We start from the raw sequence: 48,909 nt of genomic DNA on the forward strand, positions 1-48,909 counted from the left end.
AACTTAACTGACTTCATAAAGCAGCAGGTACTTGATCCAATGTTGATTGCAAATAAGTTTGACTCATATTATACGTTTTTAGCTAAGATTAAGGATAATGAAGGTATTTTATCGGTAGAAGAAAATAAAATTTTGATGTTTTTATCTAGAGAGGTTCTACCTGGTATTCGTCAGCACGAAATTATTTTATTGTCCAAGTTACTTAAAGAGACTCGTGGATTAACCTTTGAAGAAATTAGAGAAACATTTGCGAAAAGCCAGCTCGCTCATGACGACAAAACGATTCAATCTGTCATACAAACTCTCTCATTGAAGTTTTACACAGGTGGACAAAAGAAAACTTATAGTGGCGCTGAAATTATTTCTGTGGATAATCCGCAGCTGATTCAGTTCTCCTCAGTTTTTCAACAAGCTTTACACAATGATTATTTTAGAAAACTGCTGGAAGACTTACTTACAGCTAGTTTCTATAAATCAGAAAAATTCGCAACTGATCAACCTCTGACTCGCTATGCAAAATACCGTCGTCGTGATGCGCTACGAATGCTGAATTGGTATGAACAGATGGTAGATCAGAATATTGGTGGATATACTTATAAGGATGGAAAATTCATCATTTTCATCACGTTACAAAAAGGTGACGATTTCAAAGGTGCCCAGATGGCTTATGAGGATGAACTGGTCGATAAAACTACCATGCGCTGGTTTACTAAATCACCGAGGACTCTGTCATCGCCTGAAGTAAAAGCATTACAGGATGCTGAAAATTGGACCATTCATCTATTTGTAAAAAAATCTGATGATGAGGGGAAAGAATTTTATTACCTTGGTGAAGCAACGCCTATTCAGAGTACGGTTAAGCAGCTTTCGAAACCTACTCAAGAAGGAAAAGTCCAAAATGTTGTTGAAATGGATTTGAAACTGACAAATGCTGTGGATACAAAGTTGTTTAAGTATTTGACATAAATATGTATTTTAACCTGCGAGGAGGACAGCTTCCTCCCAGATTTCTTGGAAAAACCCTTCTTGAAAGATTAAATCAGACCTCTAGCTAATTTGCTAAAGGTCTATTTTTAATCTAGTAATTTATAAAATACTTACCGATATATCCGAAAAAATTTTTCCATATTCAAAATGATTAATTGAATATGTTGGATACTCAGAAACCTCTACTTTGACAAGTATCTTATTATTACATTCCGGACAAGAGCAGACTTATTCGGAATCATATAAACTATCTACTCCCTTTTCTCACTAGAGATTAATTAAAAATCATCAATATCAAAAATTTGGTGACAATTCAAATGAATCTAAATTTCTTTGTGAATAAAACAGAAATTATATTTCATTAAAAATAATTTCCTCAGCATAAATCTTTAGATTTTCCTTTGATGCCATCATATTTTTGAAAGATGTCTCAGAAGTCGCAATATTATTCTTTTTTAAGATAGGAATTAAGGATTCAGTTCTCATAACCCCCTCCGATCATGTGGTCTTAATATCATCAAAAATGTAATCACATACGAATAGTTGCTACAAAAAACGGTACATTTAAACCTAAAAAAAAAGACACCTTCCAAAAAGGAAAGTGTCTGAAATGTTGATATATAAGGATATATTAACGTTTTGAGAACGAAAAAGCTAGTTTTGTAAGAAGTTTTTTCTATAGGAATACTTTAATATCAAATATTCTGGAATACTCTTTATACTTCGGCATTGATAAAAAAGCATCTCTATGGACAGTATTTGAACCAATTTGAACCATGATAGATGATAGTTGAATACAAACTTTTTTGCACATATTTTTAAAAACATTTTTCATTATAAAATTCTCTTGCTAAACTATCCGTACACTCTTAGTTTAGTACAACAAATAAATTTTACAATATGGAATACTAAGTAATAATTTGCAGTCAACACAATCCTTGTTTTAAAATAAGTATGTGATGAACACTTTGCACATAACATTTTGTAAAATGAATGAATTAATTACTTTTTGTTCATTCAAGTATCTTTTTATGATAGAATTCCTATTGTCATCAGCTAGGGAGGGAGTAAGAATGTTTTCATCTGAATTAGAATTACAAAATATCTTTCACAATCATTTACAAAAAAATGCAGCACCAAATGAAAAAATCATTGATGAATTCAATGCTCGCTTTGGCAATGTTGATATTGTTAAAGTAACCAATAATAACAACTACACACTTAGTAAAGAACAAGCTTTACTATTATCTGAATTCAGATATGCGAGAATCGTTTCTCTTCTTCATAAAAAAGCAGTTAGAACTATTGAATACATTATAAACACAAGCGGCTATGACAGTAATACAGTAAAGTATATTCTAAGAAAATTAGTGTCTGTCGATATCGTAAATGAAATAGGGTTAAGTAGATATTTAATTAGTGACCAATTCTCGTTTCCATTTTTAGAATTTACTTCTTATGAGGCAAAACTACACGATTGGAAAAAAGCTATAACACAGGCTAACAACAATAAAAACTTTTCTGCATACTCTTATGTAGTTTTTCCTGATAAAACTGCTAAAAAATTAGTAACTAATAAAAAGGACTATTTCAAGTACAACAATATAGGGTTAATTGGCGTTACAGAAGAATGCTTTACTACTTATATAGATGTGACGAAAAAAGTTATTCCTTTAAAAAAAAATGCAACATTAATTGCGAGCATCGCAAAGTTTATACTACTTGACAATCAGAAAAAGCAATTAATTATATGATATCTGTTTGACTTATAAAAAAGAAAGGAGCTATCAATTATTAACCTTATTGATAGTTCCTTTTCGTTCCCTAATAAGAGATCATATGAAATTAGTCTTTTTGACTGCATTAAGTGCGTCCATATATTGATTAATATGCTCTGAATTGATTTTATAAGTATTGTTAGGTAACTTGTTAAATTTATCTAGATTACTTTTTGCACCATTTAGGAGTTCTAAAACTTTATCAGTTTTTTCAGACTCATCAGAGAGTGAATCTAAAAGATGAATATATTTATACATTTCCTCAAAGTGTTGTAAATAGCAATCATTATTGTTTAACATATCAATGGATGTTCCTACCATCAGATCTTTATCTAACAAGCAACCATCTAAAATCAATTCATGACTTTGCAAACCAACATTGTAAATAGTTTCTTGAAGAGGAACTTCTGAAAATAATTTAATAGAAGTATATCTTTTCTTTTGAATACCAAAAGATTTTTCTGCTGGTAATCCTTTTTGAATTCTGTTAAATTTTCTTAGTGAATAAAACCATCCTGTACCAACGTAGTCTGCGCCTACAGAAGAATATAACAACCCCTCAACGCTGGAATAACCAACTATAACAGTAAATCCCATCATCTTTAAATCAAAAATGAATTGTAAAATATTAGTGAGGTGGGTTACATCAAACTTGTGCCGCTGAGCACTCATTTCATTTCGATCAATCGTTATATATATACCGTTAAGACTTTCTGTGAAATTCTCTAGATCTTCCAAAAATTCGCCTATATAATCATAACTCGAAAACGCATTCTCTGATATGACCATAGTTGCAAATAACGGCATATCAAATTTTTCTTCTTGAATATATGATACATTTATTTCCCACGTTTCTAACACTCTTTCAATGATTCTATGACCAAAGTTTTCTATATAAAAAGTTGGAGTACATAAATAATTTAGCGAAACTAATTGTTGAAATTCAATACTATCCTGAACCAGTTGATCCAAATTTTCTTGTTTTCTCAAAAAATTTCTATCCATTAACTCAGTTGGAAATTGTGGGTAGTCTTTCAATTTCTTCTTGTCCGAATCTGCAAATTGTTGATAATATTGTTTAAATTCTAAAATTTTAATTACTTCTTCATATTCCTCATTCTCATTGACATATTGGTTTATTCGTGTGGGGGTCATATCTCTAGGATCCCAAATAATCCCATCGCAGAAACCAGAATTCATAATTTTTTGTAGTTTAGGTCCTGCTGCTGGTCCTTGTTGAATCAGTAACATATTTAATCCTCCTTAAACTCATCTACTTTTTCCTGTAATTTTCCAATTGAATTAGCTCGTCTAAATATTTTATCTGATGATAACTTTATTATTACTTCTCTAAAAAAAGCCTTAGCTCTGAGCGAGTCATCTCTTTCACACCATTTTCCATATACAAATTGCATATCTTTCAGATAACTCTCTGGCAAGCCACGTATTTCCGGAATAAACATTTCAATAGCAATTAGACCTAATGGATACAAATCTGTCTTGAATGTCCAATTATAGTTTGATTGAATTTCTTGCTGTTCAGGAGCCCAATATCTTGGTGTTCCCATTGCCATACCCGTTCTTGTTAGTGTTTCATCATCAGCTGATCTTGCTAGTCCCGGGTCAATAAATTTTATCTTTTCTCCATCTATGATTATATTACTGGGTTTAATATCTCTATGAACATAAGTGATAGTCCACATACTTTTTACTAGATTCAATGCTTCGCTCAAGAAATTGGCAATTTGGGGAATGGTATTGAGTTCCGAATAATAAATTGATTCATTCATAGGTACCCCTGATACAGCCTCTTCAAAATAGTATTTGTAAATATGATCTTCAATCTTATATTCCTTTATCTCCTCAGTGATAAGCATTCTAGGAAAAATCGAACATTTCTTTGCCGCATTTACTTCGCGCACAATATACATAGTTAAGAGCCTTATCTCTTCGTACTTCTGTATTTTTAATTCATCCATATCAGTAGAACAAGTGTATTCCATTTGATCAAGAGTATAATAAGGTGTTACATTGTAGACCTTTAATATTAATGACTGTGACTCACAATTAACCATAAATACAGCTTTTTGACCACTTCTAGGAAATTTCTTAACTTCCACATAGTCAACTTTATGTGTTTTTAGAATGTTTTCTATATCATCTCTACTTACATCTCTTTTATCCATCGTTAACCTCCAAACAATATTTCGATACATCTTGCACTACTACGATAGAATATATCTATTTCATACTTATGCTTTTATTCATTCACCAACCACTTACTTGTACTACCATTATACATTTCTATTTTTGTAAGAATTAGTCTCCGAAATTAGCTACGAATCATGCATAACATTTTTCAACAACAGTTTAGAATGCATTCGTAATTTCCATACTAACCGTGACATATGTTACTACTAACTTCATTGTATTCTCTGACAGCTCTCGCAGCATCTAAACTTGGCTAGTTCAAGGTAACATTCTGTAGCTTCTCACACTCGATTTTAGTTGTTTATTATTGCAAATTCATAGTCAAGCGGATCTCATAAAGTCTTTTAGACTGTTTGATATAATAAATTATATCATGTTATAAACGGAATTTTTGATATTAAAAGTGAAATGAATATTTTGTTAAAATATTCACATTTATATCGAAATATTCAATCTCAAACTACTTTTCCTACTTAAAAACAAACAACTACAATTTGAAAAAATTTCAATTTGTTGAACTTCCGCTATATTATTATGCCAGCAGTGGTCAGCATTTCACATACGAAAAAATCCTGCTAGAGAGCAGTGTAACCAAGATTTTCAATTTTAAAACGCCAAGGCTCAAAATATTAAGTCACGAACTACTAACTACTTTAGTAATAGATTCTTACCGAAGTTGCTTGTTTGTCTAATTTTATACAGTCTTAAGTTAAAAAAAGGAGAAAAATAGATTTAATAGACGTTACACTTTTCTTATAAAAACATTATCTGCACAGGTATAAGATAAGTGTTTTTTTTAACTATAACTTTTGAGTGTATAACGATATTTGTGATTACTTTTAAAATATGATAAAACCGTAAATTTTTCTGCTTTTGCCAAAAAGACAAACTCCAGGTCGGGTTTCGCCACAAGCGAATTACCCGATCTGGAGTTTTGTCTATTGCAGGGAGGCGCAGCCGGACTGCATGAATAAAGCCCCCGGTTCTAACAGGGGGCTAACAAAGAACAGGAAACTGGGACAACTACCCATTTGGGAGTGTCCTAGCAGTGTTTTCTTTGTCACATGCTTATAGAGCTTGTCACTTTATTTTGATGATGGATACGCTGCGTTTAACAGACGTTCTTTCTCGACTTCCATCACGAATGGTAGATAGAGATATTGCTGTTCTAGTAGGTATTGATTGTCCTCTGTGTACTGATAAGAAGCGGTTTCTTTTGAATAGACCAACGGAGCAATTCGCACATCGCCGGTTGATTGATTGATTGAGTATAGAAGAATGGCTTTTTCTACTAGTTTCTTTGGCAAATGTTTCCCAAAATAGGAATAGGATTCTTGATTTGCTAAATAGACGAGTAAGCGATCCACACTAAAGTTGGAGAAGGTAAAGGGCATCATGTGCAGAATATGATTTTGATTGTCATGGTGTAAATAGAGCTGCGCTTCTTTACCAAAATTGGTTGAACCAAGGTAAAGCCGCTTTTTCTCGTCGATACATTGGAAAGTAAACTGATCTTGTTCAGTTGGTGGAACGAGGTTTGTAATAAAAAATTCAACCATTCGATCCATTTCTTTTTCACTGACAAGATCTGCTTGTTTCAGTTCGTCTACTATCAGTCCTTCAATCTTAGGATCAAGCTTACCTGCCTTCTTTTGAAGCATTTCTAAAATGTATTGGTTTTCTTGCTCACCATACAAAAGATATTCGTTGGTGACATGGCCTATTTCTGCAATTTGGTGAAGGGTTTCGGTTTTTGGAAGGTTAATCCCACGTTCCCAGTTATTGACTGTACTTCGCGGTAAATCACCAATTAGTTTGCCAAATTTCTCCATACTCAACTTTAACTCTTGGCGAATCTGCCGAATTCGATTGCCAACTGCTTGCTTGTCTATCTCCATGAAAACTCCTCCTCATGATGAGTTCTTAAATTCAGTATACTTGTGTACTTAAAAAAAGTCAAAATCTATTGACTTAAAATAAATACAAGCGTACAATTGATTTGTACTTAAAATAAGTCTATCGGTTCTTTGACAAGTAAATAGCAGAAGGAGGTTTGTCTATGAACCAAGTTAATCAACATGATCTCGGTGAAGCCATTCGAGTTTCTCGAGAAGAAAGGGGGTGGACCCAGCGATATTTAGCAGAAAAAGTGGGGATTTCGAGATCGTTATTATCGAAAGTAGAAAAAGGAACGAGACAATTAAGTGCAGAAAAATTGACTCTTATACTGGATAGTTTGCAAGAAGAGGTTGTTCCAGTTAATCGTGTTTTGATTGATTATCTAACCATTCACTTTTTCTCGAATCAACATTTAAAGTTGATTGAAGAGATTATTGGCATGCCTATTGAACGCTTTGAGGAACTGGATTATGCGCCAAAGGGCTATATTGGCCAATACGTGTGGAATCAAGTAATCACAATTCGGTATTCCATTGACGATACGGTAAAAGGAACCGTGATGGAGTTTTCAGGTCAAGGCTGTAAACATCTTGCCATGCGTTTGAAGACCGCAAAATCAAACTGGCAAGAGTTCTTCCGTAAGGTATTAGCTTATCAGGGAAATTTTACACGGATTGATTTTACTTTAGATGATTTTGTGGGGAGTATCAGCATTCCGGAACTGAAGCAGAAGGTAACACTAGGCCATGTGTGGACCACTTTTCAAGTGAGTGAATCTCATGACGGTACGGATATCATAAACAATGAATCAAATGGTGAGACCTTGTATTTAGGCTCAAAGAAGAGTCAGTGTCGCTTTTGTTTTTATCAGAAGGACTATGAACAACGAAAGCGACGAGGAATTCCTTTAGAAGAAGCAGAAGTAAAAAATCGCTTTGAACTACGGTATCGAAAAGAAAAAGCGCAAAGCTTGGCAAAGATTATTTCAAGAACCCATGATTTAACCAAACTGTTTTTTGAGTTACTTAATGGTGCAGTTTGTTTTTATGACCGTGATCCCAATGAGCCAGGTGCAAAAGTCGATAAAAAATGGGCAGCCTTTATTGGCAATCATGGCGCAATCACCATTTCTTTAGAAACAATTCCTCAAAGCTTTGAAAAAAGTATGAATTGGTTAATTCACAGCGTTTCTCCCACCCTCGCATTTATTCAAGAGGTAGATAATCATTTTGATTCAAATTTGATTAACGAGATTATTAGCTGTGGGGAACTTAGTTCAAGGCAGCAAAAAATTTTAGAAAATTTGATTGCTGAGCCTGATTATTATCAGGAAGAAGTAGAATTTTATATCCAGTGTCTTCAAAATATGAAGACAGAAAAAATACAAAAAAAAAGCAAAGCACAGCTTACACATTAAAATGTATAAACGTACTCCGCCCTAGACAAGTTGAGTATAGCACATTTCCTTGTGTCAGCCAAAAAACATTTTTGGAAAGGAAATAAACTATGAAAAATACAATAACTACTTATGAATTGCCCTATCTACTTACTAGAGAACAAGCTTCTCAGTTTTTAGGGATTGATCCAAAATCTTTTGATAAATTCGTTCGCGCAAACGATGAGTTAGAGCGTTTTATGATAGGAAGACAAGAGCGATACACTGTCACTTCCCTCATCAATTTTATTAAGACGCACTCTATCTAGCTAAAATATCGTAGGATGGTTGATTAGATGCTTTTCGCCATGTAGAATGGCGGTGTATTCAACTAGCATTTATCAACCATCTTTCAGTGAAAGGATTTGTTATAAATGCCTAGTATAATTAAACGTGGTAACTCATATAGAGCTCAGATCTCACTTTACAACCATGGTCAACATAAGAAATTGACAAAATCATTTAGCTCTAAAAAGGAAGCAACTCGTTGGGCTTTGGAAAATGAATTGGAGAAAGGAAATGGAAAACAATTAGCAGAGCGTACAACAACATTTGCTGACTTCTTTGAAAACTGGATTCATATCATAAAGAAAAATGATGTAAAAGAAACGACTTTTCAAAATTATCAAAGGACTTCTCAAGTGGTGAAGAAATTATTTGGCGATATACAGTTAAAGGATTTGAACGATATTGTAGTACAACGAAAAATAGATAAGTATGCAGAGACTCATTCTCGTAAAACCACTCATGAAGTACTATTGAAAATCAAAACGGCATTACGTGATGCTTATGCTCGTGGCTATCTTGCTACCGATTTTGCAAATTTAGTCAAAACACGAGGGAAAGTTTTGGATAAGAGAAACCGTGCACTTTCCATTACCGAATTAAAGAAACTGCGTACTTATGTCATTAATCATCGAGAAAATGAGTTTAACATTCTTGTACTCCTTGCATTAGAAACTGGTATGAGACGCGGAGAACTTTTAGGTATACGTCCCGAAGACCTCTTTGAATATGGTATCCATGTCAGACGTTCTCTTAGTCCAACTTCTGAAGATACTTCGTTAAAAACCAAAAATTCAAGACGAGATATTTCCATTAATCAAGAAGTCTACGATATTCTAAAATCTGTCCCGATTAAGGATAATGGATATTTTTTTGATCCTGACGGCTTTCAACAATCTGCTAAGCTCGCCAGATTACTGAAAAAACTAGATATTCCAAAAACTACCTTCCACGGCCTAAGAGATACTCATGCTTCTTTTCTATTTTCACAAGATATTGATATTGCCTATGTATCAAAACGCTTAGGTCATATCAATATTCAAACAACGCAGAACTATTATCTTGAATTGATGCCAGAAAAAAAGCACCAGCAAGATGCTGATGCTTTAAACCTCTTAAATTCTTTGTCAAATTGATAATTTGAACCAACTTGAACCAAAAAACTCTTGTAAACGTTGATACAATAAGGAATTGATTAACGTTTTGAGAACTGTGAAGCTTTACGAGCTTTCTTAAGACCTGGTTTTGCTTATAAATAACGCAACTAGTTGAATTGCCTTTTAATATCAAGGTTTTTATAGATTTTTCCTAAATCTATATATCAATCAATTTAAACTGACTTCAAGCAACTCGCACATCAAAACGTACATCAAAAAAATACGCAAACCAGAACACGACTACTCAAAATAAATAACGAACTAATAATTATTTATGTTTGACATATCATACCTAGAAATATTCAAGATTAATTCTCTACAGCCGCCTTAAACAACATTATATCTCATCAGCTTTCTAACTCAGACGAGTGATATTTCTCAATGACTATTTTTAAAATCTCAACAATTTCAATATTTCCATCTACATATTCTTCTACTAATTTCATCGTATCTTCGGAAGGCATTGCTGCATCTAATGCTGAGTATGCCAAAGCAGTATCTCGAAGTTTTTCTCGCTCAATTTTCTTAGTATTTTTTATAGAATATTTGTAATCGGACATAATCTCATCAGCTCCCTATTGAATCTCTTATTGCCTAATATAACATGATTCAAGGGCTCACTGGATAATAAGAAAAATTCCACATAGAAAACTAAACTAGATTTTTAAATCATTCTAAACGGTATCCTCTCAATTCACATTTTGCTTAAATACTAATGCTCTATCACCTTTACGGAGTTTAATTCCTTCCCAGCCTTTCCTCTTAAGCTCCCCCCGGTTTAAGAAAAAATTCCAATATATTATCTGAAATAGTTACTTAATAACCGTGATTGAGATTGGAGAATTTTTAACCATATAAGTAGCATGTGAACCAAAATATCCTTTAATCCCATGCATTGATCGCGAGCCAATGATTAACATATCTGCAGATGTTGCTGGCAAAATCGTCTTAGTAATTTCCTCGGCCGGATCACCTTCTCCACTGTACAGCTGAATGTTTTTTACACCGCTATTTTCTGCATATTGTTTGTACTTTTCCAAATTAAGTAACAATTGACTTTGTTTCTGGCTCAAGTACTCAGGGTCTAACGCTTCATAAACATTCAACTCTTCAATTTCTAAAATTGAGGCAATCAGTAATGCGGCTCCAGTTTTACTCGCTTGCTTTACAGCATATTGAAAGGCTTTTTGAGCTCCTTCTGATTCATCTACCCCAACTAAAATATTTTTAAATTCATCAAATCCTTCCATAGTGCATCTTACCTTTCATTAATTAATTGATTATATTTTTTATTTCCTTTATACAGTTCAATAATTGTCCACGCTAACAGTAGTAATACTGCGACGATAATGACATAGGCAATAGAATCAGCTAGTACAAGTTGGCTTGATGTCACCTTTTCACCAAAAAAACCTTCAATTTGGCCGGGCAATCCAATCAAATTTAAATATGTCAATCCAATTACTGAACCCCATCCTAGTATCCGAATAACTATCGAATTTTTAAACCGGCTTCCCATTTCCACCTCACTATTGGTCATCATTAATAATGGTACCATCGAAAATGGTAACGCAAAAGCTAAGAAGACTTGTGAATTATTCATTAGTGTATTTAACGCTGTGTGCTCCCGAATCGTTCCTTGCCTGCTTGTAATAATTACACAGATTAACACTGGGATAACTGAAATCAAACGCGTAATTAAACGTCTTAGCCAAATTGGCATTCTCATATGAATGAATCCCTCCATAATTACTTGTCCAGTTAAAGTTCCGGTAATCGTTGAATTTTGTCCAGAAGCTAGTAACGCGACTGCGAATAATGTAGAAAGAAGACCTGATTTTGCAACGGTGATTAAAATTCCGTTACTCAATGTATCCGGATTTGATAAAGCCTCATACAACCCAAAGAATGATGGATCTTTCACTGCCCCTGTTTTAAAAACAGCAACTCCCATTATGAGCAATAAGGAGTTAACAAAAAAAGCGAGAGTCAATTGAATGTTAGAATCCCATGTTGAAAATCGTACAGCATTGGCGATTTCATCTTCATCCGTACGATTTATCTTTCGAGTCTGAGACACAGCCGAATGTAGATATAAATTATGAGGCATAACGGTTGCACCAATAATTCCTAATGCACCAGTTAAAGGCGTTTGACCACCAATTGAATGTGTAGAGGAGAACGTTTCACCAGTCGGAACCAATCCTTTAAGTACATCCCCCCAATTAGGATCAGACAACGCTACTTGATAAACAAACACAAAAAGAATTACAAAAATCAAACAGACAACTATTGCTTCAATTTTTCTAAAACCAACTTTCGTTAACAACAATAATAATAAAACATCAAATACCGTAATAAAGACTGCGACGACAAGCGGAATATTAAAAAGTAAATAAAGAGCAATTGATGCGCCAATTACTTCCGCAATATCTGTTGCCATAATCGCTAATTCCGTTAAAATCCATAAAATGATTCCTAGTTTTTTACTCGTTCTCGCTCGAATTGCTTGAGCTAAATCCATTTGACTAACAATTCCCAATTTAGCAGCCATATATTGTAATAGCATTGCAATTAAACTAGACATTAAAATGACCGACATTAATAAATACTGGAAGTTTTGCCCACCCGTAATCGAAGTAGACCAGTTGCCTGGATCCATATATCCCACAGCAACTAATGCTCCCGGTCCAGAATAGGCGAACAGGATTTTCCAAAAGCCTTTGCCTTTGGGTACCTCGACAGTTCCGTTAATTTCCTCTAAAGAGGGACCATTCGCATGCTGAATTAATCGAGGTTTGTGCTCTTTACCGGACTGACTTGTTGTATCTTTCAAAATATTTCCACCTTCCTTTAAAAACATCATAAGCATACACCTCTTTTTTATTAAATTAAAGCAAAATATTAGACAAACCTAAAAAAAAATAAACATTCGCCTAATTTAATATTATTTGCCTTCATTTCATTTGTATCGGAATGAATCAATTGTACACGTTAAAAATATATCTATATGATAATTACCATTGTTAATATTCACGATTTTTTGTTGAAATAGTCGAGAGAAAAAAATAAGGTTGACCAAAATATTTTTAGAGGTTAAACTAAAATTAGAAAAATTTAGTTTTTAAAGGAGGTTTTTATTTGTTAACTGTAAAAAAATTATCTGTTGCGTACTGCGATACACCGGTATTCAATAATTTATCCGTCCATTTTAATGCAGGGAAGATTACTGGCATTATCGGACCTAATGGAGCTGGTAAATCTACTTTAATCAAGGCAATATTGGGTCTTATTCATCCAAAATCAGGTAGTAGCGCGCTTGATGGTCATTCAATGGCAACAGTAAAAAAGAAGGTTGCCTATGTAGAGCAACGAAAGGATTTAGATCTCAGTTTTCCAATCAATGTCTATGATTTGGTTTTAACTGGTAGTTATGGAAAACTGGGATTGTTTAAGACTCCAGGAAAAAGCGAACGTGTTGCTTGTGATGCAGCTCTTGAGCAAGTTAAAATGACTGACTTTGCTAATCGGCAAATAGGTAATTTGTCAGGCGGACAATTACAGCGGGTATTCGTAGCTCGAGCAATTTTACAACAGGCAGAAATTGTTGTCTTAGATGAACCTTTTGTTGGAATTGATGTGGAAAGTGAGCGTGCCATCATGGCTATTTTAAAACAATGGCGAGACGAACAAAAAACCATTATCGTTATCCATCACGATTTAAATAAAGTTTATGATTACTTTGATGAATTAGTCATTATGAATCACGGAATCATTGACTTTGGGCCAACTCAAGAAGTCTACAATTCGAAGAATATCAGTAAAGCATTCAGTGATGACTTATCTTCAGTTCTATTTCAGGAGGTAAATTGAATGACTGCTCTCTCGGATTTTTTTCAAGCGTTAGGAAAATATGATTTCCTTCAAAGTGCATTAATCACTGCAATAATGGTGGGGATTATGTCTGGGATTATTGGGAGTTTCATCATTCTACGAGGAATGTCTTTGATGGGGGACGCTATTTCTCATTCAGTATTGCCAGGGGTTGCTGTTGCTTATATGTTAGGTATAAATATCTTGATTGGAGCATCTATTTTTGGTGTACTAGCTGCAATGTTAATCGGCTACGTGGCTTCTCATAGTAAAATCAAAGTAGATACTGCAATAGGGGTTGTCTTCAGCTTCTTTTATGCATTGGGATTCATTTTAATCTCTATGGCCGAAAGCTCAACCAATCTACACCATATTTTATTTGGAAACATTCTAGCTGTTAGTAATAGTGATATGATCACAACGGCAATTGTTTTAGGAATTGTGATTATTTTTGTACAAGTATTTTATAAAGAATTGTTAATCACTTCCTTTGATCAGACCTTCGCTAAAACATATGGATTAAATACCCAACTAATCCACTATAGCCTTATGCTCGTCTTAACGCTAGTAACCGTATCAGCATTACAAACTGTCGGAATCATCTTAGTAGTGGCCATGTTAATTACGCCAGCTGCAACAGCATACTTTTGGACCGACCGCTTGTCCGTGATGCTTGTTTTCTCCGCTATATTTGGTGTTGTCGCATCAATTTGTGGTTTGTACTTCAGCTACACATTCAACTGGGCTTCTGGTCCAGCGATTGTTATTGTCGCAGCAGGGTTATTCTTAATTTCCTTTATCTTCTCACCAAAACAAAACTTGTTACATATACACAAAAATAGAAAAGAGGCGTAAATATGAAAAGAATATTAGTAACCATCGTAGTAGTGATCGCAGCCGTCGCCGGAGTAATCTTTTTTGTCAACGGACGAAGTGGAGATTCCAAACAATCAACAGATTCCAAAAAAATCAGCGTAGTAACTACAAACTCGATTTTGGAAGACATGGTTAAAAATGTGGCTAAAGATCGCGTTGAACTATATAGTATTGTTCAACGCGGCGTGGATCCCCACGAGTATGAACCTAAACCGGAAGATATCTCAAAAGCAACAGATGCAACAGTTTTATTTCACAACGGACTGAATTTAGAAACTGGCGGTAGTGGTTGGTTCAAGAAGTTGGTAAGCACTGCTCATAAAGAATTCGATAAAGATGTTTTCGCCGCCAGTGAAGGTGTAACACCGGAGCACTTAACAACCAACGTCGAAGAAGAAGATCCTCATGCCTGGCTTGATTTAGCCAATGGTGTTCAATACGTCAAAACAATCACCAAAGTCTTAAAGGAAAAAGATTCAAAAAATGCAGATTATTACCAAACTAATTCTGATGCTTATATCAAAAAATTACAAAAGTTACATGAGGAAGCGCAATCAAAATTTCTCGATATTCCTGAATCACAGCGTTTATTGGTCACCTCAGAGGGTGCCTTCAAATACTTCTCAAAAGCCTATCATGTTGCGCCAGCTTACATTTGGGAAATCAATACCGAATCTCAAGGTACTCCCGAACAAATGAAAGCTGTGTTAGCTAAAATAGAAAACTCTGATGTCAAACATTTGTTCGTAGAAACCTCTGTTTCATCTAAGTCAATGAATAAAGTTGCCGATGAAACGGGATTAGAAATTTATTCCAAAATTTTTACTGATTCATTAGCAAAAGAAGGTTCCGAAGGCGATACCTACTATACAATGATGAAATGGAATCTAAACAAAATTCATGATGGTCTAGCTTAGCAATGTTAAAAACATATTGATATTTTAAAGTTTCCCTCTAAGTAATTATTCTTGTAGTTTATTTAGAGGGACGACTTTTGATGATTGAGCGGTCCTCAGATATCTCATTACGATAAGATATCATCAAAAGATAAATTATTACTTAGCTAATTTTTTTCTTAGGATTATTTTTAGATATGTTACATAAAGACACCCCAGTTTAATAACGTAGGATGCTACTGATTTTACTTGAAAGGAGAACTAACATTGACACCAACCCAAGAAAAGTATCTGCTAGTTATTGACAAACTTAGTAAAGATAAAAAGTTGGTAAGAAATAGACAGGTTGCTGATATCCTAGAGGTCAAGCCTTCTTCTGTTACAGAAATAATGGATAGACTGGTAAATCAAAATATGATTCAGCACATTTCTTATCAAGGTGTTTTTTTAACATCCTCGGGTGAGGAACAAGTAGCTTTACTTAAAGAAAGACGTCGTATACTCTCAACTTTCTTAACATTCTATCTTGATATTTCGAAAACTGAGTCACCAGGAATCATAGATGAACTCCTACAAGTTCAGAACCCTCTATTTTTTGAAAAACTTGACTGTTATACAGCACAAGAGACTATGGAAAGCCATATCCAATATGATTCATAAAATAAGTGCCTAGTTCCTTAACCTAAGTAATATAGTCAATTATCAATATGTGATTCCCCGTTAGTAACACGGGGGTACCGAACTCATTAGAAATCTCTCTGAAGGTTGCTACAAAAGGCCTCATGAGCATTCTTCAAAGATTCGATTTTTGTCAAAATTAGCTAAATAGAAAAGCAAAAGACGTGTGAACGGACCGGCTGCCAGCGGCAGAGCAGAGTTCGTTTACACGTCTTTTTTGTGTTTTCTCAAAAAAGAAACTTTTTCGAAATGAGGCGATTAAGAAGCAAATAGCTTAAGAATCTCTTACAAGTCAATTCAATTGTCTGTTGTTTCGAAAAATTACCCTACTCAGATTGTAGTAGTAATGGAAGGGAAATCATCCATAAAGAAAATTATGAGAAATTCCACATTTTTTGGAAAATAGGGAGTTCCAAATTGTTCTTGTTAGTGAAAGGAGGAAATTTTATGCAACTGATTCGTGCACCCACTCTACTTTGTTTCAACCAATTAAAACAAAGACTAAATTCAAAATCAAAGGAGAAATACACATGTCAAATAAATTAATGATCCAAAAAGGAACCAGCATCTCACTAAACGATTCAGAAACTGTCAATCTAGCCAGCCTACGTTTCGATCTCAAACAATTCAAACTCCCGCAACGTTTTGTTGTAGCCAAAAGTGATATTCAAATGCGCATGGAACGTGAACAGAACCATGTTGGCGAACGTGTAGAGACCGGGCTAATGATCCTCACCTTCAAAGTCTATGATCGGGCTTTTGTCGAACTGGTTCTGAATAACGGCGGAACAGAACTCGGCTCCCCTATCACCATTGTGGTCGAGCATCAAGAAGAACTGCCTATTTTAGATAACTATGAAGACGGCGAGTTGATTCCCATTCGTTTTACTGGTTTAAATGTTTATCCCCGAAAAATTCAGAAAAAATCATTTGTGGGAGAAGGTCAACCAATGATTGATACCTGGCAATTTGCAGCGTTGAAAATCAGCGCCACCTCCTATCAGCTAGGAGAAGCGAATGAACCAAACACACCGGCAAAGTAACGAATGTCTGATTGATTTTCTACGCTTTTCATTGCCGGATGCTTCAATGGAAAAAGTTGCGGATTTATTGGGAATTGCCCTTTCTGACTTTACTTCGGAAAAGAAAGGGAGTCCTTTTCCCACTTACGATTCTCACTATTCCTTTGCAGATATCATCATCCATCAAAGCGACCACCATAACAATCTGTTAGTAAACTTATCGGGGCAAGGGTGTCGCCAATATGAAGAATATATGTCCAGCGTTGAGGGTTGGCATTGGCAGAAATTCTTAGCCACCATTTTAAAAGCCAAAGGAACCATCACTCGTGCAGACTTAGCGATGGACTTGTTTGATGGCTCCTCTCCTCCAGTGTCTACCTTGCAAAAATATGTGAAGAACGGCCAACTCAGCTCTCAAAGTCGCCACTTTCGAGAAGTGAATAGTGGTCAATTACGAGATGGCATTCTGACAGGCCACACGCTTTATATTGGTGCTCAACCTCAACTACTGCGGATTTACGATAAAAAGCAAGAAATTCGAGATAAGACAGGTGAAATCGCCCAAGTCAATGAATGGGTTCGCTGGGAAATGGAATTAACCGATCAAAAGGCCCGGCAAGCAATAGAAAAACTTGCGAAAGGAATACCACTCAATACGGTCATTCGTGGCATTTTAGCTTCCCACTACAGCTTCAAGACCAAACCCAAAGGACCGGTCAATTATCACAATAAAGCTCGTTGGCCCAATATGAAATGGTGGGACAAATTTGTGGGGGGCATTCCAAAAATTCCCTTACGTGTCGTCCGGGAAAAGCCAACTTTTTCCAAGAAGAAATTCTGGCTAGAGAATACCACCTCGAAATCTCTTGCCATGGTTTATGAAGCTTTTCTACAAGCCTATGGGCCAGATCAAGCGGAAGTTTATTTGAAAGAATTATTAGCCAAGGGCAAAGAAAAATTTACAGAAACGGATCAAACTTTTATCGAACAAAAAATACTGGAATTGGAAAATGAAGATTCTTACTAACGAAAGGAGGTTAGCTATGAATGAAGTTCAATTTTTACTCAGTGATGAGCAAATGAAGCAGTTGGGAAATAGCGTTTATACACTTATTCTGAATAGTGTGAATCAAGTTCGAAAAGACGTCACTCTCGACAAGCGCTATTTAACCAAAAAAGAAACTTGCCAATATCTCCACATTGCCAATAATACTTTGGATAAATGGGTCGAACAAGGATTGCCGAGAATCACGATTCAAGGTGTTGTTCGTTTTGATCGACAAGTCGTGGATGAATGGCTGCGTTGCTATAATCGCTAGAAGCGGTTTATAATCAGAACGTAGTCATTCCTACGTTCTGGTTTGCGTATAAGAAAGTAGGAAGTAACATGGCAATTACCAAATTGAAAAACAATCACTACAAATTGGAGGTCTTTTACCCCAAGGAGGTGCGACAAATTCTCGGTGTCACTACCGAGCGCTACCGCAAAACATTCAGAACAAAGAAAGAAGCAGAACAGGCTGAAAAAGATCTTACTCAAAAAATCCAACGTGTCCTTAACGAAAAAAGCGCTCGTTCCTTTGAACTGAACGGCCATATCAAATTCAAAGAGTTTTATCAAACGGTTTGGTTGGATATGTATATCGCTGGTTCGACAGGTCGTTCTCGACAAATTCCGACTGCTACAACCATTAGCAATACAAAAGATGTCTTCCGTCTTCATATTCTACCGATGTTTGGGGATTATTCCATCAAGTTTTTAAACGACAATAAAGACTTTGTGCTTCGTACATTGATGAAAAAATCCCAAACCTACGCCAATATCAAAATCATTAAAAGTTATGTCAATCAGGTTTTTGATATCGCGGAATTATTAGAGTATATCGAATACAATCGGATCGAAAAAGTCATTCGCTATGTAGGTGATCCTAAGAAACAACAACTAAAAGCAGAACGTCAGTTAAATGGTGAAGCACTGACAGCAGAAGAATTGATTGCTTGGTTAGACGCAACCAATGAGGATTATCGCAATGGTTCCCTCATCATGCAAGACTATGTTCTCTTTATGCTGACGTTGAATCTAGGTGACCGCAAGAGCGAATCCTATGCCCTTCAGTGGAAACATATTGATTTTGAAAATGGTTATGTCAGTTTGATTCAAAGTAAGGATAAGTTTGGCAATCTGAAATCCACAAAAGGTCGAAAAGCCACGAAATTCAAGATTCCGACATTCCTTATTGAACTTTTAAAAGAATGGAAGAAAAAGCAAAAGGAAGAACTTTTACAGCTTGGGATTAAGCAGACAAAAGAACAGTTTCTTTTCACTTATGCCAATCGAAGTGGCGAAGTAAACATTCCAGTTCATGTGGATTATTTAAATTATCGGCTAAAATCCATTCGCCGAAGACATGAGGAACTGACTCAAACAAATCCACACAAGCTGCGGCATACCTTTAGTACCTTAGCTCGTGAAGGTGGTGCAACGATGGCTCAAATTTCTCAAGCCTTGACCCACTCGGATATCAAAACGACAGAGATATACGTTAATACACCGAACGTTGTGGATCTTTCCACCTATGAGAAATTCGAGAAACGTCTGGATGAAGCTCGCCAAGCGAAATAAATAACAGTTTAAAATAACAACTAAACAACTTAAAAAGAACAATTATATGGTTCCTAACCTAGGTCTTAAAAACAGCCTATTCAAAATCTCGTACATTTTTTCGTACCTAAGCGTACAAAAAAAGACACTTTCCAAAAATCAGAAAGTGCCAGAAACGTTGATATATAAAGGATATTAACGTTTTGAAAATTGAGATGCTTTACGAGCTTTCTTAAGACCTGGTTTTTTACGTTCAACCATACGTGAATCACGAGTAAGTAATCCAGCGCGTTTTAATGGTGCGCGGAAATCAGGATCTACTTCTAATAAAGCACGTGAGATACCGTGACGGATAGCGCCGGCTTGACCTGCGTAGCCCCCACCATCAACGTTTACGAATACATCGTATGAACCAGTTGTTTCAGTAACGCCAAATGGTTGGTTGATTACTAAACGTAGGTCAGCATGTGGGATATATTCTGCAACGTCTTTTTTATTTACAGTAATTTTACCAGTTCCTGGTACTAAACGTACGCGAGCAACTGCATTTTTACGACGGCCTGTGCCGTTATATTGAACTTGTGCCAATGAATTTCCCTCCTATTAAATTAAGTTTGTGATGTCTAAGACTTCTGGTTGTTGTGCTGCATGTGGATGTTCTGCTCCACCGTATACGTGAAGTTTCATGCCTTGAGCGCGGCCTAAAGTGTTTTTAGGAAGCATACCTTTAACAGAAGTTTCGACCAAACGGCGAGAATTTTTAGCACGCATTTCGCCTGCTGAGATTGATTTCAATCCACCAGGGAAGTTTGAGTGACGGTAGTAAATCTTGTCAGTTGCTTTCTTACCTGTTAATTTAACTTGATCTGCATTAATTACGATTACAAAATCACCAGTATCTACATGTGGTGTGAATGTTGGTTTATTTTTTCCGCGTAGCATTGATGCAACAACTGTTGAAAGACGTCCTAAAGGAACATCAGTTGCGTCTACTACGTACCATTTACGTTCTACTTCGCCTGGCTTAGCCATATATGTTGTACGCACGTTTTTTTCCTCCAATTTCAATTTCGAATGTTTGACAAACACTTGAGTTTCCGGGGCTCTTGTGGGGCAAACAATACCATTTACCATAATACTTGCTAAAGCTTGCCCTGTCAATGTTTTTCTCCTTGAAAACGCAAAATCTTTTCATTTTACTAGCTTTCTTCTACTATTCATTATCAACCGCTATATCCAGTTTTAAATGAATAAAGAAACGTGTTTTCGAAAATATTTTGCATAAATATTTAAAAAGTGCTTGATTTTTGTATTTTACGGTGCTAAGATAGCTTCAACACATTAATTAGATTTTAATGAAAAAGCGATAAGGGAGCAATGCAGGATGAAAGAAAAAGTGATTTTAGCATACTCAGGTGGTTTAGATACTTCTGTCTCAATTAAATGGCTCGTTGATGAAGGCTATGACGTGATTGCCTGCTGTTTAGATATTGGCGAAGGCCGCGATACCGAATTTATTAAGAACAAAGCATTACAAGTTGGCGCGACTGAATCTTATGCCATTGATGCTCGCGAAGAATTTTCACAGGATTTTGTTTTAGTGGCTCTCCAAGGAAATACTTACTATGAAAATTCTTACCCATTAGTTTCTGCATTATCTCGTCCGTTGATCTCAAAAAAACTAGTCGAGCTAGCTCATCAAACTGGGGCCACTACAATTGCCCACGGCTGTACCGGTAAAGGCAACGACCAAGTTCGTTTTGAAGTTTCAATTGCCGCCCTTGATCCAAACTTGAAGATCATCGCACCGGTCCGTGAATGGAAATGGTCACGGGAAGAAGAAATCAACTATGCGGCGGAAAAAGGAGTACCAATCCCAGCAGATTTGGACAATCCTTATTCCATCGACCAAAACTTATGGGGCCGGGCTTGTGAATGTGGCGTCTTAGAAGATCCTTGGGCGACCCCACCAGCAGGAGCTTACGCTATCACTGCTGAATTAGAGGATACACCTGATAAACCTACGACTGTTGAGATCACCTTTGAAAAAGGCGTGCCAACGGCGTTAGATGGTGAAGAATTATCATTAGCAAACTTAATCATGAAGTTAAATACGATCGCTGGTGTGCACGGTATCGGCCGGATCGATCATATCGAAAATCGTCTGGTAGGAATCAAATCACGGGAAGTCTATGAATGTCCCGGAGCGGAAGTCTTGATGAAGGCCCATAAAGAATTAGAAGACTTGACCTTTGTCCGTGAGATGGCCCATTTCAAACCAGTCATTGAACAACAATTATGCCAAATGATCTATGATGGTCTATGGTTCAATCCAACGATGGATGCCTTGATCGCGTTCTTGAAACAATCGCAAGAAGTGGTTAACGGCGTACTACGGGTGAAATTATTCAAAGGCAACGTCATCGTTGAAGGACGTAAATCTGATAATAGTCTATACAACGAAAACTTGGCGACCTATACTTCTGCCGATACCTTCGATCAAGATGCGGCAGTTGGCTTCATCAAATTATGGGGCTTACCAACCAAGGTAAACGCTGAGGTCCAAGCAGAAAAGAAACAACCGACTGTTTAAAATGAATTTGCAAGCGAAACCAGATGTGAGGCGGCTTTTACTTGCCGGTAAATAAGGCCGTCCGGTTTCACATCTTGCCATTGCTCTTAGGAGAGTTTCTTTTCCAGTCAGGAAATAAGGAAACCAGCAATGATTTCATCCTGAGGTATCTGAAAAGATGCCTCCTCCCTAAATTCAAACGCTTAATGAACAACTTTGTTCATTAAGCTAGCTACTTAAAGCAGCTGCTAAAAAAGACCGATTAGTCGGTCTTTTTTAGCAATAATCTTTCTATATACGACTTACAAAAGAAAAGCGAGGACAACTATTATGGCAAAACTTTGGGGTGGCCGTTTTGACGGTAAGAATGAAGCTTGGATCGATGCTTTTGGTGCTTCGATTCCCTTCGACCAGCAATTAGCCAAACAGGATATCGTCGGTAGTTTAGCGCATGTCAAGATGCTAGGGGAAACTGGCATTATTACAAAAGAAGAAGCGCAACAAATTACGGCGGGCCTGAATACCTTGGCAAAAAAAGCAGCCAATGATGAATTAAGCTTTACCATTGAAAATGAAGATATTCATTTAAATTTAGAAAAAATGCTCCATGATGAGATCGGTCCTGTTGCCGGTAAATTACATACCGCTCGTAGTCGGAATGACCAAGTCGCAACCGACATGCATTTATATTTGAAGGAACATTTAATTGAAATTATTGAAAAAGTCCAGCATTTCCGAGCTGTCTTGGTCGCCAAAGCTGAAGATCATGTGGAAACAATCATGCCTGGCTATACCCACCTGCAGCATGCGCAGCCGATTTCCTTCGGGCATCACTTAATGGCCTATTATGGCATGCTGACCCGTGATCAAGCTCGTCTTGCGGAAAGTCTCAAGCGTGTCGACATTTCCCCGCTAGGCTGTGCAGCATTAGCAGGAACGACTTTCCCGATCGATCGTCAAATGACGGCGGATGAATTAGGTTTTGGCGATATTTATATGAATAGCTTGGATGGTGTAAGTGACCGTGATTTCATTTTGGAATTTTTGAGCAACAGTTCGATCTTGATGGTCCATCTTTCCCGTCTCTGTGAAGAAATTATCCTATGGTGTAGCCACGAATTTAAATTTGTCGAATTGACCGATACTTTTTCGACGGGCAGTTCCATCATGCCCCAGAAAAAAAATCCCGATATGGCAGAATTGATTCGCGGCAAATCGGGCCGGGTGTTTGGCGATCTAGTGGGTTTATTAACCGTGATCAAAGGCTTACCATTAGCCTACAACAAAGATCTGCAAGAAGACAAAGAAGGGATGTTCGATACGGTCCATACCGTTGCTACCAGCTTGGACATTATGGCGGGCATGATCGACACCATGAAGGTCAACACGCAGATCATGCACGATGCGACCGAAAAGGATTTCTCTAATGCGACCGAACTAGCAGATTATTTAGCCACTAAAGGAATCCCTTTCCGTCAAGCCCATGAAATTGTCGGTAAACTGGTTTTAGCTTGCACGCAAAAAGGCATTTACTTACAAGATGTACCGTTAGAAGAATATCAAGCGATTAATCCGGTGATTGAAGCCGACATCTATGATACATTATCTTCTAAAACAGCCGTAATCCGCCGCCATTCATTAGGCGGTACGGGCTTTGACCAAGTGAAAAAACAAATTGAGTTAGCCAAAAAGGAACTTTAATTATTAGCAGACTACTTAGCAAGTAGTCTGCTAATTTCGTTTACACCCCTGTTCATTTTCCCGCTCAGTCTTAAACCCCTTACATTGATTCTTTATTTATGTTATTTTTTATATAGGAAGACTTTTTTTGACGATCTCAGCGACTTTCAAACTAAGCTCCATCTGTTTAAATATTCAAACGATTTTATTCACTAATGTTGTTAATTCGATCTGCAAAATCACCATTCCTTTTTGTAGAACAGAAAGAGAGGTGACACGATGAATCAAAAATTAAAAGAAAATATTTCCGAATCACTATCCTCGGTCTTGCCGATTACTCTGATCGTTTTAATTATCAGTGTTGTTTTGGTTCCGATGGAAATTGGTACGATCGCGATGTTTCTTGTCGGTGCTGTGATGCTGATTATCGGCATGGGCTTTTTCCAATTAGGAGCCGAAATATCCATGACACCCTTAGGTGAAGGGATTGGTGCCCAGCTTTCCAAAAGTAAAAAAACTGGAATCCTGGCCTTGATTGTATTTGTGATTGGTGCGATTATCACCATCGCAGAACCTGATCTGCAAGTTTTAGCTGATCAAATGCCAGCAATCCCCAGCAATCTGCTTGTTTGGACCGTAGCTATCGGTGTCGGACTTTGCTTGACGTTAGCCGTTCTGCGCATTTTATTTAAAATCAGTTTATCTTTCATCTTAATGATTTTATATTTTGCAGTCATTTTACTTTCTTTTCGGACACCTAATGATTTCGTTCCCGTTGCTTTTGACTCCGGTGGTGCTACCACGGGACCCATCACAGTACCTTTTATTTTAGCTTTAGGAGTCGGGCTGGCTTCTGTCAGAAGTGACAAGGATGCAACTGACGACAGCTTTGGTTTAGTCGCGATCTCCAGTATCGGACCGATCCTCGCTGTGTTGCTCTTGGGGATTTTCTTCCGCCCAACCGATACTGCCTATACTCCGCCAGAATTCCTTGATGTAGTCACGACTCGTGATGTCGTTCATGAATTTATGTTGGCTCTGCCCCACTATGCCTACGAGGTTTTAATTTCAGTCTTGCCGATTGCTGCCCTCTTTTTCGTTTTTCAATTAATCAGCCGACGCTATCATCGACGGCAATACGTTCGAATGATTGTTGGGCTGTTCTACACTTATTTGGGACTTGTTCTCTTCCTAACCGGGGTCAGTATTGGGTTTGCACCTGTCGGCAGTTTATTAGGGGGGGAATTAGCCGCCAGTCCATTTAAATGGTTGTTGGTTCCTATCGGGATGTTAATTGGTTATTTCATTGTCAAAGCCGAGCCGGCCATCCAAGTATTGAATCACCAAGTTGAAACAGTCACAGGAGACGCAATCTCAGCTTCTGCTATGAATCTCTGTCTCTCGATCGGCGTAGCTGTCAGTGTAGGACTAGCCATGACACGCGCTATTACTGGCATCAGCATTTACTGGATCATTATTCCTGGCTATCTGATTGCCCTTTTGTTGACTAAATTTGTTCCTAAGATATTCATCGGTATTGCTTTTGACTCCGGTGGGGTTGCCAGTGGGCCAATGACTAGTACCTTCTTACTCCCTCTTTGTATCGGAGTCAGCGAAGCACTGGATGGTAATATCATGGCTGATGCCTTTGGTGTTGTGGCCTTAGTGGCTTTAACCCCTTTGATTGCTGTACAAATCATGGGCCTCATTTATCGGTGGAAAGCTGCTAAAGCTGCTCGAAATATTGACGTAAGCATTGAAGAATTAAACGAAATCGAAGAATGGGAGGACTCTGAGGATGACACATAAACCAGCTATCCGGATGTTAGTCTTGATTATCAGCCATAAAGATGTCAAAAAAGCCCATACTATTTTGGAAACCCATAACTCTCCTGTTCAAGATCTGTGTATTGGCGAAGGGGCTGCAACGAATGAGGTCATGGATTATTTAGGCTTAGGCACGACAGAAAAAGCATTACTTTTTTGTCCTGTTCTAAAAAGTCAAGTCCCCACGTTGTTCGAAGCACTAGGTAAAGGCTTAGGACTACATAAGCCCAATAAAGGTTGTGTCTTTACTTTCCCAATCTCTGGGGCAAGTTCCTATATCATGAAAATTTTAGCTTCGGAAATGCCTGAACAAAATCAAGCATTTAGCGAAAGAGAGGAGAAAAAGATGAGCCACGAAGCAAAACACAGCCTGCTAATGGTGACAATCAATCAAGGGTTCAGCGAAGAGGTCATGATTGCAGCAACTGCAGCCGGAGCTTCGGGTGGAACGGTCGTCCATGCACGACGCCTTGAATCGCAGGAAACGATGAGAAAATGGGGCATCAGTGTTCAACCAGAAAAAGAAATGGTCTATCTCTTGGTCGAACAAGACAAGAAGAAGGCCGTCATGCAAGCCATCGGTGAACAATGTGGACTCCTCAGTGACGCTCAAGGAATCATTATCTGTATTCCCGTTGACGGCGTGGTCGGTCTACCAACCAATCTGCCCCATCAATAAGCTAAAAAAAGAACCGACTATCCGTTGATAGTCGGTTCTTTTAATTAAATCAATTATGCATCAATTTCAGGTGCTTTGCCTAAATGTGCTTGGATCATCCAAATCCGTTTTTCAGTGGCTGTTTTAAATTCGATGAAGATATCTTGAGTTGGATCATCGCCTTCTTCACCAGAAACTTCGATTCCTTTTTGATAAAGGTCAGCTAAATAGCGGTAACCTTCAACTAAGGTAGCCAAACGTTCTTCCATCGTACGATCCCAACGACCTTTTTCATCTGGGATTTTTGTTTGATCTGCCATTTCACGTAAGGTTGAATAAGGAGCGCCGTCTAATGTGATTAAACGTTCTGAAATTTCATCCAATTGATCATTTACGTCATCCATGAAATCGTCCATCATTGGGTGTAATGTCAAGAAGCCTGGGCCGCGCATGTACCAGTGTGTTTGGTGAATGACCATAGACATTTGACTTAAGTCTGCTACTAATTGGTTCAATACTTCTTTGGTTTTTTCAAATTTCATTCCTTCATACCTCCTAAATTTGTACTCCATTAAAAGCATAATACACTTTCAGCAAAAGTACAAAGGAAACGCTGAGAATATACGCCTTTTTCGTATCTTATTGTAAAAGGAGGTGAAAAGCATCCATTTATTTATCTTAGGCTCCATCGTCGGATCTTTTTTAGCAGTCGTCAGTATCCGGCTGCCGCGAGGTGAATCACTACTCATACCACCTTCTCATTGTGATCACTGCCAACAGACCCTTCGACCCATTGATTTGATTCCACTAATTTCAGCCTTGCATCAGCGCTTTGTTTGTCGTTATTGTCACCAAAAATTTTCTACTCGTAGTTTTTGGCTTGAATTTTTTTGCGGTCTGCTCTTTTATCACTTCTTGCATGACTTCCACTGGCTCAATCTTTGGTATTTATTTTGGTTGTTAAGTTCACTCGTTTTGGCACTGATCGACTGGGATCAACTAATCGTCGAAATGCGGATCTTTCTTTTAACTGGGATTCCCTTACTCATCAGCGCTATGTTGCTGTTACCCCTTCATTGGCTGCAGCCCATAATAGTTGGATTATTCTTTTATCTTAGTCAAAAAATTCTCCCAAACAGCTTCGGCCTGGGAGATCTTTGGATCATTGGATTATGGAGTTGTTTTTTATCGAGCTACGAACTGTTGCAAGTCCTGTTCAGCGCTTCTTTCAGCGGTTTATTATTTTTCAGCTACCGAACTTTACAAAAAAAGCCCTTGATACAGCTCCCATTTTTACCCTTCCTATTTATTGGACTACTATTGTTGCTGTTAAAAAAGTGTTAACTTTGCCAATTTTTTTGAATAAACCCTTTCCGCCCAGATCCTTTGCTATAGGCAGCATAATGTTCTGGCTGCTTGCGATAAAAATCTTGGTGGTAGGCTTCCGCTGAATAAAAGGTTTGAGCCGGCTCAATCGCTGTTACGATCGGATCTTTAAAACGACCACTAGCTTGTAGCTGCTGTTTGGAAGTTTCAGCGAGGTTTTTTTGTTCTGGGGAAGAATAAAAAATAACGGGACGATACGAATCGCCACGATCAGCAAATTGCCCCAGTGCATCGGTTGGGTCCGTCTGTTGCCAATAAATCTCCACTAATTGCTGATAAGAAATCACGGTTGGATCAAAAGTAATCTCCACGGCTTCCGTATGTCCAGTCCTACCGCTGCAAACTTCTTCATAGGTTGGATTGGGTAGTTGACCGCCAGTATAGCCCGCAACAACCGCTTTAATCCCAGGCATTTGATCAAACGGCTCAACCATACACCAAAAACAGCCACCAGCAAAAATTGCTTTTTCTGCTATCATAAAACACGCCCCCTTCGTTGATTTCATCATAATCCTTTCTGCTAAAAATGAAACGATTTTGCTCAGACATTACAAAAAAATATTCTCAAAGTCAGCACTTGTGCTCAACTTTGAGAATATTTGCTTGTTTAATAGTTCTCCGCATCGATCGGATAAAGAATCTTGCCATAGCCGACATAATCATAATGGGTTCCGGCACTGATCTCATCAACTTCACTATCCGCAAAGAATAATTGATTGTCGTCTTCTTCATCCCAATTAGGCAATTTCTTTTTCGTAGGCAAAGCTAGTTGTCTCTTCAAAATATTTTGCTCTTCCAGTAAATTATTTAGACCTAAAATTTGGAAGTAAATATCATTGATCATCTCGCCTTGGCCCTCGACTTGGGTTTGCTCGATTTTCTCAGCAGCTGGAGTATAATCTTTGGCTACCGTCAGCATCTCGCTCCAACTTAGATCTGTCCGTACATAATCTTCGACTGCTCGTAAATATTTTTTGTATTTAGTGACCGAATTGACTGACAAGAGCTTACGCACAATTTTAGACAAAATTTCTCGTTGCCTCGCTTGACGACCGACATCACCTTGAGGATCTTCGTGGCGCATCCGAACATATTCCAGGGCATGCCGACCATCTAAGACCTGTTTGCCTTTTTTCAAATGCACGCCGTCCAAAGTGAACTCGATTTTATTATCAACTTCGATGCCTCCAACAGCATCTACTAAGGTTTTTAGGCCTTTCATATTTATCTCAATATAGTGATCGACGGGGACATCCATCATTTCTTGGACCGTTTCAATCGCCATTTTCGTTCCGCCTAACGAATATGCCGCGTTCAATTTATCATAGTACGTGTCACCTTTTGCGACATAGTTATCCTCGTCACCTTTATAACCAACAATTTGAGTATAAATATCACGATCCAGACTTGTCATCACTGTTTTCTTCTTTTTTGGGTTAATCGTCACCAGCATCATCGAATCCGAACGACCTTGATACGTCCGACCCTTATCTCCTGTATCGGTTCCCATTAAAAGGATCGAAAACGGCTCACCGTTTTCTAAATTCACGGCCTCCGAACGTTTGGTCTGATAGGCAACTTTTTTCGTCATTTTACTGATTGCTTGATCTACATCGTTATTCACTTTTAATAAATAAACGGTCACAGCTCCTACTAGGATCACGAGGATTCCTACGACAATCAAGATGATCCGCTTTGCTTTGCTCATGTAGCACCTCAACAATTTTACTTCTTAGCTTATTTTTCTCATTTTCTCATAAATCGTCTTCTGAAAATAGTCTTTCTTTTTAGCTCTAAAAGAAATTTAATTTCTGAACAAAGTGACCGCTGTCATTTTGCCAGGTACTTTCTTATAATAGCGCGAAAAGAAAAAGACCACAAGATTCTTTTGAATCTTGTGGTCTAAGTCTAGTTCTATTTAGCTCAAAGGATTATTTAAAGCGTCTTCGGCAGCCATTTGTGCTTCAATATCAGAGATACTGTAGACATTTTCGCTAGCTACGACAACTTCTTTTGGTTCCATGTTACGGTAAGTCGCCATACCTGTACCAGCAGGGATGATCTTACCGATAATAACATTTTCCTTCAATCCAAGTAATGGATCCTTCTTACCGCGGATCGCAGCATCGGTCAAGACACGAGTCGTTTCTTGGAATGATGCAGCAGATAAGAAGCTGTTTGTTTCCAATGAAGCTTTGGTAATACCAAGCAAGACTGGACGAGATGTCGCAGGCGTACCACCAGCAACTAAAGTATTGTAGTTTTGATCTTTAAAGTCAGCAATATCAAGCAGTGTACCTGGCAAGATATCAGTGTCACCTGGGTCCATAACACGGACTTTACGCAACATTTGACGAACCATTACTTCAATATGTTTATCGCCGATTTCTACCCCTTGCATCCGGTAAACACGTTGAACTTCACGTAGTAAGTACGTTTCAACAGAGATTACATCACGGACTTGCAACAAGTGTTTAGGATCAATTGAACCTTCTGTCAACTGTGCCCCACGGTGGATCATGTCGCCTTCAACGACTTTCATCCGCGCAGTGTAAGGAACAGTGTACGTACGAGTATCGGTTTCACCTTTGACGGTAACTTCTTTCGTACGAGTCGCAGCATCTTCAGCGATCTCAACGACTTCACCAGTAACTTCAGTAATTACAGCTAAACCTTTAGGATTACGTGCTTCGAAGATTTCTTGGACACGAGGAAGACCTTGTGTAATATCGTCTCCGGCAACCCCACCGGTATGGAATGTCCGCATGGTTAACTGAGTACCTGGTTCACCGATTGATTGAGCGGCGATGGTACCAACTGCTTCACCGACTTCAACGTCGTCACCAGTTGCCAAGTTACGGCCGTAACAGTGTTTACATACACCGTGTTTAGTATTACATGTGAAGACTGAACGGATCGTTAATTTCTCAACGCCAGCGTCGATGATGCGTTTCGCATCTGCTTCACTGATCAATGCATCAGCCGGTAAAATTACTTCACCAGTTTCAGGATGCATTACTGATTTTTGCGTATAACGTCCAACCAGACGTTCTTCTAATGATTCGATGATTTCGTTACCTTCACGAATCGCAGAGATTTCTAGACCACGGTCAGTACCACAATCTTCTTCACGTACGATCACATCTTGGGCAACGTCAACCAAACGACGAGTCAAGTAACCTGAATCGGCAGTCTTCAAGGCAGTATCGGTCATCCCTTTACGAGCCCCGTGAGTCGAGATAAACATTTCCAAGACAGATAGACCTTCACGGAAGTTTGAGATGATTGGCAATTCCATGATTTGTCCATTCGGAGCGGCCATCAATCCACGCATACCAGCAAGCTGAGTAAAGTTGGAGATATTACCACGGGCTCCAGAATCAGACATCATGAAGATTGGGTTCTTCGCATCTAAGGATTCCATTAGTCGTTGTTGGATTTCATCTTTAGCAGCATTCCAAACAGCGATAACCCGTTCATAACGTTCATCATCAGTAATCAAACCACGACGGAATTGCTTCGTGATCGTGCTGACTTGTTTGTGAGCATTGTCGATGATTTCTTGTTTTTCTGCTAGTGCCATGATATCAGCGATACCAACGGTCATCCCAGCGTGTGTTGAATGTTTGTAACCTAAGTCTTTCATACGGTCAAGCATCATTGACGTATCAGTGACTTTGAAACGTTTGAAGACTTCAGCGATGATATTCCCAAGATTTTTCTTCTTGAATGGCAAGATGATTTCTTGTTCTTTAATCGCTGCAGGAATATCGGCACCTTTTTCAACAAAGTATTTATCAGGTGTGTGTTGCGTTAAGTTGAAATCAGTCGGTTCGTTCAAGTAAGGGAACTCTTGCGGCATGATATCATTGAAGATAATTTTCCCAACCGTCGTAATCAACATACGTTCTTTTTGTTCTTCAGTAAATGGTTTGTCTCCTAAGGCATTAGGATCGACAGCCACTCGTGAGTGCAAGTGAACATAGCCATTGCGCCATGCTAGAACTGCTTCATTCATGTCGCGGAAGATCATACCTTCACCTTCGCGGCCTTCTTCTTCCATTGTTAGGTAGTAGTTACCTAAGACCATATCTTGAGATGGTGTAACAACTGGTTTACCATCTTTAGGGTTCAAGATGTGGGTCGCAGCAAGCATCAACAAACGAGCTTCAGCTTGTGCTTCTTCACCTAGAGGTAGATGGACAGCCATTTGGTCTCCATCGAAATCGGCATTATAGGCTTCACATACTAATGGGTGAAGACGGATCGCACGACCTTCAACTAAGATTGGTTCAAATGCTTGGATACCTAAGCGGTGAAGCGTAGGTGCCCGGTTAAGTAAGACAGGGTGTTCTTTGATTACTTCTTCCAGAACGTCCCACACGACGTCTTCTTGACGTTCGATCTTACGTTTGGCATTTTTGATATTTGAAGCAATTTCACGTTGAACTAATTCTTTCATAACGAAAGGTTTGAACAATTCGATCGCCATTTCTTTTGGCAGACCACATTGATACATCTTCAAGAAAGGTCCAACGACGATAACAGAACGGGCAGAATAATCGACACGTTTACCCAGCAAGTTTTGACGGAAACGACCTTGTTTCCCTTTCAACATGTGAGATAAAGATTTCAATGGACGGTTCCCCGGTCCTGTAACTGGACGGCCACGACGACCATTATCGATTAACGCATCGACCGCTTCTTGAAGCATCCGTTTTTCATTTTGTACGATGATGTTCGGTGCATTCAAGTCTAACAATCGTTTCAAACGGTTGTTACGGTTAATCACACGACGGTATAAATCATTCAAGTCAGACGTTGCAAAACGGCCACCTTCTAATTGAACCATCGGACGTAGATCTGGCGGGATGACAGGGATAACATCCATTACCATCCAGCTAGGAAGGTTACCAGAAGAACGGAACGCTTCTAGCACATCTAAACGACGGATCGCACGGGTCCGTTTTTGCCCTTGGGCTGTTTTCAATTCTTCTTTTAACTCTGATGATTCGCCATCTAGATCGACTTGATCTAATAACTGCTTGATAGCTTCGGCACCCATAGCCGCGTGGAATTCTTGACCGTATTGATCCCGTTTTTCACGGTATTCACGTTCCGTCAATAATTGTTTTTTCTCTAGGCTTGTATTACCTGGATCGATCACGACATAAGATGCAAAGTAAATGATTTCTTCTAACGCACGAGGACTCATGTCTAAGACAAGACCCATCCGAGAAGGAATTCCTTTGAAATACCAGATATGTGTAACAGGGGCTGCTAATTCGATATGGCCCATCCGTTCACGACGAACTTTCGAACGAGTAACTTCAACACCACAACGGTCGCAGACGATTCCTTTATAACGAATCCGTTTATATTTCCCACAGGCACATTCCCAGTCTTTGGTTGGCCCAAAAATTCTTTCATCGAATAACCCTTCGCGTTCAGGTTTCAAGGTACGATAGTTAATGGTTTCCGGTTTCTTTACTTCACCGTATGACCAGCTTCTGATTTTTTCAGGAGAAGCCAAACCTATTTGCATACTTTCGAATTTATTTACATCGATCAAAAGGGTTTCCCTCCATTTCATTTTATCGTAAGTCAGCTAGGAAAAGCTGACTTACGTATGGCAAGCGTGACTCTTATAAGTCTTCAGCAGTTTCGATTTCTTGGATTAAATCTGATTTTTGTTCGGCTTTTTCAGCAGCTGCTTGCGCTTCGACTTCTTTAGCAGATTGTTGTTGCTCTGCATATTTCGTCAAGGCATCAACTGTGATTAAGTCGTCATCATCATCATCCATGTCTCGCAACTCGATTTCTTTGTCATTGATATCTAAGACTTGCATATCTAAACCAAGAGCTTGTAATTCTTTCACCAATACGCGGAAAGATTCAGGTACACCTGGTTTTGGAATAGGTTCACCTTTGACGATGGCTTCGTAAGTTTTCACACGACCAACCACATCGTCTGATTTGTAAGTCAAGATTTCTTGTAGGGTATAAGCAGCACCATATGCTTCCAGTGCCCAAACTTCCATTTCCCCGAAACGTTGTCCACCAAATTGAGCTTTACCACCCAATGGTTGTTGCGTAACAAGAGAGTAAGGTCCAATTGAACGAGCATGCAATTTATCATCGACCATGTGGGCCAATTTAATCATGTACATAACCCCAACGGAAATACGGTTATCAAATGGTTCACCCGTCCGGCCATCGTAAAGGACAGTCTTAGCGTCTGCCGCCATACGAGATTCACGTACAGTTTCCCAGACATCGCTATCTTGTGCGCCATCGAATACTGGTGTTGCCACATGGATACCTAATTGACGAGCAGCCATCCCTAAGTGCAATTCCAATACTTGCCCGATGTTCATACGAGATGGTACCCCTAATGGATTCAACATGACATCCACTGGTGTGCCGTCTGGTAAGTATGGCATGTCTTCTTCAGGCATAATGCGCGAAACGACCCCTTTATTTCCGTGACGGCCGGCCATTTTATCCCCTTCATGGATTTTACGTTTTTGCACGATGTAAACGCGCACCAACATATTCACACCTGGAGATAATTCATCGCCTGCTTCACGAGTAAAGATCTTCACGTCATGAACGATCCCGCCGCCGCCGTGAGGCACACGTAGAGACGTATCACGAACTTCACGGGCTTTTTCACCAAAGATCGCATGTAATAAACGTTCTTCAGCTGATAATTCTGTTACCCCTTTAGGAGTGACTTTCCCAACTAATAGGTCGCCATCGTGAACTTCAGCACCGATACGGATAATTCCCATTTCGTCTAAGTTCTTCAAAGCGTCTTCCCCAACGTTAGGGATTTCGCGGGTGATTTCTTCAGGTCCTAATTTTGTATCACGAGCTTCTGATTCGTATTCTTCAATATGGATTGAAGTATAAACATCATCTTTCACCAAACGACGGCTCATGATGATGGCATCTTCATAGTTGTACCCTTCCCAAGTCATGAAGGCTACGACTACGTTTTGGCCTAATGCCAATTCGCCGTTTTCCATTGAAGGTCCATCAGCTAAGATATCGCCAACATCAACTTTTTCACCTAAACCAACTAATGGACGTTGGTTGTAGCTGGTTCCTGAGTTTGAACGACGGAATTTAGTGATGTCGTATTTATCTAATGCGCCATTGTCGCGACGTACACGAACTTCGTGAGCATCAACGAATTCAACGACACCTTCGTTTTTACATAATAAAGCGGCACCTGAGTCATGAGCTGCTTTGTATTCCATCCCAGTACCAACCCATGGAGAACGAGGTTGGATCAATGGAACAGCTTGACGCTGCATGTTGGCACCCATCAAGGCACGGTTAGAGTCATCGTTTTCCAAGAATGGGATACAAGCGGTCGCGACTGCAACTACTTGTTTTGGCGATACATCCATGTAATCCACTTTATCAATCGTTACTTCCAAGTTTTCAGAAGTTGCACGAGCCATAACCACATCTTCAGCGAAGGTGCCGTCTTCATTCAACTTACTGTTTGCTTGGGCAACAACGTAATGGTCCTCGATGTCAGCAGTTAAGTAATCGATTTTATCCGTTACTCGACCAGTTGCACGATCCACACGGCGGTAAGGAGTTTCGATGAAACCAAATTTGTTGACCTTGGCATAAGAAGCCAAGCTGTTGATCAACCCGATATTGGGACCTTCGGGGGTTTCAATTGGACACATCCGGCCATAGTGAGAATAGTGAACGTCTCGAACTTCATAACCGGCACGGTCACGAGTCAAACCACCAGGTCCTAAGGCAGATAGACGACGTTTGTGCGTCAATTCGCCGAGCGGATTGGTTTGGTCCATGAACTGTGACAACTGAGAAGAACCGAAGAATTCTTTGATGCTGGCAACAACTGGACGAATATTGATCAATTGTTGCGGCGTCAACGTTTCTTGGTCTTGAATTGACATACGTTCACGAACGACCCGTTCCATCCGGGCTAACCCGATTCGGAATTGGTTTTGTAACAATTCACCAACTGAACGGATTCGACGATTTCCTAAGTGGTCGATATCATCGACATTGCCGATACCTTCCATCAAGTTCAAGAAATAGCTCATTGAAGCAATGATATCTGCTGGGCGAACGGTGCGCACAGAAGAATCTGGATAACCGTTACCGATCACTGTTACTTCACGTTCTGGATCTTTTGGTGAAAAGACTTTGATAACTTGAACAGTCATTGGATCCGTTACAACTGCATCTTCAGATGGGTAGTAAGTAACGGAATTCAACCCATTTTCAAGTTTTGGTCCTAGTTCTTCCATCACTTGGTGCGTAAGAACTGTCCCTTTTTCAACGATGATTTCACCCGTTTCAGGATCAACCAATGTCTCAGCTAACGTCAAGTTCAATAGACGTGTTTTAAGGTCTAATTTTTTATTTACTTTGTAACGACCAACATTGGCTAAGTCGTAACGTTTTGGATCAAAGAAACGAGCCGTTAATAAGCTCCGTGAGCTGTCTGCTGTTTTAGGTTCGCCTGGACGTAAACGTTCATAGACGTCTTTTAACCCTTCTTCAGTCCGAGAATCACTTGGGTTTTTGTGCAAGTCTTTCTCGATTGTATTGCGTAATGATTCGCTTTCGCCAAAGATTTCAAAGATCGTATCATCTGAACCAAAACCTAAAGCACGAACTAACGTGGTCAAAGGAATTTTACGTGTGCGGTCGATCCGAACGTAAGAGATATCTTTTGCGTCTGTTTCCATTTCTAACCATGCACCACGGTTAGGGATAACGGTTGAGCCAAAGCCTTCTTTTCCGTTTTTATCCACTTTCCCGTGGAAGTAAACACCGGGAGAACGAACTAATTGGGATACGATAACCCGTTCGGCCCCGTTGATGATAAAGGTTCCTTGTTCCGTCATTAATGGGAAATCACCAAAGAATACTTCTTGGGATTTAATTTCTCCAGTTTCACGGTTTACTAAGCGTAATACCACATGTAATGGTGCAGAATAATTTGCATCGTGAGAACGAGCTTCTGCAACGGTGTATTTAGGTTCTTTCAATTCATAGTCAACAAATTCAAGTGACAAGTTTCCATTAAAGTCTTCAATTGGCAAAATGTCTTCAAACATCTCTTGCAAGCCCTCATCTAGGAACCATTGATAAGAATCTGTTTGAATTTCGATCAAATTCGGTAATTCCAACACTTCACTGATTCGTGCGAAGCTTCTGCGTTCTCGGTGTTTCCCGTATTTCACTACGTGTCCAGCCAAGTTCTTCACCCCTCTTAAAAGTTTGAAAACCGATCCGAAGATAAATTACATTTATGTTACGAAAATTAAATTTAAGTAACAACCGACATTTTTTGCGGCTTTTAGGCAAAAAAAAACCAAAAATAGAACATTCTTTTGAAAAGATTTCGCAAGCTTCTACTTTTGTTTCCTTATTAAAAGCCGGAACGGACAATATTTCGTTCCTGCCTTTTATCATTTCAGATAGTTTTAGCAAATTAATATAATACACGACGCCAGCATAAAAGTCAATAGGTGCTAGGACTGAACGGCCTTTTTCGCAACCTTTTCTTAAAACTTTCAGTAACTATAATTGGTTTAATTCGTTTTACATTTTTGAATTTTCTGAATATTCTTCTTTTTATTATTGACATCTCATTTTTCTTACCGTATACTAATTTACATCTTAACAAGTTGGAGGTTGTTCCTGATGGTGCATACAAAAAGCTCACAACTGAATAACCGCTATTACTTTAGCTATTTTAGATAGGTTTGTATTCATCGGAATGGATACAAACAACCTCAGTGTTTTTTGTATCTATGATGGCTAGAGCATTTCAACGTACCACCGGCCGCATAGAGAGATCTAAGTGGCTGAAGCAGTATTCATTTGCATTCCTATCACCCACTTAGAGTTCGAGACTTCTAAGCGGGTGATTTTTTATTACAAGAAAATGAGCCCTTGATTTTCAAATATAGTTTTACTTAGGACTTAGTCAAAAACAAAGCATAAAATTTAAGCCTGCTATTTCAATAGTTTCTTCTAGCGGAATGACATATGGCTTGAAAATAAATCCATTAATACGAAAAAGGAGCGAAAAAAATGAAAAAAGCGATATTAGCAGGAATTGGATTGGTAAGTTTATTAATGTTGGGAGCTTGTGGCAATAAAGAGGCTGGTGGCAATGATGACGCGAAAAAAGTTGGGGTCTTACAATTGGTTCAACATCCCTCATTAGACAATGCTTACGAAGGGTTCAAGGAAGGGTTAGCTGAGGGCGGTTATAAAGAAGGCGATAATTTGACTATCGAATATCAAAATGCTCAAAACAACCAAGACAATCTAAAAAGTATGAGTGAGAAATTAGTGAAGGAAGAACCAGATTTGCTATTAGGCGTAGCTACTCCAGCTGCCCAATCTTTGTTAAATGCAACGACAGAAATTCCGATCACCGTAACTGCTGTTACTGATCTGGAAGAAGCCAAATTAGTGAAAAGTGATAAAAAGCCGGGGGGCAATGTTACCGGAACGACCGATATGGTTCCTATCGACAAGCAAATTGACCTATTGTTATCAATCGTTCCTGATGCAAAATCAATCGGGATTATGTACAACGCTGGTGAAGCCAACTCAAAAATCCAAGCCGATCTTGCTGAAAAAGCATTGAAAAAAGCTGGCATTGAAGTCAAAGTCAAAACGGCCAACACAACGAATGATGTTCAACAGGTAACTGAATCTTTAGCTGGTGAAACTGATGGTATTTATGTACCGACGGATAATACCTTCGCGAGTGCCGCTGCTGTTATCGGAGATGTTGTTAAAGAAAAGAAAATTCCTTTAGTAGCTGGTTCAACTGAACAAATCGACGGAGGCGGATTAGCAACGGTTGGGATCGACTACAAATCTTTGGGTAAGCAAACCGGGAAAATGGCTGCCAAAATCTTAGACGGCGATGCTAAACCAGCCGATACTCCGGTGGAATCAGCAGAAGATTTGAAATTAGTCGTTAATAAAGAAATGGCTGAAGCTTTAGGCATTGATCCAGCCAGTATCAAAGAACCAAAATAGTTAAATCAGAACAGTTCTCCAAAAGAAAGAGGGACGAATCATGAATGTTATCACTTTGTTATTATCAGCGACGTCACAAGGTATACTCTGGTCATTACTAGCGATCGGTGTTTACATGACTTTTCGAATTTTAGATATCGCCGATCTAACCGCCGAAGGAAGTTTTCCTTTGGGCGGCGGGATCGCCGCAATCGGAATCGTTAACGGGTTACATCCTGCACTAGCCACTATCTTAGCCTTTGGCGGTGGGATGTTAGCCGGTTTAGTGACTGGTATTTTAAACACAAAATTTAAGATTCCGGCGTTGCTAGCGGGGATTATCACCATGACGGGTCTATATTCGGTCACTTCCCGAGTGATGGGGGCCCCAAACATCGCTTTGTTGGGCGAAAACACCGTATTTACAATGGCTCAAACGATGGGACTATCGAAAAATAATGCAGTTATTCTAATCGGACTGCTAATCGTTTTACTAGTTATTTTACTGTTGGTCTTGTTCTTCCGGACTGAAATCGGATTAGCTGTTCGCGCAACCGGCGATAACCCTGAGATGAGTGAAGCAAATGGCATTCGAACTGAGAATATGAAACTTTTAGGTTATATGATTTCAAACGGCAGTATCGCTCTTTCCGGTGCCTTATTAGCTCAGAATAACGGCTTTGCTGATTTGAATTCCGGCGTTGGTACGATCGTCATTGGCCTAGCATCGATTATCATTGCTGAAGTGTTGCTGCATAATAAGCCCATCTGGGTGCGCTTGATTACTATCGTAGTAGGAGCGATTATTTACCGCTTTATCTTGGCTTTAGTATTCGAAATGAATGTCGAACCGACAGATTCTAAATTAGCTTCCGCGATTGTCCTTGTCGTTTGTCTTTCTTTACCACAAATCCGTTCGAAATTTACGATCAAATCAAAAAAGAAAGGGGCCGATGCAAATGCAACCAGTTTTAAGAATTAGTAACCTACACCAATACTTTGAACGGGGAACGGTCAATCAAAACCATGTGTTGCGTGGAATCAATTTAAGCCTCGCCCCTGGCGAATTTGTGACCATTATCGGCGGAAACGGAGCCGGCAAATCAACTTTATTAAACAGTGTTGCTGGGACACTACCGGTAGAAGAAGGCCAATTATTCTTAAATGAAGAAGAAATGACAAAACATTCGGTTACTAGACGCTCAAAAAAAATCAGTCGGGTTTTCCAAGATCCTAAAATGGGAACTGCCGTCCGCTTATCGGTAGAAGAAAACTTAGCACTAGCAATGAAACGCGGACATAAACGGGGATTTTCTCTAGGTGTTAAAAATAAAGACCGGAGCTTCTTCCAAGAACAATTAGCCATGCTGAATCTGAACTTGGAAAATCGTTTAGACGCAGAAATCGGGCTGCTTTCTGGTGGTCAGCGCCAAGCCATCACCTTATTAATGGCGACGTTGCAACGTCCAGATCTGATTTTATTAGATGAACATACTGCCGCGCTGGATCCCAAAACATCATTAACGGTTATGGAGCTGACTGAACGACTGATTCGTGAACAAGAACTGACCGCCTTTATGGTGACCCACAATATGGAAGATGCGATCCAATACGGCAACCGGCTGATTATGCTCCATCAAGGGCAGATTGCTTTAGATTTAAAACAATCAGAAAAACAAAACTTAACGGTGCCAAAATTAATGGAGCTCTTCCAGCAAAATTCAGGCGTTGAACTCAAAGATGATGCATTGTTGTTAAGCTGACATCCCTATACTTTTTTATTTCATCCCCCTTTCTTGACAGGCTGCTTTTATGCAGCCTGCTTTTTTGTTACACTACTCGTAACTGAAAAAAAGGAGGAGCGCAGTTGACGACAAAAGAACAAGTTTTGGCGCGCTTAAAAGCAGCTGAAGAAGTTTTATCTGGTGAGGCCCTAGCCCAAGAACTCGGTGTGTCTCGAACGGCTATCTGGAAGGCCATCAAAGAACTAGAAAAAAAAGGCTATCGAATCCAACATTTAGCTAAGGGGTATCGTTACCAACCCTCAGATATTTTAGATGCCAAAGAAATTCAAGAGCAGATTAAACAAGCACTTGATGTTACGGTGCTAGAGACCTCTGTTTCAACGATGAAGGATGCACAGTTAGCAGTCGTAGAAGGAAAATCCGCACCTTTATTAATCGTAGCAGATACACAAGAAGCCCCCCACGGTCGTTTTAATCGCCCCTTTTTCGCGGTTAAACAGCAAGGTATTTATATGAGTTTATTGTTGGAACCGAAAGAACAGTTAAACGAGCTGCCACAATATACGGTCGTAATGGCAGTCGCCATCGCGGATGCGATCGATGAACTCTTAGGAGTCGACAGCCAAATCAAATGGGTCAATGATATTTATCTGAATCAGAAAAAAGTCGCCGGTATCCTCACTGAAGCGATGACAGACATTGAAACCAATTCCTTAAAATACATTATCATTGGTATGGGAATCAACTTTTCGATCCCACAAAAAGATTATCCGGCTGAACTCCAGGAAAAAGTAACCTCCTTGTTTCCAAGTGGCGAGGCGCCGATTACTCGCAATCAATTAATTATCAAAATCTGGAATCGTTTCTTTGCCTTATTGGCCGATCATGATTATTTAACTACTTATCGTAAGAAATCATTTGTCCTAGGCAAAAAAGTGACCTTTAAGCGTAAAGACCAGGCTTACCTAGGAACCGCCATCGCCATTAGCGACACCGGTGAATTAGTCGTCGATCTAGGGGATGAAACAATCAACTTGTCATCTGGCGAGATTAGTTTAAGTTCAATCCAGTAAAAGAGCTAGGACAGCAGTGTCCCAGCTCTTTTATTTAACGCATCGTCACTAATTCTTCACTGCCGGTTGGATGGATCGCTACGGTGTCATCGAAATCTTTTTTCGTTGCCCCCATCTTAATTGCCACGGCAAAGCCTTGCAGCATTTCATCGGTTCCTATGCCAATTGCGTGTAACCCAATGATTTTCTCTTCTTCCCCAAGACAAACCAATTTCATTTCACATTTCTGACGATAGTCGCTCAGCGCAAAGTACATCGGCGTGAAACGTGAACGATAAACCTTGATTTGCTCTTTACCATGACGTTCGATGGCTGCTGCTTCAGTCAAGCCAATCGTTGCCATCGTTGGATGGGTGAAGATCACCGTCGGAACATTTTCATAATCTAAAAATTCTTCTGACTTGCCATTAAAAATACGTTCCGATAATCGTCGACCCGCCGCAATCGCAACAGGAGTCAAATCAATCTTGCCAATCACATCGCCAACTGCATAGACCCCTTCGCTAGTCGTATTTTGAAATTTATCGACAATCACAAAACCTTTTTCATTTAACGTTACTGAAGTATTTTCCAACCCTATTTTATCCGTATTCGGCAGACGACCACCGGCAAATAAAACTTGATCTCCAGATAAGGTATTGCCATTTTCAAAATAAACGGTGTACGTTCCATCAGCATTTTGTTTGATTTCTTTTGCTACATGATGATCGTATAATTTCATTTGATTGTCTCGATAGATTTCCATCAAGTTATCGGCTAACATCGAATCAAACGTCCGCAAGGGCCGATCATAACGGAAAGCCCAAGAAACTTGCGTCCCCATCCCTTGCAAGACACCACTCAGTTCTGCCGCAATATAGCCGGCACCTAAAACAACGACTGCTTTCGGTTGTTCGGTCAACTCAAAGAAACCATTAGAATCGATGGCAAATTCTCCACCAGGAATCTGCATTTGACTCGGCCGACCACCGGTTGCAATCAAAATATGAGGGGCCGTATACTCTTCGCCATTTACGCTAATTACATGGTCCGATTTGAACGTTGCATAGCCTGCAATGCGCTCCACATGATTGCTATCCAGTCCGCGGTCATAGGCACCATGGAGAAAATCGATATATTTCTCCCGACGCTCAACTAATTGTTTAAAATCAAATTTTTCAACATCTGCTTGAATACCATAACTAGATGCGTCACGCTCAATCATTTCTAACATCGAGCTGGCTTGCCACATTACTTTTTTAGGAACACAGCCGACATTGACACAGGTTCCACCAATTTTATTTCCTTCAATCAATAATACTTTAGCCCCATACATCCCCGCACGATTAGCCGAAGCGATTCCACCGCTTCCGCCGCCAACAACAATGTAATCATATTCTTTCATTCAACTGCCTCCTCGTTTATTTTGTTCTATTCATTAAAAATAAACTTTAGTTTTTACTGTTTAAATAAACTGACCAACCACTCCTAATGGGCAGAAGTCTTTCTAGAAAATCAGTCTTTAACGCTATGTTCATTTTAATACATTCTACTGAAAAAGAATGGCTTTTTGCCTAACGAACTTTTAACCCTAATTGGTTTTTTAAAAAGTCGGTGGACTGAAAATCTTCAAAAAATGAAACAAAAAACCGACCCATAAAATAAATTTTTACAGGTCGGCAAAAGCTAGTCTTTCTTTTTCCGAATCATATCACCAGGTTTTACTGGGTGTGCCACCGGCATAGTCAAAACCATCATCGGATTTGGTGCACGATCAATTGATTCGCCTTCATCATTTTTCATTTCGGTGATTGTCTGCTCGAAATGCTGAAAGTTAGGTCCATAAAATTCGATCTCATCACCCACAGAAAAATGATTTCGTTGACGGACAGTCGCAATTCCACTCACTTCATCATAGCTCAAAACTTCACCGATAAATTTATAAACAGGGATCTTCCGACGGGGACCGAATAATTGTTCATTTTCGGTGGGCACTTGATAATAGAAACCAGTTGCTAATTCCCGTTGTGCAACTTTCCATAATTCGTCGATCCATTCTTGTTTACAAACATAGTTATCAGGATCGGCCATATAGCTGTCCACTGCAGCTTTATAAACATTGGCAACGGTGGAGACATAGTGGATCGATTTCATGCGTCCTTCAATTTTTAAACTATCCACGCCATTTTCAATCAGATCAGGAATATGTTCAATCATTGACATATCCACTGCACTCATGGAAAATTCTTCCGTCACATCCCCATTTTCTGTCAATGAACGGTGTTCTTTTGCATAAGGCATATCGAATAACTCATATTTCCAACGGCAAGATTGTGAACAACCGCCACGGTTGGCATCTCGCATCGACATATGATTCGATAATGTGCAGCGACCCGAATAAGAAATACACATCGCCCCATGAATGAAGGCTTCGATTTGCACATCTGTCTTTTGCCGAATCTCTGCTAATTCCTCCATCGATACTTCACGCGCTAGGACGACTCGTTCCAAGCCCTCTTCTTTCCAGAAGTTTAATGTCTCTGCATTAGTGGCCGATGCCTGGGTTGATAAATGAATCTCTAGGCCCGGAGCTTCTGCCGCGCAAATTTCAATCAAGGCCGGATCAGAAATGATCACTGCCGAAATTCCAATCTCCCGTAATTTTTTGAAAAAGGCGCCAGCACCTTCCTCGTTGCCTTCATGGGTGACCATATTGGCGGCAACATAAACTTTGGCCCCATATTCTTTGGCAAAAGCCACGCCTTCCGCCATTTCTTCAAATGAAAAGTTGCCGGCCCGTGACCGTAATCCATAGGCGTCACCGCCAATATAGACTGCATCTGCGCCATAATGGATCGCCGTTTTCAATTTTTCCAATGTCCCGGCGGGCGCTAATACTTCCGGCCGTTTCAATTTTCTCTCTGTCATCTTACTCTTCCCCTATTTAATCGTTGTCGGATCTAAATGATAAAATCCGGTATCCATGCCGCGACTCGCCGGATGGTGCAGACGAATCGCTTCGCCTGCACGAGCAATTGCTGCTTGATCCCAAGACCCTGCTTCGATGGCGGCCTTGGCAGCTGCAAAAGTTTGTGCAATCGCGACAAAATCTGCTCCTGGTGTAAATAACCCATCTAATTTCCAAGTGTGATAACCTGTTTGAGTCAATTCTGCTAATTCTTCAATCAAGTTCAGATCATTATCCGCAAAAATATGTGTCCCATGGGGATCTTCATAGATTGAATAATGAGTTTCTGGTTTTTTCGGCTCCGAAATAAACAATCCGCGCTCTTTCGAACTATCTTCTGACTGTTTCGTGTAATTAAAATAATTATCTAATAGTGGACGCTTCGATTGATGAATACACGTTGCACCGTACACCAAGACTTCTACTGGAACAGTTACTTGCTCTTGCAAGTGCCGCATCTCCTCGAAAGGAACTTCGCGAGCCAAGACCGCGCCAACCGCCCCTTTTTTCTGCCAAAAATTAATTTGACGCGCATTGGTTACTAAAGTTTCCGCGTCATAGATATAAGGTAAATCATAATCCTTCAGTAAATAGATCACCCCTGTATCACCAACAACCAAATGATCCGGCTTAGCATCCATTAAAAAAGCTAAATATTCAGGAATTTTTTTCATCTTTTCGGGATGCATAATACCATTTACTGCAATATTGACTTTTTTTCCTTGGGCATGAGCTAAATCAATCAGTGCCTTTTGTTCTGCACGGGAAAACGAATGGGGGAGTCGCAGACCAAATTCCTCTTCCCCTATGTATAATGTATCAACGCCAGCAGCTAGCAGCTCTTCAGCTTGGGCCACTGATTCTGCCGTCGCAATTAATTCAATCATGGTCTATCCTCCTAGTTCAATCAACCATTTTTCAGCTAAACCCATCATTCCTAAATGAACAAAGGGCTCGTTTGCCTTTCTCATACTATCATAGCTTTTGAAAGTTTCCAACTGAGGTCGCTAGAAAAAAAGCCGAAGTTATTTTTCATTCAAAAAAAGGCGGCACCAACGAATTGGTACAGCCTTTCATTCCAATCTTCCGTTCAATTAAACTTTCTCTGGAACCTTTTCTTCTTTAGCATTTTTCACGGTTAACGTGATTTTTCCTTTACTGGCACCAATCGTTACCGCATCACCCAATTGAATTTGGCCAGACAGCAATGCTTCAGCTAAGCGATCTTCAATTTCTTTTTGTAAAGCTCGGCGAATAGGACGCGCACCATATTCTGGATCAAAGCCAACTTTGCCGATCACATCGTATGCCGCTGCTGTAATCTTCACCTTGATTTCATGTTCTTTCATTCGATCTAAAATCGAACGACTCATGATTTTAACAATTTCGTGAATCTGCTCTTGATCCAACGATTTAAAGACGACTGTCTCATCAATTCGATTGAGGAATTCTGGTCGGAAAGATTTCTTCAATTCCTCTAAAATCCGTTTTTCCATAGCTTGATGATCTTTAGTAATGTCTTTCACATTGAAACCAACATTCTTTTCTTCCCGTAGTTCCGTTGCTCCAATATTGGATGTCATGATTAAAATTGTATTACGGAAATCAACTTTCCGGCCCTTCGAATCGGTTAAGTGACCGTCATCTAAGACTTGCAATAAGATATTGAAGACATCGGGATGGGCTTTTTCTACTTCATCCAGTAAGATCACTGAATAAGGTTTTTGGCGAATTTTTTCTGTTAATTGGCCCCCTTCTTCATAACCGACATAACCAGGCGGTGAACCAATCAAACGACTCGTACTATATTTTTCCATATACTCAGACATATCCACGCGAATTAAAGCCTCTTCACTACCAAACATTGCTTCAGCTAACGCTTTCGCCAATTCAGTTTTGCCGACACCCGTTGGTCCTAAGAACATGAAAGAACCAATCGGACGATTCGGATCTTTCAGACCTGAGCGTGCTCGGCGAATAGCTCTTGAAATAGCTTTTACGGCTTCATCTTGACCAACGACCCGTTTATGCAAGACATTCTCTAAATCCAGCAGTCGTTGACTTTCCTTTTTCTCCAATTGTTGCAGTGGAACACCGGTCCATTGAGATACTACAGCTGCCACATCTTCATCTGTCACTTGATCAATGTAGCCCTTTTCTTGTTTGGCCGCTTTGATTTTTGCTTGCTCCAACGTTTCAGATACTTGCTTTTCTCGCAAACGCAAGCGCGCTGCCGATTCAAAGTCTTGATTCTGAATTGCTCGTTCCTTTTCAGCCACTAAATCTTGAACTTCCTCTTCCAACTCAGATAATTCCGAGACTTCATCCGTTGAATCTAGCCGGACTTTAGCAGAAGATTCATCCATTAAATCAATCGCTTTATCTGGTAATTGACGAGAGTTGATGTAGCGGACAGATAAAGACACAGCAGCATGTAGCGCTTCATCTGTAATCTCTACTCCATGATGGTCCTCGTAACGCGGACGCAACCCTTTTAAAATTTCCTCTGCTTCTTCTGGAGTAGGCTCCTCCACTTGAACACGCGCAAAACGGCGCTCTAAAGCAGAATCTTTTTCAATATATTTTTGGTATTCATCAAGCGTAGTGGCACCAATCGTCTGTAACTCTCCACGAGCCAAGGCAGGTTTCAAAATATTCGAAGCATCAATTGCCCCTTCAGCTCCACCGGCGCCAATCAACGTATGCAGTTCATCAATAAACAAAATGATTTGTCCATCATGATAAATTTCATCGATTACTTTTTTCAAACGGTCCTCAAATTCTCCACGATATTTTGTCCCAGCAACTAAGGCACCCATATCTAACATCATCAGACGCTTACCACGCATATCTTCTGGCACGTCACCGGAAATAATTCGTTGGGCTAGACCTTCAACAATGGCCGTTTTCCCAACACCAGGTTCCCCTACTAAAACCGGATTATTCTTAGTCCGACGACTTAAAATTTGAACCACTCGTCGCACTTCGCTATCACGACCAACTACTGGATCTAAACGTTTTTCACGGGCTAATTTCGTCAAATCACGGGCTAAACCATCTAAGGTCGGTGTTCCTTGTGTATTACTTTGAGTCGGTTTTGTCGGTGCTTTGCGACGATTAGTCGCTCCTTGATTAGCGTTAGAAGATTCGTTTACTCCCATTTTTTTCAGTAAGAGCTGACGCATTTTAGGTAAACTTAACCCTAAATTCACTAATATGTGTGAAGCTAAAATTTCATCATCTCGTAACAATCCCAATAAGATGTGTTCAGTACCCACTAATTTTGCATTAAAGCGTTTTGCTTCATCGTCCGCGAAAATCAAAATCTGCTTTGCTCTCGGGGAATAAGGCAGATAGCCGCCTTCAGGATAGGATTTAACCGAGCCATATCCTGTCATGTGCTCAATCTCTTCACGAATATCATTTTCATTTGAATTCATCTGACGTAATGTTTTCCCAGCGATTCCTTGTTGTTCGATAACTAACGCTAACAGTAGATGCTCCGAACCAACCGAGCGATGTTTAAAATATTTAGCCTCTTGCTGAGCAATCCCCAAGACCGCTTTCGCACGTTCTGTATATAGCTGATCCATATCCCTCACTCCTTTTTTTCATAACTTAAACGCTCTAAAAATCCATGAAGAATTCTTGATCGCAATCTATTTTCAATTTGACTGACACCAAGAACATTCTTCGATACGGCACTCAACATCAAATTGCCTTCATTTTCTGTAATAATTTTTTCTTCAAATAATTTTTGGATAATTCCAAAGGCATTTGCTTCAGAAATTTCAGTTCCAAATGACTCCATCAATTGTTCCAAAAAATAATGTTGATCAGAAATCTTAACTTTACTAATTCGAATATAACCCCCACCACCGCGCTTACTTTCTACTAAATAACCACGTTGAAAAGTAAAACGAGTATTGATCACATAATTTATCTGAGAAGGCACGCAATTAAATAACTGTGCCATTTCAGCTCTGCGAATTTCGATGATTTCACTATTTTCTAAAATTTCTTTCAAGTAAGACTCGATCAAATCAGAGGTATTTCTACTCATAATCTCGCCTCCCATTGACTATTCCTGACCATAATTATATCGAATTTAGAGCACGAAATAAAGAGTAAAGCCTTTCTTTAAATTTGGATAAAAAAAAAGAAGGTTTTCACCTTCTTTTTTGATCGGGAAGACAGGATTCGAACCTGCGACACCTTGGTCCCAAACCAAGTACTCTACCAAGCTGAGCTACTTCCCGATAAACAAAAAAAACTA

Annotated in this window: 40 protein-coding genes and 1 tRNA gene; 22 read left to right on the top strand and 19 right to left on the bottom strand. The window is 39.2% G+C overall.

The annotated features are described in order from the left end of the window. The coding region (locus EP1_RS09900) for a DUF3427 domain-containing protein (protein WP_157065589.1) at positions 1-966 on the top strand (966 nt) is incomplete at its 5' end. A gap of 1,094 nt (positions 967-2,060) precedes the next feature. Then, positions 2,061-2,741, top strand: coding sequence for a hypothetical protein (locus EP1_RS09905; RefSeq protein WP_067626984.1), 681 nt, complete (start codon positions 2,061-2,063; stop codon positions 2,739-2,741). Positions 2,742-2,822: 81 nt separating this feature from the next. Here the strand turns inward: EP1_RS09905 and EP1_RS09910 are convergent, their stop codons facing one another. The 3 genes from EP1_RS09910 to EP1_RS09920 form a co-directional block, all read right to left on the bottom strand. Next, entirely contained in the window at positions 2,823-4,016 is a 1,194-nt protein-coding gene (locus tag EP1_RS09910; RefSeq protein ID WP_067626986.1) for a hypothetical protein, read from the bottom strand. Positions 4,017-4,018: 2 nt separating this feature from the next. Further along, complete coding sequence (locus tag EP1_RS09915; protein WP_067626988.1) at positions 4,019-4,951, bottom strand: serine/threonine-protein kinase; 933 nt, start codon at positions 4,949-4,951, stop codon at positions 4,019-4,021. A gap of 1,110 nt (positions 4,952-6,061) precedes the next feature. Beyond that, positions 6,062-6,874, bottom strand: coding sequence for a helix-turn-helix domain-containing protein (locus EP1_RS09920; protein ID WP_048720937.1), 813 nt, complete (start codon positions 6,872-6,874; stop codon positions 6,062-6,064). Between the two features lie 161 nt (positions 6,875-7,035). Here EP1_RS09920 and EP1_RS09925 point away from each other — a divergent pair, with 161 nt between their 5' ends. The 3 genes from EP1_RS09925 to EP1_RS09935 all read left to right on the top strand — a co-directional run bounded on the left by EP1_RS09925 (position 7,036) and on the right by EP1_RS09935 (position 9,731). Beyond that, the gene (locus tag EP1_RS09925) at positions 7,036-8,292 is read left to right on the top strand and encodes a replication initiation factor domain-containing protein (RefSeq protein WP_067626990.1); all 1,257 of its coding nucleotides are present in this window, start codon (positions 7,036-7,038) and stop codon (positions 8,290-8,292) included. Positions 8,293-8,381: 89 nt separating this feature from the next. Continuing rightward, complete coding sequence (locus EP1_RS09930) at positions 8,382-8,579, top strand: DNA-binding protein (RefSeq protein ID WP_067626993.1); 198 nt, start codon at positions 8,382-8,384, stop codon at positions 8,577-8,579. Positions 8,580-8,684: 105 nt separating this feature from the next. Continuing rightward, a complete protein-coding gene (locus tag EP1_RS09935) occupies positions 8,685-9,731 on the top strand; it encodes a tyrosine-type recombinase/integrase (RefSeq protein WP_002406514.1) in 1,047 nt (348 codons plus the stop codon). Between the two features lie 368 nt (positions 9,732-10,099). On the opposite strand, the gene EP1_RS09940 is transcribed toward EP1_RS09935, so the two are convergent. The 3 genes from EP1_RS09940 to EP1_RS09950 all read right to left on the bottom strand — a co-directional run bounded on the left by EP1_RS09940 (position 10,100) and on the right by EP1_RS09950 (position 12,618). Beyond that, entirely contained in the window at positions 10,100-10,312 is a 213-nt protein-coding gene (locus EP1_RS09940) for a hypothetical protein (protein WP_067626995.1), read from the bottom strand. A 252-nt stretch (positions 10,313-10,564) separates the two neighbouring features. After that, on the bottom strand, positions 10,565-11,002 hold the full coding sequence (locus EP1_RS09945) for a universal stress protein (protein ID WP_022796190.1): 438 nt from the start codon (positions 11,000-11,002) through the stop codon (positions 10,565-10,567). Positions 11,003-11,010: 8 nt separating this feature from the next. Further along, positions 11,011-12,618 (bottom strand): Nramp family divalent metal transporter, encoded by a 1,608-nt coding sequence (locus tag EP1_RS09950; RefSeq protein WP_040366370.1) that lies wholly within the window; start codon positions 12,616-12,618, stop codon positions 11,011-11,013. A 275-nt stretch (positions 12,619-12,893) separates the two neighbouring features. Here EP1_RS09950 and EP1_RS09955 point away from each other — a divergent pair, with 275 nt between their 5' ends. The 8 genes from EP1_RS09955 (at position 12,894) to EP1_RS09990 (ending at position 19,720) form a co-directional block, all read left to right on the top strand. Next, positions 12,894-13,625: a metal ABC transporter ATP-binding protein gene (locus EP1_RS09955; RefSeq protein ID WP_007207888.1), complete on the top strand. Its 732-nt coding sequence runs from the start codon at positions 12,894-12,896 to the stop codon at positions 13,623-13,625. Continuing rightward, positions 13,626-14,480 carry a metal ABC transporter permease gene (locus tag EP1_RS09960; RefSeq protein ID WP_005879136.1) on the top strand — a complete coding sequence of 285 codons (855 nt, stop codon included), beginning with the start codon at positions 13,626-13,628 and terminating at the stop codon, positions 14,478-14,480. It abuts the gene before it with no gap. A gap of 2 nt (positions 14,481-14,482) precedes the next feature. Further along, on the top strand, positions 14,483-15,418 hold the full coding sequence (locus EP1_RS09965; RefSeq protein WP_067626998.1) for a metal ABC transporter solute-binding protein, Zn/Mn family: 936 nt from the start codon (positions 14,483-14,485) through the stop codon (positions 15,416-15,418). A gap of 246 nt (positions 15,419-15,664) precedes the next feature. Further along, entirely contained in the window at positions 15,665-16,057 is a 393-nt protein-coding gene (locus tag EP1_RS09970; protein ID WP_022796193.1) for a metal-dependent transcriptional regulator, read from the top strand. A gap of 548 nt (positions 16,058-16,605) precedes the next feature. Next, positions 16,606-17,118 (top strand): hypothetical protein, encoded by a 513-nt coding sequence (locus tag EP1_RS09975; protein WP_022796195.1) that lies wholly within the window; start codon positions 16,606-16,608, stop codon positions 17,116-17,118. Continuing rightward, a complete protein-coding gene (locus tag EP1_RS09980; protein WP_007207883.1) occupies positions 17,093-18,124 on the top strand; it encodes a replication initiation factor domain-containing protein in 1,032 nt (343 codons plus the stop codon). Before EP1_RS09975 ends, EP1_RS09980 begins: the two co-directional genes overlap by 26 nt. A gap of 16 nt (positions 18,125-18,140) precedes the next feature. Then, a complete protein-coding gene (locus tag EP1_RS09985) occupies positions 18,141-18,416 on the top strand; it encodes a helix-turn-helix domain-containing protein (protein ID WP_026501626.1) in 276 nt (91 codons plus the stop codon). A 68-nt stretch (positions 18,417-18,484) separates the two neighbouring features. Continuing rightward, positions 18,485-19,720: a tyrosine-type recombinase/integrase gene (locus EP1_RS09990; RefSeq protein ID WP_007207881.1), complete on the top strand. Its 1,236-nt coding sequence runs from the start codon at positions 18,485-18,487 to the stop codon at positions 19,718-19,720. Between the two features lie 174 nt (positions 19,721-19,894). Here EP1_RS09990 and rpsI read toward each other — a convergent pair whose 3' ends face one another. Both rpsI and rplM read right to left on the bottom strand, forming a co-directional pair. After that, a complete protein-coding gene (gene rpsI, locus EP1_RS09995) occupies positions 19,895-20,287 on the bottom strand; it encodes a 30S ribosomal protein S9 (RefSeq protein WP_067627000.1) in 393 nt (130 codons plus the stop codon). 15 nt (positions 20,288-20,302) lie between these two features. Continuing rightward, positions 20,303-20,731 carry a 50S ribosomal protein L13 gene (gene rplM / locus EP1_RS10000; protein WP_305041107.1) on the bottom strand — a complete coding sequence of 143 codons (429 nt, stop codon included), beginning with the start codon at positions 20,729-20,731 and terminating at the stop codon, positions 20,303-20,305. A gap of 352 nt (positions 20,732-21,083) precedes the next feature. On the opposite strand from rplM, the gene EP1_RS10005 reads away from it, so the two are divergent. The 4 genes from EP1_RS10005 to EP1_RS10020 all read left to right on the top strand — a co-directional run bounded on the left by EP1_RS10005 (position 21,084) and on the right by EP1_RS10020 (position 26,457). After that, a complete protein-coding gene (locus tag EP1_RS10005; RefSeq protein ID WP_067627002.1) occupies positions 21,084-22,292 on the top strand; it encodes an argininosuccinate synthase in 1,209 nt (402 codons plus the stop codon). A gap of 309 nt (positions 22,293-22,601) precedes the next feature. Further along, complete coding sequence (argH, locus tag EP1_RS10010; protein ID WP_067627004.1) at positions 22,602-23,972, top strand: argininosuccinate lyase; 1,371 nt, start codon at positions 22,602-22,604, stop codon at positions 23,970-23,972. 258 nt (positions 23,973-24,230) lie between these two features. Continuing rightward, a complete protein-coding gene (locus EP1_RS10015) occupies positions 24,231-25,760 on the top strand; it encodes a DUF1538 domain-containing protein (protein ID WP_067627006.1) in 1,530 nt (509 codons plus the stop codon). Further along, a complete protein-coding gene (locus EP1_RS10020) occupies positions 25,750-26,457 on the top strand; it encodes a transposase (RefSeq protein ID WP_067627008.1) in 708 nt (235 codons plus the stop codon). The genes EP1_RS10015 and EP1_RS10020 overlap by 11 nt, the downstream gene beginning before the upstream one ends. Positions 26,458-26,510: 53 nt before the next feature. Here the strand turns inward: EP1_RS10020 and EP1_RS10025 are convergent, their stop codons facing one another. Then, the gene (locus EP1_RS10025; protein ID WP_067627010.1) at positions 26,511-26,978 is read right to left on the bottom strand and encodes a Dps family protein; all 468 of its coding nucleotides are present in this window, start codon (positions 26,976-26,978) and stop codon (positions 26,511-26,513) included. A gap of 112 nt (positions 26,979-27,090) precedes the next feature. On the opposite strand from EP1_RS10025, the gene EP1_RS13775 reads away from it, so the two are divergent. Continuing rightward, on the top strand, positions 27,091-27,780 hold the full coding sequence (locus EP1_RS13775) for a prepilin peptidase (protein WP_083507535.1): 690 nt from the start codon (positions 27,091-27,093) through the stop codon (positions 27,778-27,780). On the opposite strand, the gene msrA is transcribed toward EP1_RS13775, so the two are convergent. From msrA to rpoB, 4 genes are all read right to left on the bottom strand, one after another. Beyond that, the gene (msrA, locus tag EP1_RS10030) at positions 27,777-28,301 is read right to left on the bottom strand and encodes a peptide-methionine (S)-S-oxide reductase MsrA (protein ID WP_067627012.1); all 525 of its coding nucleotides are present in this window, start codon (positions 28,299-28,301) and stop codon (positions 27,777-27,779) included. The two genes, EP1_RS13775 and msrA, sit on opposite strands and share 4 nt — an antisense overlap. Positions 28,302-28,429: 128 nt before the next feature. After that, complete coding sequence (locus EP1_RS10035) at positions 28,430-29,530, bottom strand: LCP family glycopolymer transferase (RefSeq protein ID WP_067627014.1); 1,101 nt, start codon at positions 29,528-29,530, stop codon at positions 28,430-28,432. Between the two features lie 210 nt (positions 29,531-29,740). Beyond that, positions 29,741-33,394: a DNA-directed RNA polymerase subunit beta' gene (gene rpoC / locus EP1_RS10040; protein ID WP_067627017.1), complete on the bottom strand. Its 3,654-nt coding sequence runs from the start codon at positions 33,392-33,394 to the stop codon at positions 29,741-29,743. A 73-nt stretch (positions 33,395-33,467) separates the two neighbouring features. After that, positions 33,468-37,082, bottom strand: coding sequence for a DNA-directed RNA polymerase subunit beta (rpoB, locus tag EP1_RS10045; protein WP_067627019.1), 3,615 nt, complete (start codon positions 37,080-37,082; stop codon positions 33,468-33,470). Positions 37,083-37,923: 841 nt separating this feature from the next. Between rpoB and EP1_RS10055 the strand changes: the two genes are divergently transcribed. The 4 genes from EP1_RS10055 (at position 37,924) to EP1_RS10070 (ending at position 41,686) form a co-directional block, all read left to right on the top strand. After that, entirely contained in the window at positions 37,924-38,889 is a 966-nt protein-coding gene (locus tag EP1_RS10055) for an ABC transporter substrate-binding protein (RefSeq protein ID WP_067627021.1), read from the top strand. Positions 38,890-38,929: 40 nt separating this feature from the next. Then, entirely contained in the window at positions 38,930-39,850 is a 921-nt protein-coding gene (locus EP1_RS10060; RefSeq protein WP_067627023.1) for an ABC transporter permease, read from the top strand. Further along, positions 39,828-40,631, top strand: coding sequence for an ABC transporter ATP-binding protein (locus EP1_RS10065; RefSeq protein ID WP_067627041.1), 804 nt, complete (start codon positions 39,828-39,830; stop codon positions 40,629-40,631). Before EP1_RS10060 ends, EP1_RS10065 begins: the two co-directional genes overlap by 23 nt. 104 nt (positions 40,632-40,735) lie before the next feature. Continuing rightward, the gene (locus EP1_RS10070) at positions 40,736-41,686 is read left to right on the top strand and encodes a biotin--[acetyl-CoA-carboxylase] ligase (protein WP_067627025.1); all 951 of its coding nucleotides are present in this window, start codon (positions 40,736-40,738) and stop codon (positions 41,684-41,686) included. Between the two features lie 34 nt (positions 41,687-41,720). Here EP1_RS10070 and gor read toward each other — a convergent pair whose 3' ends face one another. The 6 genes from gor to EP1_RS10100 all read right to left on the bottom strand — a co-directional run bounded on the left by gor (position 41,721) and on the right by EP1_RS10100 (position 48,892). After that, a complete protein-coding gene (gene gor, locus EP1_RS10075) occupies positions 41,721-43,070 on the bottom strand; it encodes a glutathione-disulfide reductase (protein ID WP_067627028.1) in 1,350 nt (449 codons plus the stop codon). A 281-nt stretch (positions 43,071-43,351) separates the two neighbouring features. Then, the gene (locus tag EP1_RS10080) at positions 43,352-44,593 is read right to left on the bottom strand and encodes a peptidase U32 family protein (protein ID WP_067627030.1); all 1,242 of its coding nucleotides are present in this window, start codon (positions 44,591-44,593) and stop codon (positions 43,352-43,354) included. Positions 44,594-44,605: 12 nt separating this feature from the next. Next, positions 44,606-45,520 (bottom strand): peptidase U32 family protein, encoded by a 915-nt coding sequence (locus EP1_RS10085; RefSeq protein WP_067627032.1) that lies wholly within the window; start codon positions 45,518-45,520, stop codon positions 44,606-44,608. Positions 45,521-45,727: 207 nt separating this feature from the next. Then, positions 45,728-48,226 (bottom strand): ATP-dependent Clp protease ATP-binding subunit, encoded by a 2,499-nt coding sequence (locus EP1_RS10090; RefSeq protein ID WP_067627034.1) that lies wholly within the window; start codon positions 48,224-48,226, stop codon positions 45,728-45,730. A 5-nt stretch (positions 48,227-48,231) separates the two neighbouring features. Beyond that, on the bottom strand, positions 48,232-48,699 hold the full coding sequence (locus EP1_RS10095) for a CtsR family transcriptional regulator (protein ID WP_281176170.1): 468 nt from the start codon (positions 48,697-48,699) through the stop codon (positions 48,232-48,234). A 119-nt stretch (positions 48,700-48,818) separates the two neighbouring features. Further along, positions 48,819-48,892 (bottom strand) — tRNA-Pro (locus EP1_RS10100). Positions 48,893-48,909: the final 17 nt, after the last annotated feature.

Origin of the sequence: Enterococcus pseudoavium NBRC 100491, assembly GCF_001544295.1 — a bacterium.
Taxonomy (GTDB): domain Bacteria; phylum Bacillota; class Bacilli; order Lactobacillales; family Enterococcaceae; genus Enterococcus_A; species Enterococcus_A pseudoavium.

Coding starts and splice junctions, on each gene's coding strand:
- EP1_RS10035 (WP_067627014.1), bottom strand. CDS start 29,530: ATGAGCAAAGCAAAGCGGATCATCTTGATTGTCGTAGGAATCCTCGTG.
- rplM (WP_305041107.1), bottom strand. CDS start 20,731: ATGGCTAAGCCAGGCGAAGTAGAACGTAAATGGTACGTAGTAGACGCA.
- EP1_RS10025 (WP_067627010.1), bottom strand. CDS start 26,978: ATGAAATTTGAAAAAACCAAAGAAGTATTGAACCAATTAGTAGCAGAC.
- EP1_RS09905 (WP_067626984.1), top strand. CDS start 2,061: ATGTTTTCATCTGAATTAGAATTACAAAATATCTTTCACAATCATTTA.
- msrA (WP_067627012.1), bottom strand. CDS start 28,301: ATGATAGCAGAAAAAGCAATTTTTGCTGGTGGCTGTTTTTGGTGTATG.
- EP1_RS09990 (WP_007207881.1), top strand. CDS start 18,485: ATGGCAATTACCAAATTGAAAAACAATCACTACAAATTGGAGGTCTTT.
- EP1_RS09985 (WP_026501626.1), top strand. CDS start 18,141: ATGAATGAAGTTCAATTTTTACTCAGTGATGAGCAAATGAAGCAGTTG.
- EP1_RS09975 (WP_022796195.1), top strand. CDS start 16,606: ATGTCAAATAAATTAATGATCCAAAAAGGAACCAGCATCTCACTAAAC.
- EP1_RS09980 (WP_007207883.1), top strand. CDS start 17,093: ATGAACCAAACACACCGGCAAAGTAACGAATGTCTGATTGATTTTCTA.
- EP1_RS09945 (WP_022796190.1), bottom strand. CDS start 11,002: ATGGAAGGATTTGATGAATTTAAAAATATTTTAGTTGGGGTAGATGAA.
- EP1_RS09965 (WP_067626998.1), top strand. CDS start 14,483: ATGAAAAGAATATTAGTAACCATCGTAGTAGTGATCGCAGCCGTCGCC.
- argH (WP_067627004.1), top strand. CDS start 22,602: ATGGCAAAACTTTGGGGTGGCCGTTTTGACGGTAAGAATGAAGCTTGG.
- EP1_RS09940 (WP_067626995.1), bottom strand. CDS start 10,312: ATGTCCGATTACAAATATTCTATAAAAAATACTAAGAAAATTGAGCGA.
- EP1_RS09960 (WP_005879136.1), top strand. CDS start 13,626: ATGACTGCTCTCTCGGATTTTTTTCAAGCGTTAGGAAAATATGATTTC.
- EP1_RS09920 (WP_048720937.1), bottom strand. CDS start 6,874: ATGGAGATAGACAAGCAAGCAGTTGGCAATCGAATTCGGCAGATTCGC.
- EP1_RS09935 (WP_002406514.1), top strand. CDS start 8,685: ATGCCTAGTATAATTAAACGTGGTAACTCATATAGAGCTCAGATCTCA.
- EP1_RS10020 (WP_067627008.1), top strand. CDS start 25,750: ATGACACATAAACCAGCTATCCGGATGTTAGTCTTGATTATCAGCCAT.
- EP1_RS10080 (WP_067627030.1), bottom strand. CDS start 44,593: ATGACAGAGAGAAAATTGAAACGGCCGGAAGTATTAGCGCCCGCCGGG.
- EP1_RS10085 (WP_067627032.1), bottom strand. CDS start 45,520: ATGATTGAATTAATTGCGACGGCAGAATCAGTGGCCCAAGCTGAAGAG.
- EP1_RS10065 (WP_067627041.1), top strand. CDS start 39,828: ATGCAACCAGTTTTAAGAATTAGTAACCTACACCAATACTTTGAACGG.
- EP1_RS09930 (WP_067626993.1), top strand. CDS start 8,382: ATGAAAAATACAATAACTACTTATGAATTGCCCTATCTACTTACTAGA.
- EP1_RS09915 (WP_067626988.1), bottom strand. CDS start 4,951: ATGGATAAAAGAGATGTAAGTAGAGATGATATAGAAAACATTCTAAAA.
- EP1_RS10005 (WP_067627002.1), top strand. CDS start 21,084: ATGAAAGAAAAAGTGATTTTAGCATACTCAGGTGGTTTAGATACTTCT.
- EP1_RS10015 (WP_067627006.1), top strand. CDS start 24,231: ATGAATCAAAAATTAAAAGAAAATATTTCCGAATCACTATCCTCGGTC.
- EP1_RS09950 (WP_040366370.1), bottom strand. CDS start 12,618: ATGATGTTTTTAAAGGAAGGTGGAAATATTTTGAAAGATACAACAAGT.
- EP1_RS09910 (WP_067626986.1), bottom strand. CDS start 4,016: ATGTTACTGATTCAACAAGGACCAGCAGCAGGACCTAAACTACAAAAA.
- gor (WP_067627028.1), bottom strand. CDS start 43,070: ATGAAAGAATATGATTACATTGTTGTTGGCGGCGGAAGCGGTGGAATC.
- EP1_RS10060 (WP_067627023.1), top strand. CDS start 38,930: ATGAATGTTATCACTTTGTTATTATCAGCGACGTCACAAGGTATACTC.
- EP1_RS10055 (WP_067627021.1), top strand. CDS start 37,924: ATGAAAAAAGCGATATTAGCAGGAATTGGATTGGTAAGTTTATTAATG.
- EP1_RS09925 (WP_067626990.1), top strand. CDS start 7,036: ATGAACCAAGTTAATCAACATGATCTCGGTGAAGCCATTCGAGTTTCT.
- EP1_RS10090 (WP_067627034.1), bottom strand. CDS start 48,226: ATGGATCAGCTATATACAGAACGTGCGAAAGCGGTCTTGGGGATTGCT.